General features: G+C 39.4%; 72 protein-coding genes and 1 tRNA gene (1 of these 73 only partly in view). 21 read left to right on the top strand and 52 right to left on the bottom strand.

The window, feature by feature from the left end; all coding sequences use genetic code 11:
• The 21 genes from BO48_RS06980 to BO48_RS06880 form a co-directional block, all read right to left on the bottom strand.
• Positions 1 to 752 carry the 5' portion of a hypothetical protein gene (locus BO48_RS06980; RefSeq protein WP_496366707.1) on the bottom strand. Its footprint begins 31 nt before the window's first position, so the window shows 752 of its 783 coding nt (coding positions 1-752); it begins with the start codon at positions 750 to 752; its stop codon lies beyond the left edge, outside the window.
• Entirely contained in the window at positions 749 to 961 is a 213-nt protein-coding gene (locus BO48_RS06975; protein ID WP_496366706.1) for a hypothetical protein, read from the bottom strand. The genes BO48_RS06980 and BO48_RS06975 overlap by 4 nt, the downstream gene beginning before the upstream one ends.
• Positions 962 to 1,948: a DNA cytosine methyltransferase gene (locus tag BO48_RS06970; protein WP_496366705.1), complete on the bottom strand. Its 987-nt coding sequence runs from the start codon at positions 1,946 to 1,948 to the stop codon at positions 962 to 964.
• Positions 1,945 to 2,865: a hypothetical protein gene (locus BO48_RS06965; protein WP_496366704.1), complete on the bottom strand. Its 921-nt coding sequence runs from the start codon at positions 2,863 to 2,865 to the stop codon at positions 1,945 to 1,947. The genes BO48_RS06970 and BO48_RS06965 overlap by 4 nt, the downstream gene beginning before the upstream one ends.
• Entirely contained in the window at positions 2,862 to 3,092 is a 231-nt protein-coding gene (locus tag BO48_RS06960) for a hypothetical protein (protein ID WP_496366703.1), read from the bottom strand. Before BO48_RS06960 ends, BO48_RS06965 begins: the two co-directional genes overlap by 4 nt.
• Positions 3,076 to 3,240 carry a hypothetical protein gene (locus BO48_RS06955; protein WP_496366702.1) on the bottom strand — a complete coding sequence of 55 codons (165 nt, stop codon included), beginning with the start codon at positions 3,238 to 3,240 and terminating at the stop codon, positions 3,076 to 3,078. Before BO48_RS06955 ends, BO48_RS06960 begins: the two co-directional genes overlap by 17 nt.
• Positions 3,241 to 3,261: 21 nt before the next feature.
• Positions 3,262 to 4,224, bottom strand: coding sequence for a DnaD domain protein (locus BO48_RS06950; RefSeq protein ID WP_496366701.1), 963 nt, complete (start codon positions 4,222 to 4,224; stop codon positions 3,262 to 3,264).
• A 15-nt stretch (positions 4,225 to 4,239) separates the two neighbouring features.
• Positions 4,240 to 4,413, bottom strand: coding sequence for a hypothetical protein (locus BO48_RS06945; RefSeq protein ID WP_496366700.1), 174 nt, complete (start codon positions 4,411 to 4,413; stop codon positions 4,240 to 4,242).
• A complete protein-coding gene (locus BO48_RS06940; protein ID WP_496366699.1) occupies positions 4,410 to 5,090 on the bottom strand; it encodes a putative HNHc nuclease in 681 nt (226 codons plus the stop codon). Before BO48_RS06940 ends, BO48_RS06945 begins: the two co-directional genes overlap by 4 nt.
• Positions 5,091 to 5,113: 23 nt before the next feature.
• The gene (locus BO48_RS06935; protein ID WP_496366698.1) at positions 5,114 to 5,833 is read right to left on the bottom strand and encodes a hypothetical protein; all 720 of its coding nucleotides are present in this window, start codon (positions 5,831 to 5,833) and stop codon (positions 5,114 to 5,116) included.
• Positions 5,834 to 5,845: 12 nt separating this feature from the next.
• Complete coding sequence (locus BO48_RS06930) at positions 5,846 to 6,166, bottom strand: replication terminator protein (RefSeq protein ID WP_496366696.1); 321 nt, start codon at positions 6,164 to 6,166, stop codon at positions 5,846 to 5,848.
• Positions 6,167 to 6,279: 113 nt separating this feature from the next.
• Positions 6,280 to 6,792 (bottom strand): single-stranded DNA-binding protein, encoded by a 513-nt coding sequence (gene ssb, locus BO48_RS06925; protein ID WP_496366695.1) that lies wholly within the window; start codon positions 6,790 to 6,792, stop codon positions 6,280 to 6,282.
• A gap of 16 nt (positions 6,793 to 6,808) precedes the next feature.
• Positions 6,809 to 7,513 (bottom strand): MBL fold metallo-hydrolase, encoded by a 705-nt coding sequence (locus BO48_RS06920; RefSeq protein ID WP_496366694.1) that lies wholly within the window; start codon positions 7,511 to 7,513, stop codon positions 6,809 to 6,811.
• Entirely contained in the window at positions 7,514 to 8,305 is a 792-nt protein-coding gene (gene bet / locus BO48_RS06915) for a phage recombination protein Bet (RefSeq protein ID WP_496366693.1), read from the bottom strand. It abuts the gene before it with no gap.
• Positions 8,298 to 10,385: an AAA family ATPase gene (locus BO48_RS06910; RefSeq protein WP_496366692.1), complete on the bottom strand. Its 2,088-nt coding sequence runs from the start codon at positions 10,383 to 10,385 to the stop codon at positions 8,298 to 8,300. The genes bet and BO48_RS06910 overlap by 8 nt, the downstream gene beginning before the upstream one ends.
• A 97-nt stretch (positions 10,386 to 10,482) precedes the next feature.
• Positions 10,483 to 10,650: a hypothetical protein gene (locus BO48_RS06905; RefSeq protein WP_496366691.1), complete on the bottom strand. Its 168-nt coding sequence runs from the start codon at positions 10,648 to 10,650 to the stop codon at positions 10,483 to 10,485.
• Positions 10,650 to 10,907, bottom strand: a complete 258-nt coding sequence (locus BO48_RS06900) for a hypothetical protein (RefSeq protein WP_496366690.1) — start codon at positions 10,905 to 10,907, stop codon at positions 10,650 to 10,652. The genes BO48_RS06905 and BO48_RS06900 overlap by 1 nt, the downstream gene beginning before the upstream one ends.
• 9 nt (positions 10,908 to 10,916) lie before the next feature.
• Entirely contained in the window at positions 10,917 to 11,186 is a 270-nt protein-coding gene (locus BO48_RS06895) for a hypothetical protein (RefSeq protein ID WP_496366689.1), read from the bottom strand.
• Positions 11,187 to 11,191: 5 nt separating this feature from the next.
• Positions 11,192 to 11,704, bottom strand: a complete 513-nt coding sequence (locus tag BO48_RS06890; protein ID WP_496366688.1) for a hypothetical protein — start codon at positions 11,702 to 11,704, stop codon at positions 11,192 to 11,194.
• Positions 11,705 to 11,854: 150 nt separating this feature from the next.
• Complete coding sequence (locus tag BO48_RS06885) at positions 11,855 to 12,628, bottom strand: Rha family transcriptional regulator (RefSeq protein ID WP_496366687.1); 774 nt, start codon at positions 12,626 to 12,628, stop codon at positions 11,855 to 11,857.
• 33 nt (positions 12,629 to 12,661) lie between these two features.
• Positions 12,662 to 12,871, bottom strand: coding sequence for a helix-turn-helix transcriptional regulator (locus tag BO48_RS06880; RefSeq protein ID WP_496366686.1), 210 nt, complete (start codon positions 12,869 to 12,871; stop codon positions 12,662 to 12,664).
• A 277-nt stretch (positions 12,872 to 13,148) separates the two neighbouring features.
• Here BO48_RS06880 and BO48_RS06875 point away from each other — a divergent pair, with 277 nt between their 5' ends.
• From BO48_RS06875 to BO48_RS06855, 5 genes are all read left to right on the top strand, one after another.
• Entirely contained in the window at positions 13,149 to 13,499 is a 351-nt protein-coding gene (locus tag BO48_RS06875; RefSeq protein ID WP_496366685.1) for a helix-turn-helix domain-containing protein, read from the top strand.
• A gap of 57 nt (positions 13,500 to 13,556) precedes the next feature.
• Positions 13,557 to 14,558 carry a hypothetical protein gene (locus tag BO48_RS06870; RefSeq protein ID WP_496366684.1) on the top strand — a complete coding sequence of 334 codons (1,002 nt, stop codon included), beginning with the start codon at positions 13,557 to 13,559 and terminating at the stop codon, positions 14,556 to 14,558.
• A gap of 97 nt (positions 14,559 to 14,655) precedes the next feature.
• On the top strand, positions 14,656 to 15,093 hold the full coding sequence (locus BO48_RS06865) for an ImmA/IrrE family metallo-endopeptidase (protein WP_496366683.1): 438 nt from the start codon (positions 14,656 to 14,658) through the stop codon (positions 15,091 to 15,093).
• Positions 15,094 to 15,104: 11 nt separating this feature from the next.
• Entirely contained in the window at positions 15,105 to 16,139 is a 1,035-nt protein-coding gene (locus BO48_RS06860) for a tyrosine-type recombinase/integrase (RefSeq protein ID WP_496366682.1), read from the top strand.
• A gap of 144 nt (positions 16,140 to 16,283) precedes the next feature.
• A tRNA-Arg gene (locus BO48_RS06855) sits at positions 16,284 to 16,357 on the top strand.
• A gap of 300 nt (positions 16,358 to 16,657) precedes the next feature.
• Here the strand turns inward: BO48_RS06855 and BO48_RS06850 are convergent.
• Genes BO48_RS06850 through BO48_RS06840 form a run of 3 tightly spaced genes read right to left on the bottom strand, consistent with a single transcriptional unit; the run spans position 16,658 to position 17,891 of the window.
• Positions 16,658 to 16,855 (bottom strand): CsbD family protein, encoded by a 198-nt coding sequence (locus tag BO48_RS06850; protein WP_496366681.1) that lies wholly within the window; start codon positions 16,853 to 16,855, stop codon positions 16,658 to 16,660.
• A 53-nt stretch (positions 16,856 to 16,908) separates the two neighbouring features.
• Positions 16,909 to 17,460 (bottom strand): GNAT family N-acetyltransferase, encoded by a 552-nt coding sequence (locus BO48_RS06845; protein ID WP_496366821.1) that lies wholly within the window; start codon positions 17,458 to 17,460, stop codon positions 16,909 to 16,911.
• Positions 17,461 to 17,477: 17 nt separating this feature from the next.
• A complete protein-coding gene (locus BO48_RS06840) occupies positions 17,478 to 17,891 on the bottom strand; it encodes a thiol-disulfide oxidoreductase DCC family protein (RefSeq protein ID WP_496366680.1) in 414 nt (137 codons plus the stop codon).
• Between BO48_RS06840 and BO48_RS06835 the strand changes: the two genes are divergently transcribed.
• The gene (locus BO48_RS06835) at positions 17,874 to 18,110 is read left to right on the top strand and encodes a hypothetical protein (protein WP_496366679.1); all 237 of its coding nucleotides are present in this window, start codon (positions 17,874 to 17,876) and stop codon (positions 18,108 to 18,110) included. The two genes, BO48_RS06840 and BO48_RS06835, sit on opposite strands and share 18 nt — an antisense overlap.
• Before the next feature lie 38 nt (positions 18,111 to 18,148).
• Here the strand turns inward: BO48_RS06835 and BO48_RS06830 are convergent, their stop codons facing one another.
• The 13 genes from BO48_RS06830 to zapA all read right to left on the bottom strand — a co-directional run bounded on the left by BO48_RS06830 (position 18,149) and on the right by zapA (position 31,068).
• Positions 18,149 to 18,637, bottom strand: a complete 489-nt coding sequence (locus tag BO48_RS06830; protein WP_496366678.1) for a YfcE family phosphodiesterase — start codon at positions 18,635 to 18,637, stop codon at positions 18,149 to 18,151.
• Positions 18,638 to 18,650: 13 nt separating this feature from the next.
• Complete coding sequence (gene rdgB / locus BO48_RS06825; RefSeq protein WP_496366677.1) at positions 18,651 to 19,247, bottom strand: RdgB/HAM1 family non-canonical purine NTP pyrophosphatase; 597 nt, start codon at positions 19,245 to 19,247, stop codon at positions 18,651 to 18,653.
• A gap of 8 nt (positions 19,248 to 19,255) precedes the next feature.
• Positions 19,256 to 20,053, bottom strand: coding sequence for a glutamate racemase (racE, locus tag BO48_RS06820; protein ID WP_496366676.1), 798 nt, complete (start codon positions 20,051 to 20,053; stop codon positions 19,256 to 19,258).
• Positions 20,046 to 20,489 (bottom strand): MarR family winged helix-turn-helix transcriptional regulator, encoded by a 444-nt coding sequence (locus tag BO48_RS06815; RefSeq protein ID WP_496366675.1) that lies wholly within the window; start codon positions 20,487 to 20,489, stop codon positions 20,046 to 20,048. The genes racE and BO48_RS06815 overlap by 8 nt, the downstream gene beginning before the upstream one ends.
• A gap of 94 nt (positions 20,490 to 20,583) precedes the next feature.
• Positions 20,584 to 21,351 carry a succinate dehydrogenase iron-sulfur subunit gene (sdhB, locus tag BO48_RS06810; protein WP_496366674.1) on the bottom strand — a complete coding sequence of 256 codons (768 nt, stop codon included), beginning with the start codon at positions 21,349 to 21,351 and terminating at the stop codon, positions 20,584 to 20,586.
• Entirely contained in the window at positions 21,351 to 23,120 is a 1,770-nt protein-coding gene (sdhA, locus tag BO48_RS06805) for a succinate dehydrogenase flavoprotein subunit (protein WP_496366673.1), read from the bottom strand. The genes sdhB and sdhA overlap by 1 nt, the downstream gene beginning before the upstream one ends.
• 17 nt (positions 23,121 to 23,137) lie before the next feature.
• On the bottom strand, positions 23,138 to 23,749 hold the full coding sequence (locus tag BO48_RS06800; protein ID WP_496366672.1) for a succinate dehydrogenase cytochrome b558 subunit: 612 nt from the start codon (positions 23,747 to 23,749) through the stop codon (positions 23,138 to 23,140).
• Positions 23,750 to 23,886: 137 nt separating this feature from the next.
• A complete protein-coding gene (gene uvrC, locus BO48_RS06795; RefSeq protein ID WP_496366671.1) occupies positions 23,887 to 25,653 on the bottom strand; it encodes an excinuclease ABC subunit UvrC in 1,767 nt (588 codons plus the stop codon).
• Between the two features lie 60 nt (positions 25,654 to 25,713).
• Entirely contained in the window at positions 25,714 to 26,028 is a 315-nt protein-coding gene (gene trxA, locus BO48_RS06790; protein ID WP_496366670.1) for a thioredoxin, read from the bottom strand.
• A gap of 182 nt (positions 26,029 to 26,210) precedes the next feature.
• Entirely contained in the window at positions 26,211 to 28,541 is a 2,331-nt protein-coding gene (locus BO48_RS06785; RefSeq protein ID WP_496366669.1) for an endonuclease MutS2, read from the bottom strand.
• A 10-nt stretch (positions 28,542 to 28,551) separates the two neighbouring features.
• Positions 28,552 to 30,246, bottom strand: coding sequence for a DNA polymerase/3'-5' exonuclease PolX (polX, locus tag BO48_RS06780; RefSeq protein ID WP_496366668.1), 1,695 nt, complete (start codon positions 30,244 to 30,246; stop codon positions 28,552 to 28,554).
• 28 nt (positions 30,247 to 30,274) lie between these two features.
• Positions 30,275 to 30,808 (bottom strand): CvpA family protein, encoded by a 534-nt coding sequence (locus BO48_RS06775; RefSeq protein WP_496366667.1) that lies wholly within the window; start codon positions 30,806 to 30,808, stop codon positions 30,275 to 30,277.
• Positions 30,805 to 31,068, bottom strand: a complete 264-nt coding sequence (gene zapA, locus BO48_RS06770) for a cell division protein ZapA (RefSeq protein WP_052256141.1) — start codon at positions 31,066 to 31,068, stop codon at positions 30,805 to 30,807. Before zapA ends, BO48_RS06775 begins: the two co-directional genes overlap by 4 nt.
• Positions 31,069 to 31,188: 120 nt before the next feature.
• On the opposite strand from zapA, the gene rnhC reads away from it, so the two are divergent.
• Positions 31,189 to 31,860, top strand: a complete 672-nt coding sequence (gene rnhC, locus BO48_RS06765; protein WP_496366666.1) for a ribonuclease HIII — start codon at positions 31,189 to 31,191, stop codon at positions 31,858 to 31,860.
• Between the two features lie 281 nt (positions 31,861 to 32,141).
• Here rnhC and pheT read toward each other — a convergent pair whose 3' ends face one another.
• From pheT to BO48_RS06740, 5 genes are all read right to left on the bottom strand, one after another.
• Positions 32,142 to 34,544, bottom strand: coding sequence for a phenylalanine--tRNA ligase subunit beta (pheT, locus tag BO48_RS06760; protein WP_496366665.1), 2,403 nt, complete (start codon positions 34,542 to 34,544; stop codon positions 32,142 to 32,144).
• Positions 34,531 to 35,583 carry a phenylalanine--tRNA ligase subunit alpha gene (gene pheS / locus BO48_RS06755; RefSeq protein ID WP_496366820.1) on the bottom strand — a complete coding sequence of 351 codons (1,053 nt, stop codon included), beginning with the start codon at positions 35,581 to 35,583 and terminating at the stop codon, positions 34,531 to 34,533. Before pheS ends, pheT begins: the two co-directional genes overlap by 14 nt.
• A gap of 321 nt (positions 35,584 to 35,904) precedes the next feature.
• Positions 35,905 to 36,207 carry a hypothetical protein gene (locus BO48_RS06750; RefSeq protein ID WP_496366664.1) on the bottom strand — a complete coding sequence of 101 codons (303 nt, stop codon included), beginning with the start codon at positions 36,205 to 36,207 and terminating at the stop codon, positions 35,905 to 35,907.
• 144 nt (positions 36,208 to 36,351) lie between these two features.
• Positions 36,352 to 37,086: a TrmH family RNA methyltransferase gene (locus BO48_RS06745; protein WP_496366663.1), complete on the bottom strand. Its 735-nt coding sequence runs from the start codon at positions 37,084 to 37,086 to the stop codon at positions 36,352 to 36,354.
• Complete coding sequence (locus tag BO48_RS06740) at positions 37,080 to 38,153, bottom strand: M42 family metallopeptidase (protein WP_496366662.1); 1,074 nt, start codon at positions 38,151 to 38,153, stop codon at positions 37,080 to 37,082. The genes BO48_RS06745 and BO48_RS06740 overlap by 7 nt, the downstream gene beginning before the upstream one ends.
• Positions 38,154 to 38,301: 148 nt before the next feature.
• On the opposite strand from BO48_RS06740, the gene BO48_RS06735 reads away from it, so the two are divergent.
• The 3 genes from BO48_RS06735 to BO48_RS06725 all read left to right on the top strand — a co-directional run bounded on the left by BO48_RS06735 (position 38,302) and on the right by BO48_RS06725 (position 40,821).
• Positions 38,302 to 39,378: an NAD(P)H-dependent flavin oxidoreductase gene (locus BO48_RS06735; RefSeq protein WP_496366661.1), complete on the top strand. Its 1,077-nt coding sequence runs from the start codon at positions 38,302 to 38,304 to the stop codon at positions 39,376 to 39,378.
• Between the two features lie 372 nt (positions 39,379 to 39,750).
• A complete protein-coding gene (locus tag BO48_RS06730) occupies positions 39,751 to 40,086 on the top strand; it encodes an avidin-fold protein (protein WP_496366660.1) in 336 nt (111 codons plus the stop codon).
• A 459-nt stretch (positions 40,087 to 40,545) separates the two neighbouring features.
• Positions 40,546 to 40,821: a helix-turn-helix domain-containing protein gene (locus BO48_RS06725; protein ID WP_496366659.1), complete on the top strand. Its 276-nt coding sequence runs from the start codon at positions 40,546 to 40,548 to the stop codon at positions 40,819 to 40,821.
• Between the two features lie 459 nt (positions 40,822 to 41,280).
• Here the strand turns inward: BO48_RS06725 and BO48_RS06720 are convergent, their stop codons facing one another.
• The 4 genes from BO48_RS06720 to BO48_RS06705 all read right to left on the bottom strand — a co-directional run bounded on the left by BO48_RS06720 (position 41,281) and on the right by BO48_RS06705 (position 43,254).
• Positions 41,281 to 41,454 carry a hypothetical protein gene (locus BO48_RS06720; RefSeq protein WP_496366658.1) on the bottom strand — a complete coding sequence of 58 codons (174 nt, stop codon included), beginning with the start codon at positions 41,452 to 41,454 and terminating at the stop codon, positions 41,281 to 41,283.
• Between the two features lie 575 nt (positions 41,455 to 42,029).
• Positions 42,030 to 42,449, bottom strand: a complete 420-nt coding sequence (locus BO48_RS06715) for a hypothetical protein (protein ID WP_496366657.1) — start codon at positions 42,447 to 42,449, stop codon at positions 42,030 to 42,032.
• Between the two features lie 165 nt (positions 42,450 to 42,614).
• Positions 42,615 to 42,950 carry a hypothetical protein gene (locus BO48_RS06710; protein WP_496366656.1) on the bottom strand — a complete coding sequence of 112 codons (336 nt, stop codon included), beginning with the start codon at positions 42,948 to 42,950 and terminating at the stop codon, positions 42,615 to 42,617.
• Between the two features lie 187 nt (positions 42,951 to 43,137).
• Entirely contained in the window at positions 43,138 to 43,254 is a 117-nt protein-coding gene (locus BO48_RS06705; RefSeq protein ID WP_496366655.1) for a PspC domain-containing protein, read from the bottom strand.
• A gap of 187 nt (positions 43,255 to 43,441) precedes the next feature.
• Between BO48_RS06705 and BO48_RS06700 the strand changes: the two genes are divergently transcribed.
• The 5 genes from BO48_RS06700 (at position 43,442) to BO48_RS06680 (ending at position 46,567) form a co-directional block, all read left to right on the top strand.
• Complete coding sequence (locus tag BO48_RS06700; protein ID WP_496366654.1) at positions 43,442 to 44,251, top strand: nucleotidyltransferase domain-containing protein; 810 nt, start codon at positions 43,442 to 43,444, stop codon at positions 44,249 to 44,251.
• Between the two features lie 81 nt (positions 44,252 to 44,332).
• Positions 44,333 to 44,527: a hypothetical protein gene (locus BO48_RS06695; protein ID WP_496366653.1), complete on the top strand. Its 195-nt coding sequence runs from the start codon at positions 44,333 to 44,335 to the stop codon at positions 44,525 to 44,527.
• Complete coding sequence (locus BO48_RS06690) at positions 44,508 to 45,101, top strand: DUF6036 family nucleotidyltransferase (protein WP_496366652.1); 594 nt, start codon at positions 44,508 to 44,510, stop codon at positions 45,099 to 45,101. The genes BO48_RS06695 and BO48_RS06690 overlap by 20 nt, the downstream gene beginning before the upstream one ends.
• Before the next feature lie 157 nt (positions 45,102 to 45,258).
• Entirely contained in the window at positions 45,259 to 46,362 is a 1,104-nt protein-coding gene (locus BO48_RS06685) for a CAP domain-containing protein (protein WP_496366650.1), read from the top strand.
• A gap of 109 nt (positions 46,363 to 46,471) precedes the next feature.
• Positions 46,472 to 46,567: a type I toxin-antitoxin system Fst family toxin gene (locus BO48_RS06680; RefSeq protein ID WP_496366649.1), complete on the top strand. Its 96-nt coding sequence runs from the start codon at positions 46,472 to 46,474 to the stop codon at positions 46,565 to 46,567.
• Between the two features lie 508 nt (positions 46,568 to 47,075).
• On the opposite strand, the gene BO48_RS06675 is transcribed toward BO48_RS06680, so the two are convergent.
• Positions 47,076 to 47,303, bottom strand: coding sequence for a hypothetical protein (locus BO48_RS06675; protein ID WP_496366648.1), 228 nt, complete (start codon positions 47,301 to 47,303; stop codon positions 47,076 to 47,078).
• Positions 47,293 to 47,634: a hypothetical protein gene (locus BO48_RS06670; RefSeq protein WP_496366647.1), complete on the bottom strand. Its 342-nt coding sequence runs from the start codon at positions 47,632 to 47,634 to the stop codon at positions 47,293 to 47,295. The genes BO48_RS06675 and BO48_RS06670 overlap by 11 nt, the downstream gene beginning before the upstream one ends.
• Positions 47,635 to 47,939: 305 nt before the next feature.
• On the opposite strand from BO48_RS06670, the gene BO48_RS06665 reads away from it, so the two are divergent.
• The 3 genes from BO48_RS06665 to BO48_RS06655 are packed head-to-tail and all read left to right on the top strand — an operon-like array spanning position 47,940 to position 49,206.
• Positions 47,940 to 48,167, top strand: coding sequence for a hypothetical protein (locus BO48_RS06665; RefSeq protein WP_496366646.1), 228 nt, complete (start codon positions 47,940 to 47,942; stop codon positions 48,165 to 48,167).
• A gap of 5 nt (positions 48,168 to 48,172) precedes the next feature.
• A complete protein-coding gene (locus BO48_RS06660) occupies positions 48,173 to 48,883 on the top strand; it encodes a YesK family protein (RefSeq protein WP_496366645.1) in 711 nt (236 codons plus the stop codon).
• A 23-nt stretch (positions 48,884 to 48,906) separates the two neighbouring features.
• Positions 48,907 to 49,206: a TIGR04104 family putative zinc finger protein gene (locus BO48_RS06655; RefSeq protein WP_496366644.1), complete on the top strand. Its 300-nt coding sequence runs from the start codon at positions 48,907 to 48,909 to the stop codon at positions 49,204 to 49,206.
• A 346-nt stretch (positions 49,207 to 49,552) separates the two neighbouring features.
• On the opposite strand, the gene BO48_RS06650 is transcribed toward BO48_RS06655, so the two are convergent.
• The 3 genes from BO48_RS06650 to BO48_RS06640 all read right to left on the bottom strand — a co-directional run bounded on the left by BO48_RS06650 (position 49,553) and on the right by BO48_RS06640 (position 51,398).
• Positions 49,553 to 50,020 (bottom strand): GNAT family N-acetyltransferase, encoded by a 468-nt coding sequence (locus BO48_RS06650; protein ID WP_496366643.1) that lies wholly within the window; start codon positions 50,018 to 50,020, stop codon positions 49,553 to 49,555.
• A 253-nt stretch (positions 50,021 to 50,273) separates the two neighbouring features.
• On the bottom strand, positions 50,274 to 50,690 hold the full coding sequence (locus BO48_RS06645; RefSeq protein ID WP_496366641.1) for a GNAT family N-acetyltransferase: 417 nt from the start codon (positions 50,688 to 50,690) through the stop codon (positions 50,274 to 50,276).
• 72 nt (positions 50,691 to 50,762) lie between these two features.
• Positions 50,763 to 51,398: an HAD family hydrolase gene (locus BO48_RS06640; protein WP_496366640.1), complete on the bottom strand. Its 636-nt coding sequence runs from the start codon at positions 51,396 to 51,398 to the stop codon at positions 50,763 to 50,765.
• Positions 51,399 to 51,712: 314 nt separating this feature from the next.
• Here BO48_RS06640 and BO48_RS06635 point away from each other — a divergent pair, with 314 nt between their 5' ends.
• From BO48_RS06635 to BO48_RS06625, 3 genes are all read left to right on the top strand, one after another.
• A complete protein-coding gene (locus BO48_RS06635) occupies positions 51,713 to 52,543 on the top strand; it encodes a hypothetical protein (protein ID WP_496366639.1) in 831 nt (276 codons plus the stop codon).
• A gap of 234 nt (positions 52,544 to 52,777) precedes the next feature.
• Positions 52,778 to 53,752, top strand: coding sequence for a S41 family peptidase (locus tag BO48_RS06630; protein WP_496366638.1), 975 nt, complete (start codon positions 52,778 to 52,780; stop codon positions 53,750 to 53,752).
• Between the two features lie 411 nt (positions 53,753 to 54,163).
• The gene (locus BO48_RS06625) at positions 54,164 to 54,376 is read left to right on the top strand and encodes a hypothetical protein (RefSeq protein WP_496366637.1); all 213 of its coding nucleotides are present in this window, start codon (positions 54,164 to 54,166) and stop codon (positions 54,374 to 54,376) included.
• Between the two features lie 62 nt (positions 54,377 to 54,438).
• On the opposite strand, the gene BO48_RS06620 is transcribed toward BO48_RS06625, so the two are convergent.
• A partial coding sequence (locus tag BO48_RS06620) for an ATP-binding protein (RefSeq protein WP_496366636.1) occupies positions 54,439 to 54,666 on the bottom strand: 228 nt, incomplete at its 5' end.

Genomic DNA, 54,666 nt, shown 5'->3' with positions numbered 1-54,666 from the left:
CCGTTTTTAAATCGATAACCCATACGCTCGAATTTCCCTCTAACACCCGCCTGACTCTTGTCGAGTATATCTGCGATGTGTTCGATGCTATAACCACCCTCAAGCATTCTGGTCATACCTCTCTCTTCTTCAGGAGTGTATTTCACCTTATTGTTTAAATACACTGGCCTGTGCTTAATACCGAGGTCATTTAGTTTACGCTTAATCGCTCCATGAGATCGTCCTATCCTTTTGCAAATTTCAGGGTATGTTTTATCTTGCTTCATCATGCTCTTAAGAATCGCTATCTCTTCGTTGGACCATGGCGTATTATGCGGCATCGGTTTATATTCTTTAGCTTTGAATGCTAATTTCCTGGCTTCATCCACCCACTCTGGCTCTTCAGCGATTGTGTATTTATCAAATCTAGTGAAATCAATCATTTGTCTGTTGGTTTCGGCCCATCTCCAAAAGTCCTTATATCGGATGAATTTCACTCGTTTATTATTCGTCAGCTTTTTAATCTTTACAGGTAGACCATACTTTTCTTCCCAATTCTTCAAAATCCCATAATGTATTTGTATTGCATCGGAAAGCTGAGAGATTGTTATTCCGTCCATACTTTCTAGGAAAGAGCCTAATCCTATCCTGTAAGCTTTCTGTTCAATTGCGCTGAAACTTCTACCTAGATTTCTAGCTATGGTGGTTTTACTCACAAGCCCCCAACTTTCTTCCAAAAGTTCTTTTTCTTCTTGAGTCCAATGTTTGGTCACTTGAACACCTCTTTTAATTTTCTCTTTTCTTTAAAATCGCTGTATTGCTCTTTAGAGAGCCTTAATTCCATTTCATGACCTGGATGTATCTTTATCAACTTGAAGCCGTCCTGGACAGGGATAACTAGGTATTCAAAGCGTTTTTTGCTATGCAACTGAAAAGTTTTTGTGGTTTTCTTAGGTTTATCAAAAATTGATAGCTGTTCCATCTATTCAACTCCTATAAAATCCAATGACATTTGACCTTTAAAACTCTGCTTGTTATTAGGGAATAGCAACTCTTTGAATATCGCTTCCAGTACGTCAGCTACAATCGAGTTTCCGGCCTGATGATATAGTGTGGTCGATTGTTGAGTCTTTTCGACTTCATCGAAATCTTCATCACTGAATCCCATCAACCTCCAAGCCTCACGTTCGGTAATCATTCGGTATTTATTCTCTCCTAGCTTTATTACTCCACTGTTAGGATTGCGGTTTTGCTTTGTAGTAATCGTCCATGCATAATCTTCAATGACCTCAATGCGTCCTTTAAATTTCGTTTCTGAGGGTGGTATGAATTCTTTACTACCACGAATATTCTTTAACATCGAGTGTGACTTTACTGTGTAACTGTCATCGACATCTGTTTCTAAGAACTCGCATATCGGTCTTGTTGGCTTTTCTTCCAGATTATCAAAATTAAATGTTTTATTTCCGAGTATCGATACTACAAAAACTCTTAATCGTTTTTGAGGGATTCCGAAATCCCTAGCATCTAGAACTTTGAAATTATTGGTATATCCGAGTTGCTCCATTTGAGTGATGTATTTCCCGAAAGAGTGGATCATATCTTTATCCAAAACGCCTTTGACATTCTCCCAAACGACAAATTTCGGTTTCCACACCCCTAAGTTCTCTATGATTTTTAATGTTTCCCACATCAGAGAGGACCTGGTCTTGTCCTCGTCATTCCCACCGAGCCTCTTGCCGGCCCTGCTGAAATCTTGGCAGGGTGATCCATGAATCATAATATCCGGCATGAGGTTATATCCAATGACTGATTGCGCTTTATAGCGATTGTCGTAAAGTGCGTTATAAGTTCTGACTGCTTTTTCGTCAATCACCACATAGTCAATCGCTTTATGTTCTATACCTAGATTTATCAAGGCTTTTCTGGGCGATCCGATGCCACCAAAAAGTTCTAGTATTTTAATCAATCAACCTCGCCGCCGTGAGGGACAATTGCAGTCTGGTATATTTGGCCACCAGTGAACTCTGCAACAGACTTAGCATCCTTCAATGACAATGGATTATAATCATTCATGTCTTCAGCACATACAAGAGTGTGTTCGCCATCTACATAGACCTTTCCTAGTTTGACTAAGTAATCGCTGAGTACGATAACACTTGTATCAACAGACCGCTTCATCTTTTTTATGTCCTCAATCTTTTCTTCTAGCTTTTTGCTGAATTTTTGTTCTTCACTTATCGAATGTGCCGTCGCCTTACTAAGCTTCTCGTAATCTTCGGTTAAATTTTTATGAGCAGTCCTGTAATTCTCGATTTCGGATTTAATTTTTTCATAAGCATCTATCAGGCTATTATGTTCTTCCGCTACTGCTGATTTTTCCTTGTTTGCACGATCCAACGCTTGGCCGAGTTCCTCATTCTGTGAAATCAATCTTTTATTTTCTTCTTTGATTGATTCACCTGTTGGGGACCTCATCGCATTTACCGGCTGTTTCTTAGATTTCTCGTGTTCACTTTGCTCTTTAGCCGACCTAAGATTTTGAATTTTTTTAGATTTTTGTTTCTCATCAGAGATTTTGAATGTTTTATTAACATATTTTTCGGCCATTTCAGATTTGACTCCCCTTTTGCTTCGATCAATTCTTTTATCCGAAGCTCTGATCAAATGGTTTTCTTTAATATCTACCAATTCCTCACCCTGCTTTTCGTTATGCTGTTTTAGTAATTCCGCCCATTTTTCTTTATTACGATTTTTAATGCTGTAAATCGCCGACTTAGTTATTTTTAAGTCTTGAGAGGCAGACTTTACGTTAAAGTCATGTTTGGCCATAACGTCAAAAACTTTATAAATAGCATCCGTTTTTGGCCTTCCACGTTTAGTCATTTTGTTCCCCTCGTCTTTCTCATGTTTTCAAAAGCTAAGTAATATCCATCTCCTTGGTCGCTGATATTAGTCTTTAGATCTGGAGCTACAGAGTGGAGCCGCTTCGCTACTTTCTTTACAAATTTCAGTTTGTAGAGGTCTTTCGGATAAACTTTTCCTAGTTGGAACTCAAAGCGAGATAGCAAACAATGCACTTCGCCATTAATTAAATTACTTGTTATCTTCACGAGCGACACCTCCTCCCTTGCGTTCAATGAGTTCGTCTTTTGCCCGGTTTTTCATTTTTATATTTTGAATTTCGCTGATTGTGAAAGTCACCATCATCACAACTGCAAAAAATCCTAGAATTAAAAGAAATGTTAGTAACATTGTCATTTGCACTGCCCCTCAATAATTTTATTTACTTCTAAACTCGCTTATCATTGCTGCGAACTCTGGATCATCCGCAGCTTGTAATTGTTTCTCGGTCTTTGGTTTATTTTTTGGTTTCTCATTCATCCAATCAGGCACTTTCTCTCCTGGACGTTCTCTCATCTTTTGAGAGTAAGATTTTGGACCGGATTGATACTGCTCTTGCATTTTCTTTTTCTCTTCCGCTTCGACTTTTTCGATGGTAGTCAATTCTCTGTTTTTCCAATTGTTCAAAATTGCATTTACGTAAGAGAGTTTTTGAACATTGTTATTACTTGCAACTTCCAAACTTTTGATAATTACTTCGGGTTCAAATATTTCTAAGTGTAGATTTATTTGTTCTGCAGTAAATCCATTCACTGATCCAAATCCCAACTCTGAATATTTTTCGAAGATGACACCGACACCAATTTTTTCTTCTGTTTCTTTCTCTTTTTCTTGTTGTTGTTCTTGTTCTTTATATTGTTCTTTTTCTTTACTTGTTCTTTTTCTTTCTTGCATAGGGTCGGGTAGGGGCTTGGTAGGGGCTTCTAAGGGGCTTATGAACTGTATCATTTTCGTTGATACACCGCTGTTTGAAGCCTGTTCAAGATATTCTTTTACAAAATCTGTATTTTTCACTTCTTCGAGAATACCTGCGACATGTTTTAGTACGTTTGTGCTCGGATTCCAGTTGTGTTTCACCCAATTTATAATCATTATTTCTTTGGTTTCGTCACAATATTTAACCTTCCCGTAGTCGATAAATCTCTGTAAAAGTTTGTCTACAGTTTCTCTGTGATATCCAGTTTCTAGTTCGACAACCCTCTTTGGAAGTTCATATATTCCCACCTGACTGGTCTTTGAATTTGTCATTAAATAGAGGTAGAAATACTTCTCTTCAGGGGTTAAATCCAGAACAAAAGCATCTTGCCAAAATGCCACATGCACATATCTATGCTTGCTCATATTGCCTTCTCCTTCCTACCAACTTCTGAATAAATGTTGGAGTTGATAAACTGCCCATGAATTACTTCTTTCATATTCAAGCCTCTTTTTAGTCTCACGCTCTAATCTGTTCCGTTCTCCAATCTTTCTGATATGATTCCTGTACTCTTCTCCAGTTTTTGTTTCTAACATGATTTCATCGACTGTCATTCCGCTCTCTCCTTTTGACCTTTTAACAACCTGTTCAGCCGGTCATCTACTTTTATCCAACTGTTGATCAGATGGTATTTTTCATTAAATGAATCTATTCCAATTTGATGCTGCTCTCCATGATGGTTCGAGCAAAGTCCTAAGGTGTAGTTGCCAAAGTGATCTATTGTATTTCTGTTCCTGCCACGTCCTACAGCGTAGTAATGAGCTAAGTGTGCATTTGGTTTACCGCATATCACGCACTGCCTGTTGACTGTTGCAAGATATAAGAACCGGTTATCTTCTCTCATTAAGTCACTTGTTCGATAATTCAAAGGGATATGATGCAAGAAGACCCACTCGATGATTACATCGATGATTTGTCCTGCAGTCTGTTTACTGCAGTTCGATAGTGATACAGGTTCTTCATATCCGTGAATTAGCTGCACATAGTCTTGGAACATGTAGCGCATATAGTCTCTAGGCTGTCCTGTGTGAGCCTCTATATCATTTACAAGGGCAAATATCTTCTTCCGCTGTTTGGAGCTGATACGGTATGGATTATGGACATTTACATCTACTGGAACAGAAATTCCATTCTCTAACATCAGGGTTTCGTCGTTCCCTAACTCCAATCCCTCGACAACAGCTGTATATGAGCCGTTGTTGTTTGGGATATATTTAGTGATCCGTTGCATGTCATCACCTTCAGTATTTTCTATTAACCAATTAGGAGGATGCGCCCTTCTTTGATGTCGGATTTTAATTCCTCTTCAAGATATGATTTGATGTTTAACCTTGCCTGATTCCTCCATGCGCCGCCATCCGCTTCATACAGTGCGGCTTGTGCACCGTCATGAAATTCTCTGAGTCTGAACACGAACATCGATTCCGGCTGAGGGATTTCTGTAAATGTCCTGAAAGGCTTCAATTCAACCGGATTCGGCACGACTTCTTCTTGGGCCATCGTCACTCCTTTTTTTGTTTCGACAAGCTGCGTCGTTCCGTTATCACCTACGTTTTTTACGTTTTCTGTCTTCAGATTTCCAATAATGCTCAAAATCTTTCTTTGCGTATCTGTTTCGACAAATAATGACTGGAGTTGTATATTAAATTTTTCGAGATCCATGTAATTATTCAACGTTTTATCAGGTACATCAGCAAGGGCGACGATGACGGCTTCACGTTCTTTGTTCTTGTTCAGTTGAGTTTCCACAAATACTTTTCGCTCATTCATGATTTGAACAATTAATTTATCGTCTTTATCGAAGTCATCTTTCAGAAAATCGACCAGACCAGTTAGTGAGTGGGTCTCCAATTCTCTTCTGACTGGCTCTTTTAATTTATAGAGGCTCGTGTTCGAATATCTTTCGCCGTGCTCTTCATAAAATTCAGTCTCTTGAAATTCATACTTCAACCAATTCATCGCTTCTTTCAACATTTATAATTCCTCCTAGTTATATAACGATCTAACGTTTTTATTTTCTTCTTGCGGACCTTCTGGCTTGCTGCCATCGTCATTCTTCACGTCGCCGTCATCATCAATATAAGCTTGTCCGATTGCTCCGGATTTCAACTCATTTACAATGCGTTCGCCGTCTCCATTTACTCCGGTAGCCATGTTGAATGGTGTGCCTTCTACACTCACCACATTGGATGATGCTGCCGCTTCTACAGCTATGATTTCTCTGTTTTCATCAGCGGACAATTTTAGCTTCAATGTGATAGTTCTATTTTTCTTAGGGTCAGTATTTATATCTAAAATATTCTCCATGACTTTTTCTAGTTCACGTTCGAAATGCTCTTGAACTGCGCCATTCGCTATCTTTGATAGGTCTAGTTTTTGAAGTTTCATATTGTCCTCCAGTTATTTGTTTAATTTATTGATTAAAACGGTAAATCGTCATCGTCGATATCCACTGGTCCATTTGCATCTTGGAATGGATTCTCTTCCAACTTTGATTGCTGAGGCTTACTGTTGTTACCTCTTGATTCTCCACCTGGTGCTGGGCCGTACCTCTGATTGTTCGAATAGGAATGCCTCTCTGCTGAGTTGCTGTTTGATTGATTGTTATTTGTGCCCTTTGGTTCCAGAAACTGCACCGAGTCAGCGACGACCTCAGTCACATATATTCTCTGACCTTCCTTATTTTCATAATTCCTTGTTTGAATCCTGCCATCGACACCGACGAGACTTCCTTTCTTCACATATTTATTAACGTTCTCAGCAATCTTTCTGAATGCAATACAGTTTATAAAGTCGGCACCTCTTTCGCCGTTTTGGTCGGTGAAAGGCCTGTTTATCGCCAAATTAAAGTTACTGATAGAAATATTGTTTTGAGTGACCCGTAAATCCGGATCTCTTGTCAGTCGACCAACAAGAACGACTCGATTTATCATTTAAACCCTCCTCTTTTTAATCTTCTATATAAACTGGTATGCCAGTAACTTTCTGAATTTCATCTTTAAATAAATCAGCATTTGAATTGGTATCACTCAGATGTATTAATCTGATCTCCTGCAGTTTTGATAAATCACAAGACCTCAGAAACGCTACGAGATTTTCTACAGATAAGTGGGATTTCATAATCCGCTTGCCGAGAAAATATGGCACAATGCCCGACTCCATGTTTGCCTGCAGCTTCTCAGACGAGTAATTGCACTCGATCAACATATGAGTGATGCCACTGAAAAAGTACCTGATGTAGTAAGTATCTGTAGCGAACAATAGCTTAACGCCTGTTGTCGATTGCATCAGATAGCCCAGAGGCTGCTCTGTATCGTGTTCTACAGAGAATGGTAATATGGTCCATGTACCGATTGAGAACTGCTCCAGGGGCTCTATGCCGTGAAATCTATGATGCTTGATACCCAATGCTTCTTTCTCAAGTTTCCCAATGTACGTATCAATTTCGCTTTTCAGCACACCTTCAAGGCCTTTTGAATGATCCCCATGCCTATGAGTAATGAGACATCCCTTAACACTACTGAGATTGTAATTAAGCGCCTTTTTAATCTTTTTGATAGTGACCCCACACTCAAGTAATAACTTGGTGTGGCCATCATCTATCAGGAAGGCGTTACCCTCCTTGCTTCCGGTAGAAATCGTCTGTATTTTCATTTAGAAGTCCGGATTACTGTCTATCGACATTTGCTCTTCGTGTTGTTCTTGCTCATAAGGGTTTGGTTCTACCGGTGTTACATCTGCCATTTCAGGTTCTTCCTGCTGTATGACTTGCTGTGGCACTTCCTCTTGCGGCTTGAAGTCTAGATGCTGCTTATTAGCGTTTTGTTCAATCTCTCGTTGTACGTTTGTCACTTGATTTATATCGTTGTTAGGCGGAGTTTCATCCTCTGTATACATTGCTCCGAGGGACTCCGGAAATGCCTCTCTTAATGCGTTCACAACTGCTACTTTTCTGATCATGTTCATCGGCTGATTTTTCCATGTCGCTTGTCCTTTGGAAAACTCTTCAAATGAGATTCTGATTTTAACCGGATGCTTTCTATCCTCTCTGTGAATGTGCGCCCATCCTCCGATTAGAACGTCTTCTGGAAGCTTTATAGCACCCTCTATATCCACCATTTCATTTTTTCTAGCCACAATGATTCCTGCTTCCAATCCTTGATACTTACTGTGTGATTCAGCTCTCTTCATGAAGGCTTCCTTACTTACGATTAGGCTTGCCGGTTGACTGCCAAACTTGACTAGATAAGCTTCATTGAGGAATGGGTTCAACTTTTGATATCTGCAGAGCTGCAAGAACATCGTGACCTCTTGATCACTGACCTCGCCATTTCCGCTAACCAAAAAGTTTCTTATGATATTTGGGGAGAGCTTGACCTCCTCGCCATTAACTGTGTACTTGACGGATCGCTCTTGTAATTCGTTGTTAGATTCTTTATTACTCATTATCTACACTCTCCATTTTCAATTTTTTATTTTTAGCACTGACCGTTAATCTGATTTGTTGTCCTTCTGTATCGATGTAGTCAGTGACTGACTCGGCGTTATCAATAACGATTGGAGCAATGAAGTTATAATGCTTAGAAAGAGTATTGATGATGTCTAACCCTGCATTCATCTTCCCTTCAGTGTTCAACCCTTCGTCATAAGGTACGCCGTCCAGAGTAATGTCACACCTTTCTTCCAACCCACCATTAAGCAACTCTTTAAAGAGTTTGAATCTTACATTTTTGAATTTGCTAGATATGTTGGATTCGACAAGTTTCACCTTTGATGTGGTGAATACATTCAACTTGTCTTCCATACCTTCTAACCTTTCATACTCTTCAGCGAGTTCCTCCTGCTCTACCTTCAGTTCTTCGATTCTTTCTAAATCCTTCTTGTAGCTGTTGATCTGTGAAAGTCTTGTGTTTGCTTCAGACAACTCTTCTTTGAGAGTAGATATGGCTTCCTCATGCTTCGAGGTAGTTTCCTCATTGTCTTTGGACAATTTTAAGAGTTCGCCATTCAACTTTTTGTATTCTTCATCATTTTCAATCAGGTTTTCGTATAAATTTTTTGGATGACTTATAATCTCGGATTGTTTTTTGAGTTCCATGACCTGTTCATTTAACTCTTTATATTGCTCAGTATCTTTTGGATTGATGTAGTCACCTTGCAATTCTTTAATTTGAGATTCATTTTTCTCGACAACCGTTCTGATTCTTTCGATTTCATTTTCGGCCTTTTTAATCAAATCCTTAATATTGTCTTCAGCAGCACTGGATTCTTTGCCTTTATTGCTCAGAGATTCCAAACTCTCTTTCAGTGACTTGATGCTCTTTGCCCTCTCCTCGTTGTAACGCTCTTGCTGTCTTTCTCTGTGCGCTTCAATTTCTTCTTCTGGAAGCTTCTGACCACAACAATTACATGTATCTTTCACTTCGAATTCCTTACGTTCTCCAAGTGTTCTATTAAGTTCTTCAGCATCTTTTTTATAGTTTTCTCTGTAGTTGTTCGTTTGATTTTCAGTATCTTTTAACTGCTCCTTGTGTTTAAGTAACCTGGAGTTGTGTATCTCTAGATCTGATTTATCCGCTTCATTCTTATAAGAAAGCTTTCTCAGTTTTTCATTGGACCCTTCATCGAAATTATTCAAATAAACTTTTAAGTCGTTTTCTGCAGCTCTAAGTGAGTTCTCAACATTGAACTTCACTTCATGTTCTCGCTCTCTCATTTTGTTTTTTAAATCAATGACTGTAACGCCGTTCTGCAAGTCATTGATTGATTCTCTTTCGATATCAATCTTCTTTTCTATTTCATCAATTTCTTTTTTAACACTCTCCGGAGCGGTCTCGACCTCCTCTAAGTTTCGATAAATTTCATCAATCCTAATTGGATTACTTTTGAGTTTGTCGTTGACTGCCTTTTTATCTCTTTTGTTAATATCTTTAAGTTCTTCCATCGTGTATTTTTCTAATAACGGTTTTAGTTCATTCAAGTTGTCATCACTCTCAACAACTTGTAGATCGTCAATGCCACCTGTCACTTCCATTACTATGTCTCTGCGTTTATCCATGTCTAAAGTGCTGAAATAGAGTGGGTCAGATACCAATCTGAAGACTTCCATATCTGTAATAAATTCTTTGATGTAGTCATTGAATTCAGCCTTTTTCTTAGGAGCGCCATTGATCTCATAAACTGTTTCGTGACCGGTAAGTGTTGTACTGTGATGCCCACGCTTTTTCGTCCACTTCTCTTTATAGGTTTTCTTCAGAGAAGCTTCTTTGCCGTCAATTTCGAATATCGCTTCCACCGAATGATCTAAACCGCTTATCGTCTCATCATTTTTGAGTGTCTTGATACCGAAATCAGCTTTGTTCAAACTATCTTTATTGAATAAAATCCAGTTGTAAGCATCTGCCAACGTTGTCTTTCCACTTTTGTTTGCTCCTAGAATTCTGACTGTCTTTCCATCGGGTTCAATATCGTATGATTTAAAACCTTTGAAATTTTCGAGCGTTAACTTCTTTAACTTGAATTCCATTTTTAGTCCTCCAATGTTATAATTTAGATATGTTTATTTATCTTTACGTCCTGTTGTCGCAGGGCGTTTTTATTTGAGTGATTCTGGATATTCCTCCTCACCTCCCTTCAACTTCTCTTTTTGCGAAATATGGCAATCCTGTTATGATGCAAAAAATAATCGAAATAAAAAGTGCTGATAAACCTACCACCTTCAAGCCAATGAATATGAGCCCTAGTCCAATCACCATTAATCCGAAGACCGTCAAAGCTATAGCTTCTTTCATTACATCCACCTGCTTTCATTTAGATTCTTTCTTAAATACCTATCTGTGAAGTCTATGAGGTGTTCCACTCTCTGGAAGGTGTAGCTGCCTGCTATACCATCTTTCCTGTGAATCAGAAGCCTCCAGTAGCCCTTGTTATTATTCTCCGGACAGGCCAAGAGGACAAGTTCTTTAGTTTGTTTCTTGTACTCTTTTTCAGAGTCTGAACCAGGTTCAAACCCACTAAGTTTCAAAACAATATGATCCATTGCATTCACCCTTAACCCCTACTTTCTGTATTCGTCCATTATTTTTTGTAACACCTCACGACCTTCAAATCGTTTAATGTAGAACTTTCTCTCCATTTGAATTACACATTTCGAGAAATCTGGATGGTGTAATATATGTTCTTTAAAAAATCCTAGTGTCAGCCCTACCTCTTCAGAGAATTGTTTGGTATCTGCGTAAAGCCTTTCATCCTTGCTAATCTCAGTTGCCACTTCCTTGAACATTTCAATAAGCTGGTCCTTCGATTCGATGACAATTGTTTGTGCCATAGCAATCACCTTCCAATACGTTTTTCTATTCGGTATCTCAAGTTTCTGTTTTTAGATACTTTTCTTAAGTTAATGAACGAGTAATCCTCTGAGAGCTTCATCAACATTGCATTTAGTTCGAATGCCGCATCTAACATTTCAGAGACGATTAATTTAACCTGCTCTTGCTCCTCTTCTGTCAGATGTTCTGGATGCTTATCTAATCGATGATTCTTCAGAGCTTCCTGCATTTCTGCTATTTCTTTGCGTAACCTGTACCTGATGGATAAGCGGTGATCACAGTACACTTCGTCACTCGGCGTTGGCACTCCATAACCAGAGGTCGATTCGAAAACTAAGTCATTTAGAAAGTAAGGGTCATCATTGTTCTTAAAAGCTTTTTCATATAGGCTCATTGATCCAGTTCTTCTGCCTGCTTCAATGTTGGAAATATTCGACTTATTAGTTCCTAAATCAATAGCGATTGCTTCTTGAGTAACATCCGTTCTTTTTCTGAAATTTGAAATGGACTGTTTCATTAAGTTTCCTCCCCGTATATTTTTAATGGTTGTATGTTTACTTGGATGATTGGTAAATTGAATACATAGTTATTTGTTTAATTTATTGATTGAATGCCTGGTCAGCGCTTACTCAACCTCACAAGAGCAATACTCTTTCCTCTTTGAGTTTTATTGCTCTAATTCATCGAAGTTGATACCATACTTGATCGCCATCTTTTGTACTACAGAAATATAGATTTCAATTAACCTCGGTTCTTCTGCAATTACATCTAACTTAGAAATTTTCTGAACAGCAGTCTTTGATAGTCCGTTAGCAAGCGCCTTAGCCTTTCGGTTGTTGACACGTAGATCAAGATTGCAGCGACCTTTCGTCTCCAAGTTCTGATATGCCTCGCTTCTCACATCCTTGTGATACATGCCGCCCCCCAAAGTTTGAGCGATTCGATTAATCACTTTATTTGTATCGTTTCTCCAGTCTTTACTATCGAGAGATACTATTTCTCGGATGTTTCGCATATCATGTTTAATCTCCTTAATAACTTCTCTATCTTCTTTGTGCATTTTGAAGAATAATTCAAGAACGCCTTCTGTAGTTGTTGGCAAACTATACTCTTTTGATTTGATGTAGCTCTCCATTTTGTAAAACTGATCCACATACATTGCTGTGAAAAGGATGCCTTTTTCTCCGGTCATTTTATTGGCGACCATGTCACAACCCTTTTTAGTGAGTAGGTAGTTCTTATACATTTTTCCGGTGCCCGCCTGATAATGACTTTCTATGAAGAAATCATCAGAACGCAGATTTGCGTTTTGTAAAATTGCACTCTTGTAATTTTCTATATCTCGTAATAAGTCTGAGTGCCTCTTTTCGGTCATCACTGCAACTTCTCTGCTATCTGTATAAAGTTCTCCATCCTGTTCAAATACTTGTAACTGATTCATCTAACTCCTCCTATCTACTCGATTCGAGTAAATTCAATCTAAAATTTTTTCGTTAGGAAACAAGACGTCTAGTGGTTCGCCGAGTATCTCAGACAATTTGTAAGCCATATCCAGGCGAGGAACATAGTCTTTGTCTTTTTCTATCTGACTATAATGGGATGATGACTTGTATCCTAGTTGCATCGCTACATGCTTTTGGGTGATGCCTTTAGCCTTTCTAATTTCTTCCAGAGTATGAGCCATAATGCCCTCCTTTCTATCGGTTGCCCACATCAAGGTTACATCGTCGCAATGACCATTGTATGTTTTAAGGTGCGGCTCATATCATCGCTCGCTTTCGCTTAATAACCTTCATATCGACAACCGATTAATTACTCGTTTTGAGTAACTTATAAGTTTATTATATCACTCGATTTGAGTAAGTCAACATTTATTTACTCTTTTCGTAAAATATATTTCTCTTTACGAGTAATTAGAATATAATTAATGTACAGTACAATTCATGAAAGCAGGAGTCATTATGAATGAGAAGAGATTGATTAAGGAAAGAGAGAAAAAGGGATGGACTAAAACTGAGACTGCTAAAAGATTAGGTATAGCAGGTAGTACTTACTCTAGTTATGAGTATGGACACAGGAATCCCGATAACGAAATGCTTGTGCTTATTTCGAAACTCTTCAATGTTACAACTGACTATTTACTAGGAAATGACGAAGTTGAACCCAGAGATCATTTCTCTGAAGCTGAAGCGATCATGTTTAAAGATATAGAGGGTTTTTATGATTTGCCGCCAGAAAAACAAGAAGCGATCAGGCAAACTATCAATGAGCAGATAGAATTTTTAGTACATAGAGAAAATAAAGATAGTTAAATGCTATCCTCTTATATATAATAGGATGTAAATATTAAACATAAAAGGAGAATGTAGATGGATATGGTAATTTTCTTCATGCTATTATTCAGTTTCATAGCCTTTGCTATATTCTTTGTTCTAACTTTAATTTCTATATTAAGAAAGAAAAATTGGAAAAAGAATGCATATATATCTGGTGGATTACTCCTCGCTTCATTTCTTCTATTCGTTTTCTTCGGGACTACACTAACTGATGAAAGTAAAGTCATGACACAACAAAGAACTGAGATAAGAGCTCATGAAGTAAGTATCGAAGAGTATGAAGGGGAAGTATCCGAACTGGAAAAAGAAGTAGCTGCTCTTAATGAAGAGATTGAAACGTTAAACAGCAATGAGCAAGTTGACGTTACTGGTTCGGATAGTATTATCACGGAGCTAGAAAATGATATTAGCGAGAAGCAGGAAATCATAGAAGGTAAGGACGAAGAAATAAAAGTGTTATCAGAAAAGGAAAGCAAATCTGAAATACTTCAACCTAAGATTGATGAATTAGAGAATTCGATAGAAGAATTGGAGAAAGAAAACGAAGAGTTGGCTCAGTTAAATTCTGAAGTCACCAAAGAGAATGAAGGAAAGGAAGATGAACCCGATTCAAAAACGACTTCTTCAGATGAAAAAGATAAAAATAAAGATATCTCCCCTGAAGAAGATATAAAAACAATTATTGAAGAGTCTAATGACGATATAAAAGAGATAACTGTAGAAAAAGACGGAGAATTGTTTCAACCCAAAGTCACTATAGATGGTACAGGGTATTTGTGGGGAGTTGAAAAGAGTGCTAAGAGCGATATTGCAGATGTTGTCTATGCCTTAAAAGATTCTGGTCATAACTATGGTTTTATAAACATTAAAGTGGAGATGGAGTTTATTGATAAATATGGTAACTCAAATTTACAAACAGGTTATGAAGCTGAATTTACCCAAGAGATATTAGATGAATTATCTGATGATAAAATTATGGTTATAGATAAGATAGATGGAGCAGCTAATTATTGGTTTGCTCATCCAGGAATTTAATAAATTTTAACCGGCTGACCACTGGTTTTATTGGTGGTCGGTACTTTTTTAGACTTTAAATAGAACATATGTTCTAATTTGAATCAAGGGGGATTACATGAGTGTTGATGAAGTGGTAGATCAGTTAGCAGAAAAATATATTTGTGATTTTAGTGATTTGAAAATTGAGCATTTAGCACATGTTCTTGATATAAAAATTGGATTTAATGAAGATTCCGATTGCTATGTACGATATCAAGGTAACGACATTATTTTATTGAGACGTAATACCTCTTACGAAATGTGGTTGGCATTTTGTCATGAGTTGGGTCACATGATGCTCCACTCTACAAAGCAGTATTGCATGACTAGGATGTTTAATGAATACCAGGAAAGTCAGGCTGATAAATTCGCAATCTTATTGATGATGCCTGGACACCTGATTAAAAGATATGAATTATATGAAGCTGCAGATTTAGCAGCCTACTTTAAAGTGCCATTTAACCTGGCATTAAAAAGGCTTGAAATGTTTGTTGCCAAACTCAAAATATATTGAGGAGGATATAAATGAAACCAAAAAAGATTAATGGCAGATGGGGATTTGACTTCACCTATCAGCACAAACGTTATAGGAAGAGAGGATTAGCAACTAAAAAAGAAGCGGATATGATGATCAAAGATATCCTCAGCAATCCATCAAATTCAGAAATTAAAAATATGAACATGTTATTTAAAGATTACTTCTTGGATTGGGTTGATACTTACAAGTTGAAAAAGGTAACCTATAAAACGTACAATAGGTATTTGAGGGCACAGAAGGATATCAATGATTATTTCGGAGAGAACCTCAGATTAAAGGATCTAATACAAAGTGAATATCAAACATATTTAAACTTTTTAGGAGAACACTATACAAAAGGCACGATAGATAAGAAGCACCAACCCGTCAAAGCCTCTTACAGACAAGCCATCTATGATGGTTTGGTAGATAAGGATCCTACATTCAATGCGATCATCACAAGTGAAATAGAAGGTATGCCAGAGCACGTTAAATACATGGAGGATTATGAGTATGAGAAGTTCTTGGATTTGTTAAAATCTGATCCTAGGAGGAAAGCGTTGCTCCTCTACATTCTTTGCGTAACCGGAGCGAGATTTAGTGAAGTTAATGGACTGAAAATTTCTAACTTTAATTTCAAAAATGAAACAGTAATGATTGATGGTACTAAAACAGATAGTGCAAAACGAATAGTCGATATATCTTCTGAAGATGCTAAGTATATTAAAAAGAAATTATTTGAAATGGATACTGATATGAGTAGATCTCTCTTTAATTATTCTCACTCTATTGTTTATAGAACTTTTAAAAGATTATTAATCAAGGCGGGGATTGATGATAAAATCATGCATTCTTTGAGGCATACACATATTACTTACCTAATTAATCACGGAGTGGATGTTAGGTATGTATCAGAGAGGGTCGGACATGCCTCTCCAGCAATTACACGACAATTTTATGAGCATAGATTTAAAAGTCGTGATAATATAGAGTCTAGAAGAACTAAAGATGTCATGGATAATTTGAGTGTGACTGAAAGTTAAAAATAGAATACGTCGGTCAATATTCTGTCAACCGACAGCCTAAACCACTGGTATGACTGATTAGTAATCTCCCTCTCGGGACGCTACAGAAAATAGTTCTAAATTTACATACCCTGGTAAACATCGGTTTACTGGGGTTTTTTTGTCCCGGTAGCTCAGCTGGATAGAGCAATGGCCTCCTAAGCCATAGGTCGGGGGTTCGAACCCCTCTCGGGACGCTCACTCGTTATTACTGCTTCCAACATATTGGGAGCAGTTTTTTATTTACATGAGATTAATACGGCCGAATTCGTATAAGCCCATGTGGTTTCCTGAGATATTCGAAGTGCGGCTCTAAGTTCGAATAAAAAGTTATTATTTACGAAGTTATGCGAATTCATGTCACCATCGCATGCACCATATAAAATCACTGGCTTATTAGAACTCAGTTCCAACTCCGGCCGCTCCTCCCCATATACAGCAAAGACCACTGAAATCCGTATTGGCTTTCAGTGGTCACTCTCATACTTTATATGGTTCTAACGGTCTTTATCATCTTTCGTAAACTTATCGATGGTTTCATTCGCCTTATTTTTGGCATCTTCGACAAATTCTTTTGCTTTTCCTGAGCCCTTGTCTTTTTTACCTTCTGATTCCAAATCTTTATCACCGGTTACATTGCCGATGGTTTCTTTAAAATTACCTTTAGCCTGTTCTGTTCTGCTTTCGTCGCTCATATATAACACCTCTCATATAATGTGTAACTTTCAATACCACTGATCAAACCCGTCTAAACATCATGAGCAAGCCATTCACTCTTCAGCATACGGTATAAAATGCAGTCATGAAAGTGGTCATAGAGAAATTCATATTCCTTCATGACACCTTCTTCCGTGAAATTGAGCGACTCCGGTAATTTGCGGCTCCTTAAATTGTTCACACCGCAGACAATTTCTATACGGTTCAAATCCAACGTATCAAATCCGTAGGAAACGGTCACCTCTACACTTTTTCTCATCAGGCCGTGTCCTTCGAAATCCCGGCTGATCCAGTAACCGATCTGCCCCCGTTTGGAATTCGGATCGATTGAGGTGTAGCCGCACATTCCAATAAACTCGTCCCTGTAGAACAAACCGAGTTCCATCCCTGTACCCAGCTCGATATTTTGCTGCCATGACTTGATCATCGCCACATATCTGTGAGAGGTGGTTGTATAGTCCAGCCACGGCAGCCACCTTTTCAAATACACACGATTCTTGTTGACGACCTCAAATATCATTTTACGATCCCGCTGGGTCAGTTCACGCAACTGCGTATCCTCATCTATATTGATTCTAATCATTGTCTTCACTTACCTTCTTATGATGAAATAATTCTTTTTCTGACTTCCGGATTGATTTCACAGGCTTCTCCTCTGTTCAGGCGGTGTCTGTTGCCCGCGATTAAATTATACAGACGGCTTCTTAAACATACAGGCACCACTTTTAAAGCACTGAACACTTTAGTATTTGCCGAATCATTCAGCACTTCAATCACTGCATCACTTCTGATATAAAGATCATCTGAATAATACACTACAGAGTCTATATTTTTTGGTAAAATATCTTCAAGTTCTTTTATTGATGCAAAATAGATTTTTTCCCGGCGGTCCATCTTCACTATCCATTTCGCAAATGTGTTACACATTATACAGTCGTCGTCGAAATATAATATACTGATAATAACACTCCTGTCATAATATAAAGGGGGGATTCGATGAAACAGCCAATCCAAATCTTTTTATCTACATATTTTATAATCATCGCTTTACTTTATTTAACGATGCGCTACAGTTCATTCGATATGAATGCTGTATTGTTTTCAATTTTAAGCGGCCTATTCATCTTGACCATCATTATACTGTACACGAAAAAACAGATCACGATGAACATCTTCACAGTCACTCTGATTTTCCTCACTGCACTAATGCTCCTGAGGCGCCTGATTGAATAAAAAAGGGAAATAACATTGTGTTATCTCCCCTTCTATCCTTATAGATCCAACAGATTCACTTCTTCAAACATTTCGTGGGCTCTGTTAAAATACTGCACCGTGTCTTTTTCTGTATCGAGTACACAGTAGCTCGCTTCCCATTCACCTTTCGGGATGGAAATACTCCCGGGGTTGATACAAAATACTCCATTAATATTCTCCGTGAGTGCAATGTGTGAGTGCCCGTATAAAGCATACTTCGCTTCAAACTCAAGCGCCCGCTCACTCAGTACTTCACGGTCGCTCTTAATATTATAGAGATGCCCGTGAGTCAGGAATATATTCGAATCTTCATCATGCGCTTCTACAGGGAACCTGTTGTCATCATCCACATTGCCTCTGACTTTGTTGAATTTTTCGAGTTCATGATAATCAAACGTGAATTCACTGTCCCCCAGATGAATATTCAAGTCACCTGGATTATGGTCCAATGCACTTTGAACGATTTCTTCCTCTCCATGATTGTCACTGACAATTAAAACTCTCATTAAAATTCTCCTTTTAATTTGAAGTTAATTTTTCAAAGACTTCTTTATCTTCCATCAGTTCATTCAATGCTTTGCTTCTATGACTTATCTTCCCTTTTTCGCTGCTGTTAATCATGCCGAGATATATCCCCTCATAAGTTTTGAACAGAGGATCATATCCAAAACCGAAAGTACCGAAAGGCTCAGTGAGAATCTCGCCTTCCAATTTACCCGTATACGTTCTCGTCTCTTCACCAGGAATGCTGAGCGCTATGACACAAGTAAAATAAGCACTTCTTTCCGTAACGCCTTCCAACGCTTCAAGCAGTTTCTCGTTATTTCGCTCATCCGTTGCATTTATACCGGAATACCTTGCAGAATAAACACCCGGCGCACCTTCCAGTGCGTTTACAGATAATCCGGAATCATCGCTGATGACAGGCAGACCCAGTGCCTCCGATGCCGCCTCCGCTTTTAAAATGGCGTTGCCGCTGAAAGTATCTGCAGTTTCATCAACTTCAAAGTCTGACAGCATCTCCTTGATGCCGACGACTTCATAATCTGTGAATACTGCCTTAAAATCATTTATCTTCCCTTGGTTCCCTGTTGCAATTACTATTTTTCCAGTCATTATTCCACCTACAATTTAATTTCTTGAATCTGATAATCCAGTGCCGGCAGCCAGTCTCTTAAAACATATTCAAAACGGCTGCTGTCACCATTGATCAATATCGTGTGCACTATATCTTCCGCGGATGTTCTCAGCAGATTATTATAGTTCAGGATTGTACTTGTTTCACGGGCTGTCTCATATCCGGAATCGATTACTTTCTTTTCATTATTAAAATAATTCCTTATACCGGCAGACAGCAGAGGATAATGTGTACAGCCCAATATAATTGTATCAGCATCGGTGTGCCTGTGTCTCTTCAAAGACTGATGGATGATGATGCCCGATACCACATCGTCTTTATATCTCAATTCTTCAACCAGCGGCACAAATTTAGGACAGGACAGGCTCAACACGGAAAAACCGCTGTTGATGCCTGTGATTGCATCACTGTATGCATTCGATTTTACAGTGCCTGAAGTCGCCAGTACCAGCACCTTCCCATTTTTACTGTTTTGGATAGCACTTCTTGCGCCCGGCTGAATCACTCCGAGAACAGGAATATCCAGACGTTCCTTTAATATTTCCAGCGCCGCGGCAGTTGCGGTATTACAGGCGATAACAAGCATTTTAATACCTTTATCCACCAGATAATCAGCAATCTGAATGGTATAATCCCTTACATCTTCCTGGCTTTTCTCACCATATGGACATCTTGAAATATCACCGAAATACATAATTTTTTCATGAGGTAGCTGTCTGACGATTTCTTTGACCACTGTCATGCCGCCTACACCCGAATCCATGACACCGATTGGTCTATCCATGAGTAAGCTTTTCACTTTCTCTCAAAATCGACTCCAGAACTTCAGGTAACAGGTCGAGTTCCTTTTTGTCCAGGTGGGCGGTAATATCTCGAATATAGGAGATCCGTTTATTGATGACTTTATTGATGATTTCGTTACCTGTCTTTTCCATCTTCACAAGAACAAGACGTTTGTCCTTCTCGGATTTATATCTTTTCACCAGTTGTAATTTTTCCAATTTATCCACAATATCGGTAGTCGTAGAGTGCGCAAGATACATTCTGTTGGACAGTTCCCCAATCGTTATGCCCTCTTTGTCGCCCACCCATTGCAGGGCAACGAACTGTGGAGGAGAGATTTCATATTCTTTTAATATTTCACGGCCATGCGCTCTGACATGTACTGAAATATACCTGATAGATTTTTCTATTGAAATGATCAAATCTTTATCTGCCATAAATTCCAGTCCCTACTATCATTTTTGTATTAATTATATCGTAAATCGGCATAAAAAAATAGGAAGAGCCTGAGCTCTTCCTAAAATCTGTCCATTAATCCACCTGGTGGTCGCTTCCGAAGAACGACTTGAACATGTGGAAAGTTGTTTCTCTTTGCATAGCAGCAATGGATGTTGTCAGTGGAATACCCTGCGGGCACGCCTCAACACAGTTTTGCGCCATACCGCATTCAGCAACGCCGCCGACGCCCATAAGAGCATCCAGACGCTCGTCTTTGTTCATGCTGCCTGTCGGGTGTAAGTTGAACAATCTCACTTGTGAAATTGCTGCTGCACCCATGAAGCTTGATTTGTCATTGACGTTCGGACAAACTTCAAGACACACACCGCACGTCATACATTTTGAAAGTTCGTATGCAGTCTGACGCTTTTTCTCAGGCATTCTCGGTCCTGGACCAAGATCGTGTGTACCGTCAATCGGCACCCATGCCTGAACACGTTTCAAGTTGTCGAACATGAATGAACGGTCAACCTGCAAATCTTTGACGATTGGGAATGTTGACATCGGTTCAAGCTTGATCGGCTGTTCGAACTGGTCGATCAGAGCCGTACATGATTGTCTTGCTGTACCGTTGATGACCATTGAACAGGCACCGCAGACTTCTTCCAGACAACTCATATCCCATGTTACAGGCGTTGTTTTGTCACCTTTTGAATTCACAGGATTTCTCTGAATTTCCATCAGCGCACTGATGACGTTCATATTCTCACGGTAGCCGACTTCGAACTCTTCCCAATAAGGACTGGATTCAGGATTTTCCTGACGCTTTACATTTATCTTGATTACTTTATTATCAGCCATTATTTTTTGGCACCTCCTGTAGATTTTGAAGTGTAGTCACGTTTACGCGGCGTAATTAAGCTCACATCTACATCCTCATACTCAAATCTTGGTGCTTCCAGATTTCCTTCGAAATGCGCTTTAGTAGTTTTCAGCCACTCTTCGTCATTACGTTCCGGGAAATCCGGTTTGTAGTGGGCACCGCGTGATTCGTTACGGTTAAGTGCACCGATAGTGATTACACGGGCCAGTACAAGCATGTTCCACAACTGTCTTGTAAAGAATGCTGCCTGATTGCTCCACTTCTTAGTATCATTGATGTTAATGTTCTTATAGCGTTCCATCAACTCAACAATTTTCTTATCCGTTTCTTCAAGACGGTCGTTGTGTCTTACAACGGTTACGTTGTCAGTCATCAGTTCACCGAGCTCTTTATGGATGACATAAGCATTTTCTTCGCCGTCCATATTCAGGATATTATTAAATTTATCTTCTTCAGCCTTTTTCGCTCTTTCATATATAGTATCTTCGAGGTCTTCATAAGACTGGTCAAGTTCTTTAACATATTCGATTGCTTTAGGACCCGCGACCATACCGCCATATATGGCAGAAAGTAATGAGTTCGCACCAAGACGGTTACCGCCGTGCTGTGAGTAATCACACTCACCTGAAGCGAATAAGCCGGGGACGTTTGTCATCTGATTGTAGTCGACGTACAGTCCACCCATTGAATAGTGAACTGCCGGGAAGATTTTCATCGGAACTTTACGAGGGTCGTCCCCTGTAAATTTCTCATATATTTCGATGATACCGCCAAGCTTAACATCCAGCTCATGCGGATCTTTATGTGAAAGGTCAAGATAGACCATGTTTTCACCGTTGATACCGAGTTTCTGGTTCACACACACGTCGAAAATTTCACGTGTTGCGATATCACGAGGGACCAGGTTACCATAGTCCGGATATTTCTCTTCAAGGAAATACCAAGGTTTACCGTCTTTATATGTCCAGATTCTTCCGCCTTCACCACGGGCTGATTCACTCATCAGACGGAGTTTATCATCACCCGGGATTGCAGTCGGGTGAATCTGAATGAATTCACCGTTCGCATAAATCGCACCTTGCTGGTAAACGACTGATGCTGCTGAACCAGTGTTGATCATAGAGTTAGTAGATTTACCGAAGATGATGCCGGGGCCACCTGTCGCCATGATGACTGCGTCGGATTTAAATGTTTCAATCTCGCCGCTGTCTATCTTCTGCGCAGTAATACCGCGTGATTTACCTTCATCATCAAGTACCACGCCGAGGAACTCCCATCCTTCGTACTTATTCACCAGGCCGTCAACTTCGTGTTTACGAACCTGCTCATCAAGTGCGTACAACAGCTGCTGCCCCGTCGTTGCACCTGCGTATGCTGTTCTGTGGTATAAAGTACCGCCAAAACGTCTGAAGTCAAGAAGACCTTCCGGGGTTCTGTTAAATGTTACACCCATACGGTCCAGCAGGTGAATGATTTCCGGCGCCGCATCAGTCATTGCTTTTACCGGGGGCTGGTTTGCCAGAAAGTCTCCGCCGTAAACCGTATCGTCAAAATGTATAGCAGTTGAATCTCCCTCACCTTTTGTATTGACTGCTCCATTTATACCGCCCTGGGCACATACAGAGTGAGATCTTTTAACAGGTACGATTGAAAACAAATCAACTTCAGCACCTGTTTCTGCTGCTTTAATCGTCGCCATAAGGCCGGCTAACCCACCGCCGACAACGATGATTTTATTGTTCGCCATGTTTTACACTCCTCTAATTAAATAAACGCTAATATTGCCTGGATACCGATAACACTCACTATAACAAATACAAGAAGTGATGCATAACCCATGTATTTCTGGGCTTTGTCCGACTGTGTGATACCCCATGTAATCATGAAACTCCATAAACCGTTCGCAAAATGATAAACAGTTGCAAGAATACCCACAATATAGAATACCAGCCATAACGGATTTGCTACGATATCCGCAACGAGGTCAAAGTCCAGATCATGACCAAGGAATACCTGTACTCTAGTCTGATACACGTGGATGGCTATGAAAATAAAAGCCAGCACACCAGATACCCTTTGGAGTAAAAAGCTGATATTACGGAACGTACTCGGATAACCGTACTTATAATTGGCTGTGAAAGCTATGTAAATACCATAAATACCATGGAATAATATCGGTAGATAAATAACAAAAATCTCCAGGAATATTACGAATGGTAAATTAGCCATAAAACCGGCCGCCGCATTGAACTCTTCCTCGCCTCTAGTTGCAAAGTGGTTAACCACCAGGTGCTGTACTAAAAAGACACCCAGAGGAATAACACCAAGCAACGAGTGAATTCGGCGTATTAAAAAACTTGAATCTTGTTTCGACACTTGAATTCCCCCCTAACTCTACTATAAGTTACATTTTCACAATCTCTATTTTACGCCTAAGGATACTATAAATCAAGGCACTTTGATGTCTAATCGACATGCTTTTTTAAAGATTGTGAAAATTTAATCATGCAAAGTTACTTAATACCCTCGAGAATATGCTCTGCAACATTTTTGGGAATTCCTATTTCTATGAAGTCATTCACTTCTTTATCCTTCATTCTTTTTATCGAACCAAAGTGTTTCAACAGCTTCTGTTTTCTTTTCGGGCCGACGCCTTCAATGTTATCGAGTACGGACATGGATTGTGATTTACTTCTGATACTTCTGTGGAAACTGATTGCAAAACGGTGCACTTCATCCTGTATGCGCTGCAGCAGATAGAAGCTCTGGGAGTTTTTCTTCATCGGCACAATTTCGCCGTTGTCACCAAATAACAGCTCCGCGGTCTGGTGTTTATCATTTTTTGCAAGTCCCGCAACTGGAATATCCAGAGACATCTCATCCAGCAGTACACTTTTAACCGTGTTCATATGACCGAGCGCACCATCGACAATGATCAGATTCGGCAAAGGCAGCTTTTCTTTCAGCACTCTTGTATACCTTCTTCTGACAGCTTCTGCCATCGATGCATAGTCATCAATATCTTCGACTGTTTTAATCTTGTATTTCCTGTAGTTTTTCTTGCTCGGTTTTCCGTCGACAAAAGACACCATTACACTGACAGGATCCACCCCCTGTATATTCGAGTTGTCAAAAGCTTCAATACGGATCGGCGTCTCTATGTCGAGTGCTTCACCGAGTGCTTCGATTGCCTTGACCGTTCGTCTTTCATCACGTTCGATGATGTCGAATTTATTATCTATCGCTATCTTCGCATTTTTAATCGCGAGTTCCACCATCTCTTTTTTAGCACCGCGCTGCGGCTGGAAAACTTTCGACTCGACGACTTCGGTTATGATATCTTTATTAAATTCCTTAGGAATATGGACTTCTTTAGGCAGCAGGCTCGATTTCAGATCATAGAACTGAACGATATATCTGTAAAATTCTTCTTCGATATCATCCTGAATCGGGAACAGATCGGCCTTTTTCTCTATCAGGTTGCCGTTCCTGATCAGTAACACAGAAATCGACATCCACCCTTTTGACACACTGTAGCCGAATACGTCTCTTGAAGTCATGTCGGCGGTCATCATCTTCTGCTTCATCATCGTGTTTTCAATATGTCCTCTTAAATCCCGGTATTCTTTCGCCTTTTCAAATTCAAGCGCTTCTGATGCCGCCTCCATCTTTTCTTTCAGATCATTCATGATCTGTTCGGTTTCACCATTTAAGAAACGGGTGATTCCGTTAATCATTTCATCATACTGTTCCTGCTTCACATCATATACGCACGGTCCGAGACATTGGTCGATATGATAGTAGAGGCACAGCTTATCCGGCATCGTGTTACATTTTCTGAGCGGATAGATCCGGTCCAACAGTTTCTTTGTTTCATGGGCACTGTAAGCATTCGGATACGGTCCGAAATAAGTCCCGGATGACGGCTTTACCGTTCTGGTGACGAGCAGACGGGGATGTTTCTCTTTCGTAATTTTGATGAATGGATAACTTTTATCGTCTTTCAGGAGAATATTATATCTCGGATAATGTTTCTTAATCAGATTCAATTCCAAAAGCAGTGACTCCACTTCTGTTGAAGTCACTATAAAATCAAAATCTGTTATCTCACGAACAAGACGCATCGTTTTTTCATCATGGGCACCAGTAAAGTATGACCTTACACGGTTCCTTAAATTTTTGGCCTTGCCGACATAAAGAATTTCCCCGTACTTATCCTTCATCAGATAACAGCCGGGTTCTGTAGGCAGTACCGAAAGTTTTAATTTTAATTCTGTCATGGTCATCCCTCTTTAAACTGAACAAATATAAAAAAACCGCCATTGCAGGCGGTTAAATTTTTAAGCGTGTTTTTCAATCAATGCTACAAGTTGTTCTTTTGGCTGGAAACCTACAACTTTATCAACCGGCTCTCCATCTTTGAAAAGAATAAGAGTCGGGATACTCATTACTTCATACTCACTTGCAGTTGCGCCGTTAGCATCCACATCCAGTTTAGCGATGTTTGCTTTACCTTCAACCTCAACCGCAACTTCTTCAAGTACTGGAGCGATCATTTTACATGGTCCACACCAAGTTGCCCAAAAGTCAACCAAAGTTACGCCATTCGCAACTTCTTCTTTAAAATTCGAATCATTCACATCATATAATGCCATGTTTATATACCTCCATTATTTCCAGTTTATAAATTGATTATAACTCATTGTCAGTTTGTCCACAATCGAATTGCTTTAAGTTAAAAACAATAAATAGAATATTCCGGCGACAAACATTACTATTGCCACTGCAATTAAAACTTTAGCCAATTTAAGCATATCAAAATTATCCAAGTGCTCACCTACTTCATTTCAACAATGGTGACGCCGAAGCCGCCTTCATTCGGATGCCCCATCCTGTAGGATTTGACTCTTGAATGCTGTTTCAGATGCTGCTGCACTCCTTTTTGAAGTGCACCGGTACCTTTGCCGTGAATGATTTCCACCTGGCTGTAGCTGCTGAGAAGCACCTGGTCCAGATACTGATCCAGTTTGATCAGTGCTTCTTCATATCTCTGCCCGCGCAGGTCAAGGCTGCTTTTAACCGCCGTTTTACCGGTTCTTCGTGCCACCGGCCGCGTCACTTTTTCTTTCTTTCTCTTTTTCAGTTCTTTAAGTGGGATATTAATTTTCAATATACCCATCTGAACAATCGCTTCATCTTTTTCTATAGATAAAATTTCACCTTTTTGACCGTAAGAAAGGACATCTACGTTGTCACCCACATTGAATGTTTCGACTTTCTCGTTTTCAATCTGCTGTTTCAGCGATTCCTGATAATAGCTGTCTCTTAAGTTTTTTCTTTTGGCGATAATTTCATGTTCTTCAAGATTTTTTGCGCCGCTTTCCTTCATCTTATTGAGTTCTTCGATGATTTCCTCGGCTTTTATTTCACTCTGTTTTATAATTCTGTTCGCTTCATTACGCGCTTCTTTATGCAGTTTCTCTTTATATTCCTGATACTGTTCATGGTTAGTATTCAATTCCTGCTGAAGTTTTTCTGCTTCCTGTAAGGCCCTCTGCGTCTCTTCTTCATATTTCCGGGCATTCGTAGTATGATTTTCGAGTGCTGTAATCATATCATTGACATCTTTCGAATCTGATTTAACCAGCTCTTTCGCCCTGTTGATGATTGATGGAGACAAGCCGAGCTTATTTGAAATTTCAAATGCATTGGATCTTCCCGGTATGCCCATCAGGAGACGGTATGTCGGTGATAATGTATTGACATCAAATTCAACACTTGCGTTGATGACATCATCACGTGTATAGCTGAATGATTTAATCTGCGGGTAATGCGTCGTTGCGACCAATGTCGATTGCTTGGCCAGCAGATCTTCTATAATTCCGATTGCCAAAGCAGCACCTTCTTCAGGGTCGGTGCCCGCGCCGACTTCATCAAGCAGCACAAGCGTTTCATCATCAGCATTATCGATGATCACTTTTGTATTTGTCAGATGACTTGAGAAAGTGGACAGTGACTGTTCAATTGACTGCTCGTCCCCGATATCACTGTAAACTTTTTTAAATATCGGCAAAATACTCCCGTCTCTTGCAGGTACGGGCATCCCTGACTGTGCCATCAATTGCGCAAGGCCGATCGTTTTTAATGTTACTGTTTTACCGCCGGTGTTGGGACCGGTGATAATGACTGCGAGCGAGCCTTCATCGATGGTAATATCGTTTTTAACCACCTCATCAGGCGTTATCATCGGATGGAACGCCGCAGGGAGATGAACCGTCTTTGTGTCACTGATCTCCGGCTTTGTAGCACCGATGGAGGCGCCGTATTTCGCTTTCGCAAATACCATATCCAGATGATGAAGGTGATCGTCTATCATTTTCAACTCTTCAGACACTTCAGCGGCCTCTGCACTCAGCTCATACAGGATTCTTTCTATTTCCAGCGCCTCGTCGTCTTTCAGCCCCTGTATTCTGTTCGTCATCTGTACGACCGCCATCGGTTCCATGTAGACCGTCTGTCCGCTTTGCGACATATCATGGACAATACCGTTAAACTCGGAACGGTACTCGATTTTGACCGGTACGACATATCTGTTGTTTCTCATCGTAATGATGCCGTCACTCAGTTTCCTCTGCTGATTGCCGCGGATCAGATCGTTCATTTTCTCTCTGATTTTTCCTTCTTCCGAATTGATTTTCTTACGGATGCGGAGCAGATTTTCGGATGCATGGTCAAGTACTGTTGCCTCATCAACTGTACTGACAATTTTCTTATATAGATGATGGATGTCCGGCAGACCGAATATATAATGCCCGATCGCATCCAGTTCAATCTCGTCCTCGTTGAATTCCTCGAAAAGTTTATTCAACGACTGCTTTCTGAAAAGCAGATTCTTAATATCATTGAAGTCACTGATTGACAGCATACTGCCTATAACCGCTCTGTTGACATGTTCTTTAACATCAGATATGCCTGCCATTTCAACGTTGCGGTATCTTAAAATAGTGGACGCATCATCCATTTCATCAATCATCTGCCTGATGGTGCCGATATCATTCGAAACCATTTTCGGATTGATGAGCCGTTTCGTCTTATCACTGACTGCGAACTCTTTCAACTGAGATAGTATTTTGTCGAACTCCAGTGCTCTAAATGTTCTATCATTCATTTTAAAACCTCTATTTTTGCTTATTTATAAATTCACGGAATTCTTCACGCGTCATCGTATTGATGACCTGTTCTTTTTTAATGAAACCCTTTTGAAGTGTCGCAACACCATACTTCATGAAATCAAGATGGTCCATATGGTGAGCATCCGTATTGACGGTCAATTTTACATCCTGATGACGCATTGCATCAGCACTGATGTCCAGTCTCATCGGATTGGCATTCACTTCAAGTACCGTATTCGTCTCACGGGCGAGTGCCATCAGACGATCCATATCCACAGGATAGCCTTCACGTCTGCCGATCAGTCTGCCTGTCGGATGCGCGATATGTCTCACATAAGGGTTTCTGCATGCAGATTCCAGACGGTGCATGATCTCTTCTTCCGTCTGCTGGAAGCTGGAATGGATCGCTGCAATGACATAATCCAGTTCCTTCAGCATATCATCTGAGTAATCCAGCGTGCCGTCTTTTAAAATGTCCATTTCAGTTCCGGAATAAACGTCGATTTCATCATATTCTTCATTAATCTGTCTGATTTCCTCGATTTGCGTCATGAGTCTTTTTTCATCCAGTCCGTTTGCGACACGCAGACTTTTCGAGTGATCCGTAATGACGATATATTCATATCCTTTTTCAATACACGCCTCAACCATCTCTCTGACTGAAAATGCACCGTCACTGTAAACCGTGTGCATATGGATGTCACCTTTAATATCATCCAGTGTTACAATTTCCCCGATGTCGAGATCGGTCTCTTCTCCGGTTTCCCGCATTGCCGGCGGGATAAAGTCCAAATCGAAATGGTTGTAGAATGCTTCCTCTGAATTGAAAGTGAGCATTTCACCGTTCGATTCTACACCATATTCACTGATTTTTTCTTTTCGGGATTTCGCAATCTGGCGCATCTTCACATTATGGTCTTTGGACCCTGTAAAATGATGCAGTGTCGAGTAATATTCCTCTTCAGTAACAAACCTGAAATCCACGTTGATGTCCTGCATATCATCCTGAATGATGATGGATAATTTTTTCTCGCCACTCGCTACAGTCTCTGTTACGAACGCCTGTTCAAGTATATTTTTAGTGAATGCTTCGACATCTTCTGCGATCAGTATATAGTCGATGTCCCTGCTCGTTTCTTTCATACGGCGTGCACTGCCTGCAACATCGAACCGCAACACATGGGCATTGTCTTCCAAAAATGCTTCAACGATTTCTCTGAAACGGAGAATCTGGTTGATTGCATAACGCTCCGGACGTGTTAAAAGATCGTCGATAGCTTTACTGATATTCTGTTCCGTTTTCTTGCCAAATCCCGGAAGAGCACTGATTTCTTCATTTTCACATGCACTCTTCAGCCCTTCCAGCGTATCGATTTCAAGTGCCTTATAAATCTTCGCGATTTTCTTCGGACCGAGTGTCGGGATTTTCGTCATCTGTACAAGTCCGGCAGGTACGCTTTCCTTAAGCTCGTCCAGTACTGTGGATTTTCCTGTGTCTACGTATTCAACGATGACATCATTGGTCCCTTTTCCTATACCTTTCATATCATCGAATTTATCAATCTCTGACAGTGATCTCGGGTCCGTTTCTATAGACTGTGCCGCTTTACGGTAGGCGGACACTTTAAATGGGTTCTCCAAAGAGAGCTCCATGTATACTGCGATGTTTTCAAGTAGTCTGATTATATCTTTTTTAGTCATAATTTCCTCCAAAAAAAGAGCCATATCACTATGACTCGATTTGTAACCACTCCATGAATTTGTCGGAGAGGATAAATGTGTGTTCCAATATGAAGTTTGCAAGACCGGAGTCCTGTATGGATGTTTGGATAAATTCTAACGGCACCATCGAAAGCATAAATAGAATAACTACTAGAACATATATGATTTCAAATAAACCTAATATTGCCCCGATGATTTCGCCAACGATACCGAAAACCGGTATTTGCTGAAAGTAATCAAATGCACTGACGATCAATTGGATGACTATCTTTGTCACTATAAAAATTACAAAAAATGCAGACATGTCATAATATGCGTATTCTGCATTTACTATGTCTGGAAAGATTGGATTGGCCAGAGTCTCTGTCGTCGACGGATATGGCAGGACAAGATCCAGCCTTGAAGCCAGGTGCTCGAAGTTAAGTGCCGCAATGATCACTGCGGCAATCGTGCCGATCAGATGAAAAAACTGCAGTACTAAGCCCCTTCTATATCCAACTACTATTCCAATTATAAGTAAAATTAATATTATTAAAGTCATACGTCTCGTCCCTGGTCAGATTGTTTTTCTATTAATTCATCATATTCCTGTTTTAATTTCACGTAATCATCCATTACGTTAACAGCCGTCAGCACTGCTTTTCTCGTCGTATCCAGGCCAGCACTTTTTGATCCGATTTCTTTCATCTTCTGGTCGACAAGATTTGCAATATGTCTTATATGCTCCGGCTCATCCCTGCCGATTATAGTATACTGCTGATCGTTTATGTCAACGTAAATCCGATTTTTATATTCAGCCATAATGTGTCTGCCTCCTTTATCCAAACTGTCTACAAATTATGTTATCATTAATTTATTATACTTATCAGCAATGGATTTCACAAGTAAAGTAATTAGAAAATAATAAAGGACTTTTATAATATGAACTATGACCTGCATAACACCATCGGCAGTGATGAGGCCGGCGTCGGAGATTACTTCGGACCGATGACCGTATGTGCTGCCTACGTACCGAAAGATAAAATCGCACTATTGAAGGAACTCGGCGTCAAAGATTCAAAGAACTTGTCCAACACTACAGTGATAAAGATTGCCGGCGACCTGATTCATACAATCGCATACTCACTTGTTGTACTCGACAATCCTTCATACAATAAAAAGATTGATGAAGGTTGGAACATCGTCAAACTGAAAGCGGTCCTCCACGACCACTGCATCAAAAATGTATTCAACAAACTGGACGAAACAGAACAACAGAAGATGGACAGAATCGTGATTGACCAGTTTACGACATTGAACGCCTATAACAAATACGTACCCGAGCCGTTCATGCTGGATAAGATCCACCAGGAAACCAAAGCCGAAAGCAAATCACTTGCCGTCGCAGCCGCCAGCATCATCGCCCGGGCGAAATACCTGGAACAGATGGCGAACCTCGACAAGTCTCTAAAAGACACAGTGCCGAGAGGCGCAAGCAAAAAAGTGGATGCATTCGCAGCTAAACTTGCCAAAAAGAACGGCATGGACTTCGTCGATAACATCACTAAAAAGCACTTCAAGACAAGAGAGAAAGTCCAGGCGCTGTTGAAGTAATCAACTACTAAAATCGATTTGCAACCGTCATATCCAGTCTACAAATCGGAATTGGGCCTCCAAAACGATTTGCAGTAGAGTAAATAGCTTCCCAAATCTGATTCAAGGTATAAAATCGATTTGCCTGCCAATAAACTCCGCTTCAAATCGGAATTCAACATCGATAACGATTTAAAGCAGTTAAAATCATAATACAAATCGGATTACAGATATTTATCCATCCCATACAAATCGAAAACCCCACTGGAATCATAATGATTTCAGTGGGGTTTTTCGTTATATCAGCCTCTCAGCACGAATCCTTCTTCTTTCAATGCTTCAAGTACCGGCTGGTGAATCTCTTCAACCGCTTCATCTGTCAGCGTCTCTTCCTTATTCAGGTACGTCAGACGTATCGCAACAGATTTCTTATCATCTTCTATGTTCTCTCCGTCATACACATCAAATACATACACATCGACGAGATACTTATTCGCAGCACCTTCGATAATATCAACGAGTGTGCTGACCGGCACATCTCTTCCTGCGACAAGGGCGATATCTCTCGAGATGGACGGATACTTAGGCAGCACTTCATATTTGATGCTGCCGAGCTTCACATCAAGCAGCTCGTCAAGATTCACTTCGAAGACAACCGTCTGGTTCAGATCGTGGTCTTTCTCATACTTCGGATGCAGTTCTCCGACAAATCCGATTCTGCTTTCGCCGAGCGCAATATCCGCCGTACGGCCCGGGTGCATTTCAGGATAGCCTTCAACAGGGATATAGTTGATGTTATCCAGAAGACCGAGCTTCTCAAATACGCTGTCCAATATACCTTTTGCTGCATAGAAATCAGCAGGCACATTGGAACCGAGCCAGTCTGTACGGTTCATCTGTCCCGTCAGTATTCCGCCGAGCTTTTCAACTTCATCCGGCTGCGTGTCCTGACCTTTGGAAATAAAGATCCTGCCCACTTCGAACAGCTGCACATCTTTTTGCTGACGGCTGTTGTTATAGACGACGTTGTCCACCAGATGTGGAATCAGGCTGTTTCTAAGAACGGCTCTGTCTTCACTCATCGGCATGAGCAGCTTCAAACCGTCTGTGCGGTCTGTAAACTGGGTCGCTTTTTCCTTGCTTGTCAGTGCATAGTTGATCGACTGCGATAAACCGAGCGCTTCCAGCTGATGACGGATGATTCTGAGCTTGCTCTGTTCGTCGGTCAGTTTACCAGGCGTGATGTTTTCAAATCTCGGAAGTGACGTCGGCAGCGCGTCATAGCCGTATATACGTGCCACTTCTTCAGTGATGTCTTCAGCGATCTGCAGGTCATCCCTTCTTGAAGGAACATTGATTTCAAGATCGTCACCGTTCACTACGGTTTCAAGACCAAGCTTAGACAATGTCTCTTCAATTTCAGCAGTTTCGAGTGTCATCCCCAGTCTATTGTTGATGAAGTCGCGTGATGTTTCGATTACTGAGTTGCTCGTATCCAGTTCACCGTCGGCATTGTAGCCCTTAGAAACTTTCCCGCCTGCATACTTCTCAAGCAGGTAGGCGGCTCTTTCAAGTGCAGGCAGTACAAACTCATGGGAAACGCCTTTTTCGAAACGGCTGCTTGCTTCACTTCTCAAGTTCAGTCTGCCGCTCGTTTTTCTGATTGAAACCGGATTGAACACCGCAGATTCAATGACAACATTCGTCGTCCCATCTGTCACTTCGGAGAAGTCTCCGCCCATGACACCCGCAAGCGCTATCGGCGCTTTGCCGTTTGTAATGACGATATCCGATGACTTCAGGCTTCTCTCTTTATCATCAAGCGTCGTCATCTTCTCGCCTTCTTCGGCAAACCTTGTGACGATTTCACTGGAACCGATTTTGTCGTAGTCGAACATATGGAGCGGCTGGCCGTACTCCAGTAATACGTAGTTGGAAATATCCACGACGTTATTAATTGGACGGATGCCCGCTTTGATCAGTCGGATCTGCATCCATATCGGCGCTGGTCCAATCTCCACATCTTTGACCACACGGAGGCTGTAGTAAGGGACCGCTTCACTGTCCTCGTTCACTACAGATACATCCACCGCCTCATCCACTTCGATGAAATCGACATCGGGTGTCTTCACGTCCCCGCCGAACAGTGCTTTCGTCTCGTAGGCCGCACCGATCATCGACAATGCATCTTTCCTGTTCGGTGTCAGGTCGAATTCCATCACCTGGTCATCGAGGAAAACTGCAGGCAGTGCGTCAGCACCCGCTTCCTGCTCTTCCTGGAAGATGAAGATGCCGTCCTGGTATTCCTTCGGTACATATTCACTTGGTATGCCGATTTCATCCAGTGAACAGATCATGCCTTCGGATACTTCACCGCGCAGTTTCGCCTTTTTGATCTTTATGCCGCCCGGCAGACGTCCACCGACCTGGCAGACGATGACGTACGTATCCGCCTTGACGTTTTCAGCACCACAGACGATCTGCTTCACTTCTTCGCCCGTGTTGACACGGCATATGTTCAGCTTGTCCGCATTCGGATGCTGTGACACTTCCTCGACGTAGCCGATCACCAGTTTCTTGATGTCCGCCGTGTAGTCGATGATGTCATCCACTTCGATGCCGCCGCGCGTAATTTTCTCCGACAGTTCATTAATATCGGTTTTTATTTCAATAAAGTCATTCAGCCATTCTTTAGAGACTCTCATTTCTTTCGCCTCCGTCTTCAGTTTGTTTAAATTGATTGATGAATCTCAAGTCGTTCGTATATAAGTGGCGGATATCCTCGATACCGTACTTCAGCATCGCCACACGGTCAGGCCCCATGCCGAATGCAAAGCCGCTGTATTCCTTCGAATCATAGCCGGCCATCTCCAGCACATTCGGATGCACCATGCCGGCACCCAGAATTTCTATCCATCCTGAATTTTTACATACGTTGCAGCCTTTGCCCTTACATTTGAAGCAGGAAATATCCACTTCAACACTCGGCTCTGTGAATGGGAAGAAGCTCGGACGCAGCCTGATTTCACGCTCTGTACCGAAAATTTCTTTCGCAAACAGCTCAAGCGTCCCTTTCAGGTCACTCATATGAATATTTTTATCGATGACCAGTCCCTCAATCTGTGTGAACTGGTGGCTGTGCGTCGCATCATCACTGTCACGTCTGTAGACTTTGCCCGGACAGATGATTTTGACCGCTTCCTTGCCCTGGCGTTCTTCCAGTACACGTGCCTGAACCGGAGACGTATGTGTTCTCAGCAAAATCTCTTCAGATATGTAGAACGTATCCTGCATATCACGTGCCGGGTGGGACTTCGGCAGATTCAGCGCCTCGAAGTTGTAATAGTCGGTTTCCACTTCATAGCCTTCCTGGATTTCATAACCAAGGCCGAGGAAGAAATCTTCGATATCTTCGATGATCCTTGAAATCGGATGCTGGGAACCGATGTTGAACTTACGGCCCGGCAGTGTGACGTCGAGCGTTTCATTCGCCAGCCTCTCTTCAAGTGCAGCCGCTTCAAGCGCCTCACTCTTCTCATTGATTGCAGAATCGATGCTTTCACGCAGTTCATTGACCTTCTGTCCGTATTCAGGACGCTCTTCTTTCGACAGGTTCTTCATCTCTTTCATCAGACCTGTCACTTTACCCTTCTTGCCGAGATACTGGACTTTTAAATCCTGCAGACTTCTTGAATCTTCCACTGTTTCCAGTGATGCTTTGAATTCTTTTAAAATTTGAGACATTCCGGATGTATCCATATTTCCACTCCTTTAAAATAAAAAAATCCATCCTTAACTGAATAAGGACGGATTTCCGCGGTACCACCTAGATTTCTGCGTTATAAACACAGACACTTCAAAAGATAAGGGATTTACCCGTCACTTCATCCGCCAGGTGAACCTGATTCCCATTACCGCCAAGTATTTCAGTCGTGTACCCGGCTCCCTGAGGCAATGCATGGAATCATTTATGTCCGGCTTCGTGTGAAGCAAGTTTTATATTGATACAGTTAATTATAAGTCAAAAATTTAAAAAATCAAGTTCCGGGAATGATTTCAAGTGAATTACTCTTCACTCTCTTCTTCCTCTTCATCGTCACCAGATTCTTCTTCCTCTTCTTCCTCTTCCTCATCTTCTTCATCGCCTGATTCTTCTTCTTCGTCCTCATTTATACCTTCGCCGATTTCATTGCCCTGACCGGTATCCTGGCCTTCTTCACCGACTGGAGTATCCGCTTCATCCTCATCACTTGTACCATGATCTGTCTCTGAAGCATCTTCACCAACATCCGGTTCATCACTTCCGCATGCACCAAGTACTAAAACTGAAGCCAGACCGCCGGCAAGTAAATATTTTTTCAATTCCATCATGATTCCTCCTAATGATAATAATGAATGATTCTGTCTTTAATAACTGTTTACCCTGACTCCGCACTTTTTAATGATTATAACGGCATATAAATGAAAAGCCCTGCGATCAGATGATAATCACAGGACTTCATTCAACTATTCTCATTTGAAATGGTGCATCAGTATACCGCCGGCTATGGCAACGTTCAGACTTTCTGAATCGCCCGGCATATGAATTTTAACCGTCCGGTCCACATGACCGAGCGCAGATTCACTCACACCCCGGCCTTCATTGCCAAGAACGACAAGCACCTCATCCGCCTGCGGGATATCTTCCAGATATTCCGCATCCTTCAGACTCGTGCCGATGGACAGCCCTTCGAAACTTTCGATAACGGGATGGATATCATCCACTTCCACCTTAATATGGAACGTGCTGCCCTGGGCGCTTCTTAGCACCTTGTCACTGAACGGATCTACCGTTCCGTTCGACATGACGAGACGACCGAATCCGAAAGCATCCGCCGTGCGGATCAGAGTGCCGAGATTGCCCGGGTCCTGGACATCGTCAAGGACGAGCACTTTATTGCCGGAAACTTCCGGCGGCATGTAGGTCACAGCCGCCATCACTCCCTGGGGGGTTTCAAGCTGGGATAAAGTCTTCAGTACCGGCCCGGTCACATAGATCACTTCAAAATTCGACACATCAAAAGAAAACGTATAGTTCTCTTCAGCAATGATATAGTGGATCTGCTGGTTGAACTTCATCGCTTCTTCCACCAGATGCTCGCCGTCGATTAAAAACATGCCGGTTTTGCTGCGTTCTTTCTTCTTATGCAGCTTACGGAGATTTTTAATGCGGGTATTATCTTTTGAAGTGATGACTTCTTTTACCAAATGATATTCTCCACTGTGTCATCATCCAGTGATTTGACAATCTCGGTGATCAGTTTCACCGCATTGTTCACATCTTCCTTGTGGAGGATGGATACGTTCGAATGCATATAGCGGAGAGGCACGCCGATGTTTACTGAAGGGACACCTTCATTGGCAGCGTGGAAGCCGCCTGAGTCCGTACCGCCGCCAGGGACTGCCTGGAACTGGAAAGGAATGCCGTTCTCTTCTGCAACTTTCTGAATATGACGGCGGAAGCCGACATGTCCGATATTGGATGCATCCATCAGTACGACGAGCGGTCCATCACCGAGTTTACCTTTGCCGTTTTCCGGCTTCATGCCCGGTGTATCCCATGCGATACCGACATCGACGGAGATTGCGAGGTCCGGCTTGACCGTATTCGCCGACGTTTTCGCACCGCGAAGGCCGACTTCCTCCTGGACCGTTGCACCGCTGACCACGTTGACGCCGAGGTCTTCACCTTCAAGGTTCTGCAGGACGTCGACCGCGACGACACAGCCCATACGGTTGTCCCATGCTTTGGCAAGAAGATAATTTTTGTTCGCCATCTCGGTGAATTCCATATGCGGTGTAATCTGATCGCCGATTTTGACACCCGATTTTTCAGCTTCCTCTTTATCAGAGACACCGATATCTATGAACATGTTCTTGATTTCTACCGGTTTTTTACGTTCGTCCGGCGTGAGTGCATGCGGTGGTTTCGAGCCGATGACACCCGTCAAGATACCGTCGTCCGTAATGACATTCATGCGCTGTGACAGCATGACCTGGTTCCACCAGCCGCCGATCGGCGTGAATTTTAGGAAGCCGTTGTCATCAATTTCAGTGACCATGAAGCCGATCTCATCCAGATGGCCGCCGATAAGGATCGTTTTATCACCATTTTTTGCCTGACGCTTACCGTAAATACTGCCCAGGTTGTCCGTGATGATTTCATCACTGACAGGGTCAAGGTATTCTTTCATGAGGTTCTTTACGTCATATTCAAAACCTGAAATACCATGTGCATCAGTCAGACTTTTCATAAGTGTTAGTTGTTTATCCATTACAAATCTCCTTTGTTATATATTCAATTATATTTTAACATAACTATTTCTATTTTCGAAATATTAATATCGCTTCCAAAACCAGTGTGACATGATAAGATTGAAGTGAAGAATTACATTGACAGAATAATAAAAAGAGGTGGCAGAAATGTGGAATGAAACAGAAGTGACTAAGCAGCTGGGTATCCAGTATCCGGTCATCCAGGCGCCGGTGGCAGGCTCGACTACACCGGAACTCGTCGCGGCAGTATCAAACGGCGGCGGGCTCGGCAGCATCGGTGCGGGGTATTATAAACCGGAGAAACTGACAGAGGACATAGCGAATACAAAAACACTGACCGATAAGCCGTTCGCAGTGAATCTATTTGTACCGGAATATAATAAAGTGACCGGTGCGCAGATTGACCGGATGAAGGAGATACTCACCCCCTACTATGAAGAATTCAATATCGAGCCGGATATGCCGACGATAGATAAAGACGATACGTTCGACCAGCTTGTCCAGATCATAATCGATGAGAATATTAAAATCTGCAGTTTTACTTTTGGCATTCCTGACCCTGTTACGGTCAAGAAGCTGAAAAAAGCCGGTGTCACACTTATCGGCTGCGCCACCACTGTAGAAGAAGCGGTGCTGAATGAACAGGCAGGCATTGATATGGTCGTGGCACAGGGGTTTGAAGCCGGCGGCCACAGAGGGTCATTTGCGCAAGGAAATCTCAAATCATCAGTGGGCACGATGTCACTTGTGCCGCAGATGGCAGATTCAGTGAATATACCTGTCATTGCAGCAGGCGGCATCATGGACGGCCGCGGAGTGCATGCAAGTCTCACACTCGGTGCCGGCGCCGCACAACTCGGCACTGCGTTTTTGACTACAAAAGAAAGCGCCACGCCGAAAATTCACAAAGATGCGATTTTAAACAGCACAGAAGCGGATACCATACTGACGAAATCATACAGCGGCAAATACGCCAGAGGCATCCGTAACCAATTTATAGACGATATGGAAAAATACCAGGCAGACATACTCCCCTACCCTTATCAAAACCAGATGACGAAGAAAATAAGAAGCAAAGCCGCAGCTGAGGGTAGAACCGACCTTCTTCATCTATGGAGCGGCCAGGGCGTGAGACTGAGCCGGGATGTAGAAGCGGGGAAATTGTTGAAGGATATTGTAGATCAGGTGAATAAGATATCGGGGGACGAAGCTTATCATAGCTAGTGCGTGTTTGCGACAATTTTAATAAAGAATTTTTAAGAGAATTTCATATTTTGAAATATGAATTAATTTCCAGTTATTAATGTTTGAATTGGTATTGTTTTAATACTATTCTCTTTAACTAAATCATTATTTGAATCTCTGGTCAGTATTTCTTTATCGTATATTTTTGCCAAAAGCAATCACACCCTCATGTGTAATTAGCCAGTGTGCCTTTCCATCATTCAAATAATCTTTGAATAATTCAGGTAGTTGTATATTTAACTACGCAAATATCCCTGATCACTCTATTTTCAAATAAATTTATATGATACAATTTATCCATTATATTGAATTTTCAAATATTAATTTTGAGATAAAGGAGACAGGAATTATATGATCAATTATAATAATAGAAAATTTTCATCGGTAGAAAATACGGATAATGGTGAGGTTTCTTCCAATACACACTTTTATTATAAACAAGAAGGAAATATCTTATACGCTGATTATGAAGGTGGATCAGTAGTAAAAGGTAAATTAATAGGTATTGTACATAATGATGATTCGTTGGAATTTCGATACAATCACGTTAATACTAATGATGAAATAAGGGGAGGCAAATGTAAATCTACGCCTAAGATTGTTGACGGAAAAATCGAACTGCATGAAAAATGGCAATGGTTAGATTCAGAACAAACTGAAGGTGCATCACTTATTAGAGAAATTTGACGATGGAATGAATGAATTTGACCGTTATTCTTATCGTTTGTAAAGATTTTCAAGATTAACTGTTTTAACTTCTAAACAACTCAAAATACTCCCTACCCTTCTGTATCGAAATCAACTTCTACTTAATCCAGAGCATTTATTGACTTGAGCCTGCTAGGCTGCAGGCGTCATCAAACCTCGCTTCTATTGTCTGATTTTATAAATGTTGATCTTGGCGTTTACACACATTTTTCTATGATACGAATAGATTTATCACATGTAGTGCGTATTTATCCAGTTTTATACTTACCTGATATTTTTTCATTTATAGTTCTATCAAAATAATTAAGAAGTGCATTCAGTAGAATAATGGTAGCTTATATGCTTCCGTAATTGTTACGAAAAAAAAACAAAAGACGCCGCCTGGTGAGATTACAAAAGCCAAGCGTCTGCGGCAAAAATATTTAAGGAGGTAATAGTATGTCCAGAATGGATGAAATCAAGACACAGACTATTAACGAGAATTCTGAGCGTAAAAAAACATTTGATCAGGAGTCAAAAACTCTCAAAACTGCTGTCATGATTGTTGAATTGAGAGATAGTCATGGCCTATCACAACAGACGCTTGCTGATAAGGCTGGAGTTCCAAAGTCAACGATTGTACGTATTGAAAACGCACAGGTCAATACCTCCGTAGAAACTCTCAATCCTATTGCACAGGCAGTCAACAAAGAACTTAAGATGAGTATCGTTTAAAAATCTAAAATCTCTACCATCTCATTGCTGACTTGGTAGCAGTATAATATTCTTCCTGAGATTTGATTGCATTCGAATCTCAGTTTCTATGTGGAAGCATGCTGCAATCCATTGAGTGTTAAACCAAACATCACGTCTTGCGGTCATTCTCGAATATAAAAATGGATGTAAGTACCCTAAAGTTATTAATCCCAATAAAGAAATTATAAATATACTTAAAGACACTGAGAAAAACATATAGGCGTTTAGATTTTTCATATGCCAAATGTTTAATAATTGAAGTATAGATAATACCCCCGATATAGCTATTGCAAATGCTGAAAGTCCTAGGATAAGATATAGAATTATGATTAAAGATTCCTCACTGTTTCTCCTTCCTTATATTGGAATTCCCCATACTCTTAAAAGACTAACCATTTTAGATATAGTAATTTAAATTTAGTAAGATTATACAGGTGATTAATCTTTTTTGTTTTCATCTTTGAAAAAGGGATTGGGCTTGTCTGATAAATAGCTTACTCCAGCAACTATTAAACCAAAAACTGTTGCAAGAAGAATATCTGATATTTCAACTACTCCTTTGGATGCTGTAGTGGTCGCTAACGAGATAATAAATCCAGTCAATCCCGACATGACATAATGAGTTTTAGATTTGATATTAACACCTCTAAAATATAATTAAGTATACTTTTCCTTAGATTCTAATAAGTAAACATCTAAAATTTAAGATTTTAAGTATGAGTTTCGATTCATTCATCATTCCCGTTTCAATTCCATCTGACAAAGAAGTTCAGAAGCCGATCTGTTGCGTCTTTGGAGCCGCCAGTGTGTAGAAATGAGCTTAAATGTAAAAGTAGAAAATATGTATTTATACAGAAGATATTTATTGTACACTTTGGTTAAATGATTCTACTAATTATTCAAACTCTTTAAGAGTTATCGTTTCTCGAAATTCTTTAATCCATAAATTATAAATATATTCCGGTTCATCATTTAAAAATACTTCACCAAAGTTATATTTTATGTCATTTTTAGCGAAAAATTGCATATATTTTTAAGCGTTACTTTGCATACCCAACTTTAAAATCCAGCTGTCTTCACGAGAAGATAAGCTGGGATTTTTACTATAGTGCAAGTTATCAACTGAATCAGTGCAAAATAATATCGAAAGTAACAATTATCAGATTGAAGGTTATTTTTATAATGCACTACCGGTTCACCAATACTAACTTATACATTTTTAAAAAGAATGCAATTAATGCAACGACTAAGACGACCCCAAAAATAATTTGTTCTGATAGAATTAATGTTTCGTAGTTGGCGAAGGACGTAAAATTCAGAATACCAAGCGCTCTCGTCAGCAGATAAATCATCAGAGCAACAAACAGGACACTTAGTATTTTACCGGGCATTGTCTCTTCCACCTCGATAACATCACCTTTTTTAACTCTTATCAGATCACCACGCCCAACCGGTTGAAAGTATTTTAATTCTCCTTCACTCTCTGTGATTGGGATTGTCATTTCCTGTGAACCGTATAGTGCTCCAACTGATTTTCCGTTGAATTTTAATCTTACCGGCATAAAGGCACTGAAAATCCAAAGTTTTCTTTTAACAGTAATCTCCATAACTCCTCCTCCTACTAAGGTGATATATCGATACCCTTTTTCACTTACATTTCTATAGCTAAATCAACAACAATAAAATTATCATAAATATTGCAAACATAGATAGAGTCCAGAAGGATATATTAAAAATTTTATCCAGCAAATATGCGTCCTCTATAATGTTCTTTATTCATAGATAATGGATTCCCAGGGTACTTCTTCATCGTTTATATAAAAATTCAGCGTATCGGTTGCCGGACTCTGATTGAATTCAATCGTCTGCACAGCAGTATCTTCACTTTCACCAGGTTCATCAAAATGTATATTCAATACATTCTCTTCTTCATTTACAGTAACCTCACTGTCTTTTTCAATATAGGCGTATATAACATTTTCTGATGAATCACTATCCACCATGAATATATCGCCCTGCTCAGGTTTTTCTGTAATTGCAGGATGCAATCCACCTTCATAACCCTCATTAACCGTAGAAACTTCGCTCGTGTTGCTGCATGCTGACATTAGGCATAACGATAAAAATAGCATTGATAAATATTTCCTGATAAATATTTCATGATATATTCACCCTGTCTTATATTTTAAATTGATTTGTCACTCAACGTAAACGATTTACAACAAAGATTCTTCTAATTACCAGAGAAGTATTATATATATATCCAAAACGACTCAGAGACTGTAAAAAAGAATTTTATCTTACTAAAATTGAAGAAACATTGAAGTATTTCGCAATCACTCCGCATACTCCAAACAAAGCTTTATCAGTGGATGGTTTTCTTAACTTTTTCAACACAATGTTTCTCCCCATTTTAATCTTCGATTTCCATCTTTAATAAAATAATACTATAGACAGTAAGCGTTTACAAAGTGAGTTAAAAATATATACTTAAGTTGTTAAATGTTCCATCTCATCAATACCTAGTTATTTCACCTAGAGATGGATGGATAACATTATAAAAACCTGACATCATTTTACAGATTGGTGGGAATTATAAATGAATAAACTGCAGCCAGGATATGGTTTAGATCATGAGGGATACATCGTCAGTGATGTTTCATTGGATAACATCTCTGATTTATATAATGAATGCATAGAAGAATCGATCAAAGAGATAAAAACAATGTTCCCGGAAAAACTTCACAGTATTTATATATATGGCAGCGTCGCCCGTGGAGATGCCATCCCCGGCAAGTCCGACCTAGATTTATTGATTTTATTTAAAAATAAACTGCTGAAAAATGGACGCACTGAGTTACACTATCTTCAGCAAAAGTTGTCTCGAAAATATATAAATGTAATCCGTGAAGTTGGAATAGCCACTGCAGAATATGATTACGTCATGGATGCCGACAACTATTATGAACAGGCTTTTATTAAAAAAATATGTACTTGCCTCTATGGCGAGGACATAAGAGTCCATTTTGGACCATATAAATTGACTGCTGAAATACCCATCAGCTTCAACGGCGATATAGAAATGAGTCTTAAGAGGAATCTCGACAAGTTAAAAAATCCAGATGCTGATGCGTTTAAAATAATCACTCAAAATTTCTCACGTAAACTTATCAGAACATATTATTCCATGGTCATGGTCAGATCACAAATTTGGACCACCCGTCTGGGTGAACAGGCAATAGTAGTTAAACGCTATTTCAAAGATAAAGAAAAAGTCATTGAAATATTGCTGAGATGGATAGAATCACCGCCAGTGGATTATGAAACTGTCTATGAATTATTTGAAGCAGAAGGGCAATGGCTGGTTGTGCATTTTGAAAGAGAAGCGAAAATGACTCAGAATGGTTAATATTCCAGCATTCAAAAGTGTAGTTATACTTAAAACGTAGTATAATGAATATAACTCTAAAAGTGGAAAGAGGTGGTCTCAGTGAAAACTATGAAGTTAGAAGATATCAGAAAGCATAATAAAGAACGCCGGGAGACGGCAATCCGTGATGTTCGAAAAGTTTACCCTGACTTTAAACCAGGCGATCGGGCTTTCGACAGACCACGTAAAAATAAAGACAAACAAAAATTCTTGAATGAGATGCGGGTAAGAGAAAATGAAATACGCTATAAATGATGCTAAATCTGACTTGGATAAAATACCGCTGGAAATCCGACTTAAGGACAGAATGTTAAAAGCTTCATCAATAATTACAAAATTGATGTCATATCATGTAAAGGACTCAGATATGCCCATTATCGTTGGTGGCTTGTCCTTAGAGATTTATACTGACGGTGAATATACAACTCATGATGTTGACTTTGTTACTTCAGCCTCAATATTGATGCATGAAAAACTTCTAGAAATCGGCTTTGAAAAAAGTGGACGCATGTTCCATCACAATCGGCTGAACATTGCAGTGGATATCGTCGATTCAGTTTTAGTACCTGAATCTTATGACAAAGTTAATAAAATAGAAATTTCAAATGATTATTTTGTATTAGTCCAATCAATCGAAAGTATTCTTTACGACAGAGCTCTGGACTATGACAGAGTTGATAGTAAAAAATACGGACTTTATTTATTATCAACAAATTATAACAAAATTGATATAGATTTTATAAAAGATGAATTATCTGATGCTGATCCTGATGCACTTGAAGCATTCAATAGTTGGATCAACATAGTCACTGGAAACAAGAATCATTGACATTCATCATATTGGATATTATTAGAAAATAAGTAATTCACATAAATCACCCAGAGCAACTCGAAAGAGTTGCTTTTTATTTCCGATTCAAATTAAAATGTATATGTATTTCACATAGAAAGGAGGAAAAGATATTTTTAAACGACTATTTTTTATATTGTTAATCATAACAGTTATCATCTGGGCTAAACCTTACTGGGAAGATTCCGTTAATAATATAATGCCTGCTCAGGTATCTGAAACATTGGATTCAGTCAGAGATTCAACCGGTAATACAATAGAGAATATCGATTTTGATTTCACTATATTGAGAGACCGGGTCACCTCATTCTTTTCCTCCATTACGGATTCAGAATCTGAGCAGGAACAAGTGGAACCGCTTGAACTTTCTACGCCGAAAGAACAGCATTTTTCCATCGGAAACGTGGAGATCGGTGATTCCAAAGGATCTGTGGATGAAATATACGGCGAACCTGAACGGATAAGTGAGAACGAATACGGAGTGAATTGGTCCGCCTATCATGAAAATTACGGAAACTTCATGATGGTGGCTTATGACGACGCGGGAACGGTTCGCGGACTGTACACGAACCAGGATATGATTTCTTCACAATCTGATTTAACTTTGGGAGATTCAAAAGAACTGGTGAATGAAACACTCGGAGAGCCGGAAGATGTCATTCAGAGCGGTCCGTTTAATTACCAGGTCAGCAATCAGGAGGAATACGATGTCTATCAGATGGACGGGAACCATACGACTATTTTCTATGATATACACCAGGAAAATTCGGTGACAGCAGTACAGATCATCGATGAGAACCTGGAAGCTGAAAAAGACGGGATCTATCCCACAGGCAATGAATCATTAAGAGAAGGACTTGAATATCAATTATTCGATGTGACGAATGCGGCCCGGGTCAAACATGATCTGCAACCATTGGAATGGCGCTCTGAAGTCGGTGACACAGCAAGAAAACACAGTGCGGATATGGCCGAAAACGAGTATTTCAGTCATACGAATTTAGATGGCCAGTCACCCTTTGATCGGATGACAGAAGATGATATATCCTACTCCACAGCCGGTGAAAACCTGGCAGCTGCACAGTTCAGCAGTATATATGCCCACCACGGCCTGATGAATTCAGAAGGCCACCGTGAGAACATCTTACACAACAGATTTGATGAACTCGGCGTCGGCGTCGCCTTCGATGACGATAACCGACCGTATTACACAGAAAAGTTTTTAAGCAGCTTGTGGTAAAAATATATTATCTGATTTTATTTCTGTATTTAAATTCAATTTATAATGGTAAAATTATTACAGTCATCTAGTTTACTCCCTTGCCAATAGCATGGGAGGAGGTGTCAACATGTTATATGAGGTGTTTGAGTTTATAATCGCACCTATCATTGTCGGTGTGATTATCGCATTGTTTGCTTATTGGTTGGACAGTCGCGATAAATAATTAACTAGATGATACCAATACACCTAAAAAACCCCTAACCTACGGACATAGGATTAGGGGTTTGGTGTCTAACATGTTTTATTCGGTGTTTGTAATTTACATTATACCACTTGGAATTATGCTTGTAAAATTCCATGTGTCACTCATTCTAATAATAATTTACCGTTTATAGATGGGATAATTATATTTGCTAAACTTCACCAACCAGCTGTTAAAGATTATCAGCCTTGCATCTCCACCGCTTTCTTGAAATCATCATTTTAAAAATAACTATATTGCCCTAATTTTTCTCTGAAATCCTCGCTTTCTGGTTCATTGGGACAAGGCATCCGTATTCACTTATTTAAATTATAATAAGGAGTATTGAAGAGATAGTATTTTATTAAAGTCTTGAATGACAAATGATACAATTTTCACTTCTACTTAGCATACTTATCATTTATATATATCTCACTTTTAAACCAATAGACTGATTGTTCTAGTCTTTTTAATGTACAGATAAAGAATATCAACCATTTAAGCCAATGGCCAATGGTAAATTCTTTATAAATTCCATAAAACCAAAATAACCTAGTAAACCCAAGGCAAGGCCAACAACAATAATAACGATAATAAGGATATTATATTTAGTTTTCCTATTTATTGCTTCACACACTCTTAAAGTGTTGTTTTGTCTATTCAATACTACTGCTAACCATGCCTTTTTAGTATTACCTCCAAGGAATTCAACTTCCATCTAAAAAATCAAGCAGTTTCTGCCACTCATTCGTTTCATAAATTTTATTTTCAGTGTTAAATACTATAAACGTCGGAATTTCATCTACTTCCGATAACTGTGCATTCTCTAAAGAAGAGGTGATTCTAAGATCACTTATATTGTAAATATCTTTTTTCCACAGTTCATCATGAATCGTCTCAATATTTTCTGAATCGGCAGCAATGTATACTCCATAATTACCTTCTTCATCCGCTAGAAAACTGGAATAATTGTTATTCGGATCATCGTTATTTCCACAACCTGACAGAAGTAACAGAGACAATAACAGTAAGAATCCAAGATTTCTCATATAATTTCACCTTTTAATCATAATCACTTCTCTTCGTTCTATTTTTGGAATTATCTGAAATATGTTATATTAAACTTTACACACATTTACCTCTAAATAAACATTTAATCCATCATTTACCAGTATGTTGCCAATTACGATTGGAATAATAATGAATCTCAGGAAATTTAAAATGTGTAAACAATAACCTGGTAAACCGGAAAAGGGATAATATATTTATTAATTTATAGGATGTATTGATTCTGATACATAGTGAACTGATATTATGCTAATTATTTTCTTATCAGGATGCTGGAGGTTAATCAATGAATGAGAAGATGGGACTAATAATTTATTGGGTGATTTTCATTGCCGGGTGCCTCTCGTTTGTCATAAAATTTTCTGTAGAGTATGGGATTATTTACACAATGATGATCACTTTAGCCTGTGGCGTAATCAACTTATTAATAGCTTGGAATTTACGTGAAAAATATTTAATCATTGTAAGTGTTTTACTCATCGCCAGTCCTTATCTAATGTTTTTATTTATTTGATTTAAATGGATGTACTTTCAATTTCATTTACAACTCGTTGTGATATAAAATTTAGAAAAGAGCTACTGGAGGTGTCTGCTTTGATTTATATTATTTTATTGGCAGGTTTGTTCTTAGGTTCTATTGTGTTTCTATTTTCTTTTACTGCTTTTAAAAAGAGTGGTAAATATTATATGGCACCAGTTATTACTTTTCTATTCTTTATCATAATTACTGTATATAGTTTTATCATAGTTGGTGGATTTGAAGGTTTTGGGTATGGTGTTTTAGCTATTGGCTTTCTAATCGTCAGTGTGGTTGGAATTCTTGTTTTACCTTGGTTAACTCGTCGGAGTAATTCAAGGCAATTTGGAAAAAAAGATAAGTTGATGCTGATTATTTTGCCTGTACTATTTTTTGCAACCATCGGGTCAGCCTTCTACTTTGATCAAAATTACTGGGTTATTGATAAGGGCGAAAATTCTTATATGGGAGAAACCTATTATGAAATTACAACTATTTCTGAAGGAAGAAAACAGGTCACTCTGGTATTAGGTGAAGAGTACTCAGGAAAAGAGGTTGAGGTTGAAAATGTCAGTCAGTGGGACTCTACGGATATCACCGTTAATATTGTCGATGGCGGTGCTGAAGATAAAACACCTTATATATGGATTGGTGTAGATGAAATAAAAGACCCATTAAAAATTCAAACGACAGATGGTACAGTTATAGAATAAGAACAAGAAAGGAGTAATTAAGAATGGCACGATGCACAGAATGTCGGACAGAATGGACGTTTAAAGACAAAGCAAGAATGTATAAAAGACTGCACGCAACGCGGGATTGTCCATACTGCGGAGAAGAACAGTTTGTAAGTTTAAAGTCGAAAAACCAAGGTTCAATGCTTAATTTTTTGATTATCGTTGCAATGTTCATTCCAATTTTCTTTAATACACCCATCATACCCCATATTATTTTTGCCCTAGTCGTAATCGCTGTTGTAATGTATTTACAGGTTGTCCTGATAAAACTATCCAGTAAAGAAGAGTTTCCTATATGACAAGAGCGGATAACTGACCTGGTTATCCGCTCTTGTCATTACAATTGTTTTTAAGATTTATATTATTCATTTTGAAGGGAGAACAAAATTCAATTAATGCAGAGTTTTTCATCATGAAGGAAAGGTTTTAGTTCTTATCTTTTTGTTTTCAACCTTTTTTCACCTTTGATATGTTTCTCCAGTTCATCTAAACTTATGGTTAACTGATTCATTAGTGACATGTCAACCTCTCCTTTTTTAATAGAATTGTTTTAGTCCATTTATCTAACTGAATCTATTTTATACTCGTATCAGTAAAATAAAACTCTCCCTAACTTAAAGTAACAGAAGTAGTTAAAATTATTTCTCATATTTCTTTTTCCATGGAAACAACTTTTAAATTTATATTATTTGGTTTATTTACAATTTCTTCGTCATAAACCTTGTACCCTACTTTAAGATATAATTTAATATTTTTAGAGGCATTCCGTCGTACTTTACATCTTATCTTACTCACCCCATTTTCTTTGGAATAGCCTTCTAAAGCTCCTAGTAATTCTTTTGCAACACCTTGACCTTGATTCTCCGGAATAACAGATAACCTATAAAAATCAATTGCCGAATCTGTTATCTTAAAACGTACCATTCCGGCCGGGCGGTCATCAATATAACAAAATAATGCCCTTTCCCCTTCTTCCATTGCTGAGAACATACTTTGTACTGTTTCTTCTAATGCACTTGAAGGTGGTACTTCATCTTTGTACTTCATAAAAGCCTGCATCATTAAATTATGGATTACTTCCGTATCAGCTGAGTTAGCAAGTATAATTCTCATACTAATCCTCACTTCGTTTTATTTTAAAAAGATCGTACTTTCCTTTATTATTCCTCTTATATAATTTGCTGGGTCTTTAGCCTGGCTTTGTTAATATTTAAAACTCATTCTATTATTTTTGACATTGAAGTATAGATTGCCGTTTCGGTGAACATTCTTACTCAATGAGATGTTAATTATACTGCCACCATAGTTTTTCATAATACTTGCCTGCATCTTCAGTCCTTACTTCGCTTTTCAAGAAGCGTTCTTATTAATATAAATTCTGGGATAACCTGACTATATCCCTGAACTGTATACCATTCTCATAAATTTCTTCGTCGTAATGGGTGATGAAAAAATCTGAATCTATGCCGGTAATTCGAAAACCGCATTTCTGATACAGGACTAATTGCGCGATACTCGAAATTCCTGTGCCTACTTCAATAGTTCTATACCCTTCCTCTTCCGAAATCTTAATCGCCTCTTCTATCAGCTGTTTACCGACACCCCAGCCTCGGCTTTCTTCAACAACCGCAATGCTCACAATTTCTACAGTATCAGGTCTTGTTGGCAGGAGTACAAAGGCACCAATAATCTCCTGCCCACTCTTTGCGATAAGACATTGTCCCCTATCCACATATTGTTTCACCATTTTTATGGAAGGATCTGCCTCTAGTAATCGTCCCATTGGTGCTTTTCCCCCGGTTCAAGACTACGAATATTTATGTCTATGCTCCTTTATAATCATTACAATTATCTTTTAATATTTTATATCATTTTTTCTAAAGGCAGAAAGCAGCGCTTCGACATTTCCATCGAACACATGACCCTGCATACCCTGATCAGAAGCAGCCTCTATATTTTCAGCCAGATCATCAATGAAAAAGCTCTCTTCCGGGTTTATATCAAAGTGTTCAAAGAACTTTTGAAAGATAACAGGTTCCGGTTTAAGACATTCCCAATCAGATGAAATGAATAAGCCGTCGAAATGCTTCAGAACAGGAATTGTTTCTTTAAAAATATAAAAGTCCTGGGAGGCGTTTGATAGAAGATACAGAGAATAGCCCTGCGCCTCTAAACCTTCAATCACTGCATCCATCTCAGTATTGACCGTCATTTCTTCATGCCATTTCTCTAAAATCTCTGACACAAGTGGATGCAGATCATTCGATAATTCTTTCTTTGCGTCAATAACCAGCTGTTCCTTCGTAATCGTTCCCCGGTCAAACTCGAGCCATCTGGGCGATTTGAAAATTTGCTGCAATAATTTACTCTGTTCTGAAGTGTGTACTGTAAATTGTCCGATAAATTCTTCCGATACATAGCGGATGAGTACATTTCCCATATCGAATACGATATTTTTAATAATAATCATTGTCCCCTTTTCATCTCTCATCTTTCAATTTGTCAGCCTTATTAAAAAAGAATACACTTAATATAATCAATATAAAACCTAACAAATATGTAAGGATGCCAAAATCTTGAAAATCCAACACTAGTGTCAGAAATAAGAGTATGGATACAATTAAACATAAATAACCCAGTTTCCTCATAATCACCCTAGCTTTCATTTTTGCTTATCTAAAATAAATATTATTTCGAGAACAATTCCATTAAAAATATTCGCTTTAACCATTAAATACATTATAATTAATATAACATTGAAAAAATATTAAAATACATTATTATTGTTAAAAGTTGAGGTTTATTATGAAGATCACTTTACATGAAAATATCACAGGTTACTTACAAGATAATAATATCATTCAAAACTATCCATCATCTGAGCATGGTGTTGTTTGTGAATCAGAAAATGACATTGTCGCATACTTGTACTATTCCAAAAATCTTTATCACCTTAATGCCATATATCTGCATTTTTCGATTTTGGATAAAGATATCGATTCTGAAACACTTATAAAAATGTACGATAAATTTAAAATGGTGCTCCCTTCTTCAAACATCATTTTACAGGTGCATCGCAACTTTGACTTATATGAGGATTTTATCAAAACCAATGAGTTTTCAGAGTTCAGAAAAACATATGAACCTGAAATCGGTATTCAAAAGATGATCAGCGGCTTTTCTAATAATAACTTGGATGAAAGCCATACGGTTAAAAACTTCAAAATGACTGATGGATTGCAGGAGCTGTCTAAAAAAGTCTATCAAAGTACTCATGATATAAACCCATTGAAGGATATGGATTTGGCAGAATGGAATGACCTGATTACTGATGATCTGGATTTTGAACACTCCATTGTCATCTGTGACAAGCAGGATGATATTGTCGCCTACTTGCTGATGTATGAGAATGATGATGCATATAAGGATGTCAGCTACTGTTATTTTAAAGATCAGGCAGCCAAAAATTCTCTGAGTGCAGAGTTTTACAACATCCTGATTAAACTGGAGGAGTCAGAAATAACTCATCTTAATTTGGAAGTGGACAGCACCGATAAATATTCCTATGAATTTTTTCATAATTTCATAGAAGATGAAATCCCTTCTCTGATCAGTTATATTAAACAAAAAAACTAATTGAAATTTAACGTAACAGCCTTTAATAATTCTTTTATCACATATTAAATGAAGGAGGATCTGCCCCATGGCAAGAATATGGTAATGCTTTTGAATATGAGATTAATATAAAAATTAGAATTCAAAAGCATGTATAACTATTTTCTCATGGGATGAGTATGTCTTTTTTAAATTGAACATTTTACTGTATATGTCTGAGAACTTAGTTTGCAGGCTCATAAGGAGTGCAAATTAATGAAAAATAAAATTAAAGCGTTATTCAAACTGAACTTTTTAAAATTGATCGGTATGTTAGCTGCATTGCTAATGACAGGACTGTTCATCATTTATAAATACAGCCCTTACTTCGATAAATATTTTATCAAACCATCAGCAAAGCATTATGGAGTCATCGCCATAAATATTATCGAACTCCATGCATTGTATGCTTCCGATGATGAATGGAAAAGAGTAAGAAAAAAAGCATTGAATAATATTAAATACTGTAACACTTATGAAGAAACGTTACCGTATATTAAAGAGGCGTTAAAATTCGCCGGCGGTAAACATTCATTTATTATGGAAAAGATGCCTGAAAGCACCGGCAAAGTATCACCTACCTTCCCTGAATTCAGTTGTGAAAATAATATATTACACATCAACTTACCTGCCTTTTCAGGAGGCGCTGATGACTGTCAAAAATATAAAGATATGATAGAAAATGCACTTTTAAATGAGACATATGAAAATGTAATTATAGACTTGAGAGATAATTCAGGCGGGGATATGGGTCCGATGATTTCCGGACTCTCCCCTTTAATCGAGGATGGGTATTTAATGTCTTTCGTTATGAAGGATAAGTCAGAACATAAAGTATATTTAAAAGACGGCGTTGTGATCGGTGCTGGATCCGAAGTGAAAGTGGAAACGAGAAAAAATATAAAGGTAGAAAAAATCGCGGTATTAATAAGTAATCAGACTGCAAGTTCCGGTGAAATTACTGCACTCGCATTTGATGGGATAGATAGCAGCAAAATAATCGGTGAAAAAAGCGCCGGTTTTACAACCAGCAATAATTCCATCAGGCTATACGATGGTGTGACAATGATCATCATGTCAGCAAAACTTAAAACAAGAACAGGTAAAGTTTTGGATAATGACCCAATTATTCCACATTTAGAATCAAGTTCTTCATACGATGATGCAATAAGATGGTTTAATGAAAACTGATAAAAGAGATTTAAAAAATCTTCATTCTAAAAAGAGTGCAGATTTTTCGTTTGAATTCTATTGTTCAGAAAAACAAAAAACTCCTACTGAGATTATAGTCTCAGTAGGAGTTTTAGAAGTTACCGATTCTCGACAACAAGTTTATAAGAATTGAAAAAGAAAGATATCATACTTAATATCACAAGAGATACTACCAGAACCAATCCAATTGTCTGATTATTTCGCGAGTTGAGGTCCATCAATACGCAATTGGAGTCCACCGGTTCATGACAAAGAGTCCGCCTAATTATTTTTTGAATACGCAGTTCAGGTCCACTAATTCACATAAAGAGTCCGCCTAGGTCTTCTTTTCGGTATATTTAATTAGAAAGCTTTTGCTTTCAAATTAAATGAAAAGGAGGCCTATTTTTAATGGCCAGAAAAATTCCAGCAAAGTTGATACTTGAGTATCGCGCAATGGGGTTATCCAGGAACCTCATTTCAAAAACGAAGAAAGTGGGACGCAGCTCAGTGAGTGACGTTTTTAAGCGTGCCGATGACTTGGGATTAACGTACGAGGATGTAGAATCTTTATCAGAAGTTGAGGTGTACCATAAGCTGTTCCCTGATGTGTTTCGCAAGTAGAAAGTACATAGAAATGCAATGAAAAATGCAGAGGGTTGCCACCCTGTATCTTTATTGTCCATTTAACGTGATTTCGATAATGCATGACTGAGTCGATAGCTTTCACCGGTAAATGATAGCACGTGGGCATGGTGGATGAGCCGATCCACCAGCGCAGCGGTCAGTCGGGCATCGACAAAGATTCTGTTCCATTGACTAAACTCCAGGTTCGAAGTGATGATTAGACTCTTCTGTTCATACCATTCGGAAATGAGCTGGAACAGAAGCTCCGAGCCTTCTTTGCCAAACGG

The organism is Lacicoccus kunmingensis DSM 17847 (assembly GCF_059568765.1).
This window is presented reverse-complemented; position numbering and strand designations above follow the sequence as displayed.

What these genes read in the sequence shown, in the direction of transcription:
- BO48_RS06785 (WP_496366669.1), bottom strand. Translation starts at nt 28,541, where the DNA reads ATGAATGATAGAACATTTAGAGCACTGGAGTTCGACAAAATACTATCT.
- bet (WP_496366693.1), bottom strand. Translation starts at nt 8,305, where the DNA reads ATGAGTAATAAAGAATCTAACAACGAATTACAAGAGCGATCCGTCAAG.
- BO48_RS06935 (WP_496366698.1), bottom strand. Translation starts at nt 5,833, where the DNA reads ATGTTGAAAGAAGCGATGAATTGGTTGAAGTATGAATTTCAAGAGACT.
- rnhC (WP_496366666.1), top strand. Translation starts at nt 31,189, where the DNA reads ATGAACTATGACCTGCATAACACCATCGGCAGTGATGAGGCCGGCGTC.
- BO48_RS06690 (WP_496366652.1), top strand. Translation starts at nt 44,508, where the DNA reads ATGAAATACGCTATAAATGATGCTAAATCTGACTTGGATAAAATACCG.
- BO48_RS06890 (WP_496366688.1), bottom strand. Translation starts at nt 11,704, where the DNA reads ATGAAACAGTCCATTTCAAATTTCAGAAAAAGAACGGATGTTACTCAA.
- BO48_RS06660 (WP_496366645.1), top strand. Translation starts at nt 48,173, where the DNA reads ATGGATGTACTTTCAATTTCATTTACAACTCGTTGTGATATAAAATTT.
- BO48_RS06670 (WP_496366647.1), bottom strand. Translation starts at nt 47,634, where the DNA reads ATGAGAAATCTTGGATTCTTACTGTTATTGTCTCTGTTACTTCTGTCA.
- BO48_RS06835 (WP_496366679.1), top strand. Translation starts at nt 17,874, where the DNA reads ATGAAACAGCCAATCCAAATCTTTTTATCTACATATTTTATAATCATC.
- BO48_RS06895 (WP_496366689.1), bottom strand. Translation starts at nt 11,186, where the DNA reads ATGGCACAAACAATTGTCATCGAATCGAAGGACCAGCTTATTGAAATG.
- BO48_RS06975 (WP_496366706.1), bottom strand. Translation starts at nt 961, where the DNA reads ATGGAACAGCTATCAATTTTTGATAAACCTAAGAAAACCACAAAAACT.
- pheS (WP_496366820.1), bottom strand. Translation starts at nt 35,583, where the DNA reads ATGTCTCAAATTTTAAAAGAATTCAAAGCATCACTGGAAACAGTGGAA.
- BO48_RS06885 (WP_496366687.1), bottom strand. Translation starts at nt 12,628, where the DNA reads ATGAATCAGTTACAAGTATTTGAACAGGATGGAGAACTTTATACAGAT.
- BO48_RS06950 (WP_496366701.1), bottom strand. Translation starts at nt 4,224, where the DNA reads ATGAGCAAGCATAGATATGTGCATGTGGCATTTTGGCAAGATGCTTTT.
- zapA (WP_052256141.1), bottom strand. Translation starts at nt 31,068, where the DNA reads ATGGCTGAATATAAAAATCGGATTTACGTTGACATAAACGATCAGCAG.
- BO48_RS06880 (WP_496366686.1), bottom strand. Translation starts at nt 12,871, where the DNA reads ATGGCTCATACTCTGGAAGAAATTAGAAAGGCTAAAGGCATCACCCAA.
- BO48_RS06815 (WP_496366675.1), bottom strand. Translation starts at nt 20,489, where the DNA reads ATGGCAGATAAAGATTTGATCATTTCAATAGAAAAATCTATCAGGTAT.
- BO48_RS06710 (WP_496366656.1), bottom strand. Translation starts at nt 42,950, where the DNA reads ATGTCAGCATGCAGCAACACGAGCGAAGTTTCTACGGTTAATGAGGGT.
- BO48_RS06940 (WP_496366699.1), bottom strand. Translation starts at nt 5,090, where the DNA reads ATGCAACGGATCACTAAATATATCCCAAACAACAACGGCTCATATACA.
- rdgB (WP_496366677.1), bottom strand. Translation starts at nt 19,247, where the DNA reads ATGACTGGAAAAATAGTAATTGCAACAGGGAACCAAGGGAAGATAAAT.
- BO48_RS06955 (WP_496366702.1), bottom strand. Translation starts at nt 3,240, where the DNA reads ATGACAATGTTACTAACATTTCTTTTAATTCTAGGATTTTTTGCAGTT.
- BO48_RS06860 (WP_496366682.1), top strand. Translation starts at nt 15,105, where the DNA reads ATGAAACCAAAAAAGATTAATGGCAGATGGGGATTTGACTTCACCTAT.
- BO48_RS06645 (WP_496366641.1), bottom strand. Translation starts at nt 50,690, where the DNA reads ATGGGACGATTACTAGAGGCAGATCCTTCCATAAAAATGGTGAAACAA.
- uvrC (WP_496366671.1), bottom strand. Translation starts at nt 25,653, where the DNA reads ATGACAGAATTAAAATTAAAACTTTCGGTACTGCCTACAGAACCCGGC.
- racE (WP_496366676.1), bottom strand. Translation starts at nt 20,053, where the DNA reads ATGGATAGACCAATCGGTGTCATGGATTCGGGTGTAGGCGGCATGACA.
- BO48_RS06945 (WP_496366700.1), bottom strand. Translation starts at nt 4,413, where the DNA reads ATGACAGTCGATGAAATCATGTTAGAAACAAAAACTGGAGAAGAGTAC.
- BO48_RS06730 (WP_496366660.1), top strand. Translation starts at nt 39,751, where the DNA reads ATGATCAATTATAATAATAGAAAATTTTCATCGGTAGAAAATACGGAT.
- BO48_RS06680 (WP_496366649.1), top strand. Translation starts at nt 46,472, where the DNA reads ATGTTATATGAGGTGTTTGAGTTTATAATCGCACCTATCATTGTCGGT.
- BO48_RS06635 (WP_496366639.1), top strand. Translation starts at nt 51,713, where the DNA reads ATGAAGATCACTTTACATGAAAATATCACAGGTTACTTACAAGATAAT.
- BO48_RS06700 (WP_496366654.1), top strand. Translation starts at nt 43,442, where the DNA reads ATGAATAAACTGCAGCCAGGATATGGTTTAGATCATGAGGGATACATC.
- BO48_RS06705 (WP_496366655.1), bottom strand. Translation starts at nt 43,254, where the DNA reads ATGGGGAGAAACATTGTGTTGAAAAAGTTAAGAAAACCATCCACTGAT.
- ssb (WP_496366695.1), bottom strand. Translation starts at nt 6,792, where the DNA reads ATGATAAATCGAGTCGTTCTTGTTGGTCGACTGACAAGAGATCCGGAT.
- BO48_RS06920 (WP_496366694.1), bottom strand. Translation starts at nt 7,513, where the DNA reads ATGAAAATACAGACGATTTCTACCGGAAGCAAGGAGGGTAACGCCTTC.
- BO48_RS06630 (WP_496366638.1), top strand. Translation starts at nt 52,778, where the DNA reads ATGAAAAATAAAATTAAAGCGTTATTCAAACTGAACTTTTTAAAATTG.
- sdhB (WP_496366674.1), bottom strand. Translation starts at nt 21,351, where the DNA reads ATGGCTGATAATAAAGTAATCAAGATAAATGTAAAGCGTCAGGAAAAT.
- BO48_RS06650 (WP_496366643.1), bottom strand. Translation starts at nt 50,020, where the DNA reads ATGAGAATTATACTTGCTAACTCAGCTGATACGGAAGTAATCCATAAT.
- BO48_RS06845 (WP_496366821.1), bottom strand. Translation starts at nt 17,460, where the DNA reads ATGATTAGAATCAATATAGATGAGGATACGCAGTTGCGTGAACTGACC.
- BO48_RS06735 (WP_496366661.1), top strand. Translation starts at nt 38,302, where the DNA reads ATGTGGAATGAAACAGAAGTGACTAAGCAGCTGGGTATCCAGTATCCG.
- BO48_RS06740 (WP_496366662.1), bottom strand. Translation starts at nt 38,153, where the DNA reads ATGGATAAACAACTAACACTTATGAAAAGTCTGACTGATGCACATGGT.
- pheT (WP_496366665.1), bottom strand. Translation starts at nt 34,544, where the DNA reads ATGAGAGTCTCTAAAGAATGGCTGAATGACTTTATTGAAATAAAAACC.
- BO48_RS06655 (WP_496366644.1), top strand. Translation starts at nt 48,907, where the DNA reads ATGGCACGATGCACAGAATGTCGGACAGAATGGACGTTTAAAGACAAA.
- polX (WP_496366668.1), bottom strand. Translation starts at nt 30,246, where the DNA reads ATGACTAAAAAAGATATAATCAGACTACTTGAAAACATCGCAGTATAC.
- BO48_RS06640 (WP_496366640.1), bottom strand. Translation starts at nt 51,398, where the DNA reads ATGAGAGATGAAAAGGGGACAATGATTATTATTAAAAATATCGTATTC.
- BO48_RS06775 (WP_496366667.1), bottom strand. Translation starts at nt 30,808, where the DNA reads ATGACTTTAATAATATTAATTTTACTTATAATTGGAATAGTAGTTGGA.
- BO48_RS06715 (WP_496366657.1), bottom strand. Translation starts at nt 42,449, where the DNA reads ATGGAGATTACTGTTAAAAGAAAACTTTGGATTTTCAGTGCCTTTATG.
- BO48_RS06750 (WP_496366664.1), bottom strand. Translation starts at nt 36,207, where the DNA reads ATGGAATTGAAAAAATATTTACTTGCCGGCGGTCTGGCTTCAGTTTTA.
- BO48_RS06870 (WP_496366684.1), top strand. Translation starts at nt 13,557, where the DNA reads ATGGATATGGTAATTTTCTTCATGCTATTATTCAGTTTCATAGCCTTT.
- BO48_RS06930 (WP_496366696.1), bottom strand. Translation starts at nt 6,166, where the DNA reads ATGGAGAATATTTTAGATATAAATACTGACCCTAAGAAAAATAGAACT.
- BO48_RS06720 (WP_496366658.1), bottom strand. Translation starts at nt 41,454, where the DNA reads ATGTCGGGATTGACTGGATTTATTATCTCGTTAGCGACCACTACAGCA.
- BO48_RS06625 (WP_496366637.1), top strand. Translation starts at nt 54,164, where the DNA reads ATGGCCAGAAAAATTCCAGCAAAGTTGATACTTGAGTATCGCGCAATG.
- sdhA (WP_496366673.1), bottom strand. Translation starts at nt 23,120, where the DNA reads ATGGCGAACAATAAAATCATCGTTGTCGGCGGTGGGTTAGCCGGCCTT.
- BO48_RS06910 (WP_496366692.1), bottom strand. Translation starts at nt 10,385, where the DNA reads ATGGAATTCAAGTTAAAGAAGTTAACGCTCGAAAATTTCAAAGGTTTT.
- BO48_RS06830 (WP_496366678.1), bottom strand. Translation starts at nt 18,637, where the DNA reads ATGAGAGTTTTAATTGTCAGTGACAATCATGGAGAGGAAGAAATCGTT.
- trxA (WP_496366670.1), bottom strand. Translation starts at nt 26,028, where the DNA reads ATGGCATTATATGATGTGAATGATTCGAATTTTAAAGAAGAAGTTGCG.
- BO48_RS06725 (WP_496366659.1), top strand. Translation starts at nt 40,546, where the DNA reads ATGTCCAGAATGGATGAAATCAAGACACAGACTATTAACGAGAATTCT.
- BO48_RS06875 (WP_496366685.1), top strand. Translation starts at nt 13,149, where the DNA reads ATGAATGAGAAGAGATTGATTAAGGAAAGAGAGAAAAAGGGATGGACT.
- BO48_RS06850 (WP_496366681.1), bottom strand. Translation starts at nt 16,855, where the DNA reads ATGAGCGACGAAAGCAGAACAGAACAGGCTAAAGGTAATTTTAAAGAA.
- BO48_RS06965 (WP_496366704.1), bottom strand. Translation starts at nt 2,865, where the DNA reads ATGACTAAACGTGGAAGGCCAAAAACGGATGCTATTTATAAAGTTTTT.
- BO48_RS06675 (WP_496366648.1), bottom strand. Translation starts at nt 47,303, where the DNA reads ATGGAAGTTGAATTCCTTGGAGGTAATACTAAAAAGGCATGGTTAGCA.
- BO48_RS06905 (WP_496366691.1), bottom strand. Translation starts at nt 10,650, where the DNA reads ATGAAAGAAGCTATAGCTTTGACGGTCTTCGGATTAATGGTGATTGGA.
- BO48_RS06665 (WP_496366646.1), top strand. Translation starts at nt 47,940, where the DNA reads ATGAATGAGAAGATGGGACTAATAATTTATTGGGTGATTTTCATTGCC.
- BO48_RS06865 (WP_496366683.1), top strand. Translation starts at nt 14,656, where the DNA reads ATGAGTGTTGATGAAGTGGTAGATCAGTTAGCAGAAAAATATATTTGT.